General features: G+C 69.9%; 42 protein-coding genes and 1 pseudogene (1 of these 43 only partly in view). 15 read left to right on the forward strand and 28 right to left on the reverse strand.

The window, feature by feature from the left end:
• Nucleotides 1-215 precede the first annotated feature (215 nt).
• From ABIE65_RS21655 to ABIE65_RS21665, 3 genes are all read right to left on the reverse strand, one after another.
• Nucleotides 216-1,103 (reverse strand): sensor histidine kinase, encoded by an 888-nt coding sequence (locus ABIE65_RS21655; protein WP_354080620.1) that lies wholly within the window; start codon nt 1,101-1,103, stop codon nt 216-218.
• A gap of 374 nt (nt 1,104-1,477) precedes the next feature.
• Complete coding sequence (locus ABIE65_RS21660) at nt 1,478-2,296, reverse strand: DUF72 domain-containing protein (protein WP_354080622.1); 819 nt, start codon at nt 2,294-2,296, stop codon at nt 1,478-1,480.
• A gap of 435 nt (nt 2,297-2,731) precedes the next feature.
• The gene (locus ABIE65_RS21665) at nt 2,732-4,582 is read right to left on the reverse strand and encodes an ABCB family ABC transporter ATP-binding protein/permease (protein ID WP_354080624.1); all 1,851 of its coding nucleotides are present in this window, start codon (nt 4,580-4,582) and stop codon (nt 2,732-2,734) included.
• A 221-nt stretch (nt 4,583-4,803) separates the two neighbouring features.
• On the opposite strand from ABIE65_RS21665, the gene ABIE65_RS21670 reads away from it, so the two are divergent.
• Nucleotides 4,804-5,367: an HNH endonuclease gene (locus tag ABIE65_RS21670; RefSeq protein ID WP_354080626.1), complete on the forward strand. Its 564-nt coding sequence runs from the start codon at nt 4,804-4,806 to the stop codon at nt 5,365-5,367.
• A 2-nt stretch (nt 5,368-5,369) separates the two neighbouring features.
• On the opposite strand, the gene ABIE65_RS21675 is transcribed toward ABIE65_RS21670, so the two are convergent.
• Entirely contained in the window at nt 5,370-6,659 is a 1,290-nt protein-coding gene (locus ABIE65_RS21675) for a lytic murein transglycosylase (protein WP_354080628.1), read from the reverse strand.
• A 203-nt stretch (nt 6,660-6,862) separates the two neighbouring features.
• Here ABIE65_RS21675 and ABIE65_RS21680 point away from each other — a divergent pair, with 203 nt between their 5' ends.
• On the forward strand, nt 6,863-9,103 hold the full coding sequence (locus tag ABIE65_RS21680) for an ATP-binding protein (RefSeq protein ID WP_354080630.1): 2,241 nt from the start codon (nt 6,863-6,865) through the stop codon (nt 9,101-9,103).
• Nucleotides 9,104-9,142: 39 nt separating this feature from the next.
• Here ABIE65_RS21680 and arsC read toward each other — a convergent pair whose 3' ends face one another.
• From arsC to ABIE65_RS21735, 11 genes and pseudogenes are all read right to left on the reverse strand, one after another.
• Complete coding sequence (gene arsC / locus ABIE65_RS21685; RefSeq protein ID WP_354080632.1) at nt 9,143-9,496, reverse strand: arsenate reductase (glutaredoxin); 354 nt, start codon at nt 9,494-9,496, stop codon at nt 9,143-9,145.
• Nucleotides 9,493-12,153 (reverse strand): alanine--tRNA ligase, encoded by a 2,661-nt coding sequence (gene alaS / locus ABIE65_RS21690; protein WP_354080634.1) that lies wholly within the window; start codon nt 12,151-12,153, stop codon nt 9,493-9,495. Before alaS ends, arsC begins: the two co-directional genes overlap by 4 nt.
• 143 nt (nt 12,154-12,296) lie before the next feature.
• Nucleotides 12,297-14,303: a TRAP transporter permease gene (locus tag ABIE65_RS21695; RefSeq protein WP_354080636.1), complete on the reverse strand. Its 2,007-nt coding sequence runs from the start codon at nt 14,301-14,303 to the stop codon at nt 12,297-12,299.
• 39 nt (nt 14,304-14,342) lie between these two features.
• A complete protein-coding gene (locus tag ABIE65_RS21700; RefSeq protein ID WP_354080638.1) occupies nt 14,343-15,299 on the reverse strand; it encodes a TAXI family TRAP transporter solute-binding subunit in 957 nt (318 codons plus the stop codon).
• A 73-nt stretch (nt 15,300-15,372) separates the two neighbouring features.
• The gene (locus ABIE65_RS21705; RefSeq protein ID WP_354080640.1) at nt 15,373-17,043 is read right to left on the reverse strand and encodes a hydantoinase B/oxoprolinase family protein; all 1,671 of its coding nucleotides are present in this window, start codon (nt 17,041-17,043) and stop codon (nt 15,373-15,375) included.
• On the reverse strand, nt 17,040-18,668 hold the full coding sequence (locus ABIE65_RS21710; RefSeq protein ID WP_354080642.1) for a hydantoinase B/oxoprolinase family protein: 1,629 nt from the start codon (nt 18,666-18,668) through the stop codon (nt 17,040-17,042). Before ABIE65_RS21710 ends, ABIE65_RS21705 begins: the two co-directional genes overlap by 4 nt.
• A 10-nt stretch (nt 18,669-18,678) precedes the next feature.
• Complete coding sequence (locus ABIE65_RS21715; RefSeq protein ID WP_354080644.1) at nt 18,679-20,757, reverse strand: hydantoinase/oxoprolinase family protein; 2,079 nt, start codon at nt 20,755-20,757, stop codon at nt 18,679-18,681.
• Between the two features lie 114 nt (nt 20,758-20,871).
• Entirely contained in the window at nt 20,872-22,512 is a 1,641-nt protein-coding gene (locus ABIE65_RS21720) for a flavin-containing monooxygenase (protein ID WP_354080646.1), read from the reverse strand.
• Between the two features lie 72 nt (nt 22,513-22,584).
• Nucleotides 22,585-23,274 (reverse strand): acyl-CoA dehydrogenase family protein, encoded by a 690-nt coding sequence (locus ABIE65_RS21725; RefSeq protein WP_354080732.1) that lies wholly within the window; start codon nt 23,272-23,274, stop codon nt 22,585-22,587.
• Nucleotides 23,248-23,844: pseudogene (locus ABIE65_RS21730) on the reverse strand (acyl-CoA dehydrogenase family protein); the annotation flags it as partial. The pseudogene ABIE65_RS21730 and the gene ABIE65_RS21725, both read right to left, overlap by 27 nt.
• 10 nt (nt 23,845-23,854) lie before the next feature.
• Complete coding sequence (locus ABIE65_RS21735; RefSeq protein WP_354080648.1) at nt 23,855-24,985, reverse strand: acyl-CoA dehydrogenase family protein; 1,131 nt, start codon at nt 24,983-24,985, stop codon at nt 23,855-23,857.
• 208 nt (nt 24,986-25,193) lie between these two features.
• On the opposite strand from ABIE65_RS21735, the gene ABIE65_RS21740 reads away from it, so the two are divergent.
• Together ABIE65_RS21740 and ABIE65_RS21745 are read left to right on the forward strand one after the other, a co-directional pair.
• Complete coding sequence (locus tag ABIE65_RS21740; protein ID WP_354080650.1) at nt 25,194-26,423, forward strand: PQQ-dependent sugar dehydrogenase; 1,230 nt, start codon at nt 25,194-25,196, stop codon at nt 26,421-26,423.
• Between the two features lie 207 nt (nt 26,424-26,630).
• Nucleotides 26,631-28,889, forward strand: a complete 2,259-nt coding sequence (locus tag ABIE65_RS21745; RefSeq protein WP_354080651.1) for a xanthine dehydrogenase family protein molybdopterin-binding subunit — start codon at nt 26,631-26,633, stop codon at nt 28,887-28,889.
• A gap of 60 nt (nt 28,890-28,949) precedes the next feature.
• Here the strand turns inward: ABIE65_RS21745 and ABIE65_RS21750 are convergent, their stop codons facing one another.
• Together ABIE65_RS21750 and ABIE65_RS21755 are read right to left on the reverse strand one after the other, a co-directional pair.
• Complete coding sequence (locus tag ABIE65_RS21750) at nt 28,950-30,548, reverse strand: GMC family oxidoreductase (RefSeq protein WP_354080653.1); 1,599 nt, start codon at nt 30,546-30,548, stop codon at nt 28,950-28,952.
• 122 nt (nt 30,549-30,670) lie between these two features.
• On the reverse strand, nt 30,671-31,513 hold the full coding sequence (locus ABIE65_RS21755) for an SDR family oxidoreductase (protein ID WP_354080655.1): 843 nt from the start codon (nt 31,511-31,513) through the stop codon (nt 30,671-30,673).
• A gap of 297 nt (nt 31,514-31,810) precedes the next feature.
• On the opposite strand from ABIE65_RS21755, the gene ABIE65_RS21760 reads away from it, so the two are divergent.
• The gene (locus tag ABIE65_RS21760; protein WP_354080656.1) at nt 31,811-33,187 is read left to right on the forward strand and encodes an FAD-containing oxidoreductase; all 1,377 of its coding nucleotides are present in this window, start codon (nt 31,811-31,813) and stop codon (nt 33,185-33,187) included.
• A gap of 13 nt (nt 33,188-33,200) precedes the next feature.
• Here ABIE65_RS21760 and ABIE65_RS21765 read toward each other — a convergent pair whose 3' ends face one another.
• From ABIE65_RS21765 to ABIE65_RS21785, 5 genes are read right to left on the reverse strand one after another with little or no spacing between them, the layout of a single operon-like run.
• Nucleotides 33,201-33,575, reverse strand: coding sequence for a sensory rhodopsin transducer (locus tag ABIE65_RS21765; RefSeq protein ID WP_354080658.1), 375 nt, complete (start codon nt 33,573-33,575; stop codon nt 33,201-33,203).
• 10 nt (nt 33,576-33,585) lie between these two features.
• Nucleotides 33,586-34,017, reverse strand: coding sequence for a PPC domain-containing DNA-binding protein (locus tag ABIE65_RS21770; RefSeq protein WP_354080659.1), 432 nt, complete (start codon nt 34,015-34,017; stop codon nt 33,586-33,588).
• Nucleotides 34,018-34,053: 36 nt separating this feature from the next.
• Complete coding sequence (locus ABIE65_RS21775) at nt 34,054-35,709, reverse strand: GMC family oxidoreductase (protein WP_354080661.1); 1,656 nt, start codon at nt 35,707-35,709, stop codon at nt 34,054-34,056.
• Entirely contained in the window at nt 35,706-36,350 is a 645-nt protein-coding gene (locus tag ABIE65_RS21780; protein WP_354080662.1) for a gluconate 2-dehydrogenase subunit 3 family protein, read from the reverse strand. The genes ABIE65_RS21775 and ABIE65_RS21780 overlap by 4 nt, the downstream gene beginning before the upstream one ends.
• Nucleotides 36,343-37,380 (reverse strand): hypothetical protein, encoded by a 1,038-nt coding sequence (locus ABIE65_RS21785; RefSeq protein WP_354080663.1) that lies wholly within the window; start codon nt 37,378-37,380, stop codon nt 36,343-36,345. Before ABIE65_RS21785 ends, ABIE65_RS21780 begins: the two co-directional genes overlap by 8 nt.
• A gap of 220 nt (nt 37,381-37,600) precedes the next feature.
• On the opposite strand from ABIE65_RS21785, the gene ABIE65_RS21790 reads away from it, so the two are divergent.
• The 3 genes from ABIE65_RS21790 (at nt 37,601) to ABIE65_RS21800 (ending at nt 41,342) form a co-directional block, all read left to right on the forward strand.
• A complete protein-coding gene (locus ABIE65_RS21790; RefSeq protein WP_354080664.1) occupies nt 37,601-39,367 on the forward strand; it encodes a thiamine pyrophosphate-requiring protein in 1,767 nt (588 codons plus the stop codon).
• 10 nt (nt 39,368-39,377) lie between these two features.
• On the forward strand, nt 39,378-40,478 hold the full coding sequence (locus ABIE65_RS21795) for an enolase C-terminal domain-like protein (RefSeq protein WP_354080665.1): 1,101 nt from the start codon (nt 39,378-39,380) through the stop codon (nt 40,476-40,478).
• 96 nt (nt 40,479-40,574) lie between these two features.
• On the forward strand, nt 40,575-41,342 hold the full coding sequence (locus tag ABIE65_RS21800; RefSeq protein ID WP_354080666.1) for an SDR family NAD(P)-dependent oxidoreductase: 768 nt from the start codon (nt 40,575-40,577) through the stop codon (nt 41,340-41,342).
• 6 nt (nt 41,343-41,348) lie between these two features.
• Here ABIE65_RS21800 and ABIE65_RS21805 read toward each other — a convergent pair whose 3' ends face one another.
• Both ABIE65_RS21805 and ABIE65_RS21810 read right to left on the reverse strand, forming a co-directional pair.
• Entirely contained in the window at nt 41,349-42,377 is a 1,029-nt protein-coding gene (locus tag ABIE65_RS21805) for an aldo/keto reductase (RefSeq protein ID WP_354080667.1), read from the reverse strand.
• A 90-nt stretch (nt 42,378-42,467) separates the two neighbouring features.
• A complete protein-coding gene (locus tag ABIE65_RS21810; protein ID WP_354080668.1) occupies nt 42,468-43,235 on the reverse strand; it encodes an SDR family NAD(P)-dependent oxidoreductase in 768 nt (255 codons plus the stop codon).
• Between the two features lie 242 nt (nt 43,236-43,477).
• On the opposite strand from ABIE65_RS21810, the gene ABIE65_RS21815 reads away from it, so the two are divergent.
• The 4 genes from ABIE65_RS21815 to ABIE65_RS21830 are packed head-to-tail and all read left to right on the forward strand — an operon-like array spanning nt 43,478 to nt 49,638.
• Entirely contained in the window at nt 43,478-44,839 is a 1,362-nt protein-coding gene (locus ABIE65_RS21815; RefSeq protein ID WP_354080669.1) for an aminotransferase, read from the forward strand.
• Between the two features lie 36 nt (nt 44,840-44,875).
• Entirely contained in the window at nt 44,876-46,978 is a 2,103-nt protein-coding gene (locus ABIE65_RS21820) for a hydantoinase/oxoprolinase family protein (RefSeq protein WP_354080670.1), read from the forward strand.
• A complete protein-coding gene (locus tag ABIE65_RS21825) occupies nt 46,975-48,675 on the forward strand; it encodes a hydantoinase B/oxoprolinase family protein (protein ID WP_354080672.1) in 1,701 nt (566 codons plus the stop codon). The genes ABIE65_RS21820 and ABIE65_RS21825 overlap by 4 nt, the downstream gene beginning before the upstream one ends.
• Nucleotides 48,676-48,699: 24 nt before the next feature.
• Complete coding sequence (locus ABIE65_RS21830; protein WP_354080673.1) at nt 48,700-49,638, forward strand: LysR family transcriptional regulator; 939 nt, start codon at nt 48,700-48,702, stop codon at nt 49,636-49,638.
• A gap of 70 nt (nt 49,639-49,708) precedes the next feature.
• Here ABIE65_RS21830 and dctP read toward each other — a convergent pair whose 3' ends face one another.
• Both dctP and ABIE65_RS21840 read right to left on the reverse strand, forming a co-directional pair.
• Nucleotides 49,709-50,734 carry a TRAP transporter substrate-binding protein DctP gene (dctP, locus tag ABIE65_RS21835; protein ID WP_354080674.1) on the reverse strand — a complete coding sequence of 342 codons (1,026 nt, stop codon included), beginning with the start codon at nt 50,732-50,734 and terminating at the stop codon, nt 49,709-49,711.
• A 198-nt stretch (nt 50,735-50,932) separates the two neighbouring features.
• Nucleotides 50,933-51,964 carry a TauD/TfdA family dioxygenase gene (locus ABIE65_RS21840; protein WP_354080675.1) on the reverse strand — a complete coding sequence of 344 codons (1,032 nt, stop codon included), beginning with the start codon at nt 51,962-51,964 and terminating at the stop codon, nt 50,933-50,935.
• A gap of 313 nt (nt 51,965-52,277) precedes the next feature.
• On the opposite strand from ABIE65_RS21840, the gene ABIE65_RS21845 reads away from it, so the two are divergent.
• A complete protein-coding gene (locus ABIE65_RS21845) occupies nt 52,278-52,937 on the forward strand; it encodes a class I SAM-dependent methyltransferase (RefSeq protein WP_354080676.1) in 660 nt (219 codons plus the stop codon).
• Nucleotides 52,938-53,015: 78 nt separating this feature from the next.
• Here ABIE65_RS21845 and ABIE65_RS21850 read toward each other — a convergent pair whose 3' ends face one another.
• Nucleotides 53,016-53,210: a dihydrofolate reductase family protein gene (locus ABIE65_RS21850; protein WP_354080733.1), complete on the reverse strand. Its 195-nt coding sequence runs from the start codon at nt 53,208-53,210 to the stop codon at nt 53,016-53,018.
• A gap of 696 nt (nt 53,211-53,906) precedes the next feature.
• On the opposite strand from ABIE65_RS21850, the gene ABIE65_RS21855 reads away from it, so the two are divergent.
• On the forward strand, nt 53,907-54,818 hold the full coding sequence (locus tag ABIE65_RS21855) for an NAD(P)-dependent oxidoreductase (RefSeq protein ID WP_354080677.1): 912 nt from the start codon (nt 53,907-53,909) through the stop codon (nt 54,816-54,818).
• A gap of 26 nt (nt 54,819-54,844) precedes the next feature.
• Complete coding sequence (locus ABIE65_RS21860; protein ID WP_354080678.1) at nt 54,845-56,263, forward strand: FAD-dependent oxidoreductase; 1,419 nt, start codon at nt 54,845-54,847, stop codon at nt 56,261-56,263.
• 7 nt (nt 56,264-56,270) lie between these two features.
• On the opposite strand, the gene ABIE65_RS21865 is transcribed toward ABIE65_RS21860, so the two are convergent.
• On the reverse strand, nt 56,271-57,671 hold the 3' portion of the coding sequence (locus ABIE65_RS21865; RefSeq protein ID WP_354080679.1) for a M81 family metallopeptidase. It continues 129 nt past the right edge of the window; the window shows 1,401 of its 1,530 coding nt (coding positions 130-1,530); its start codon lies beyond the right edge, outside the window; the stop codon is at nt 56,271-56,273.

The raw sequence follows: 57,671 nt of genomic DNA on the forward strand, positions 1-57,671 counted from the left end.
GAAGCCGCTGATGAGGTAGAGGAAGACGCCGCCGCGCGAACTCGAACCGGCGCAGCGCCGCGCAAAGAAGGTTGGGCGGCCGGTTTTGCCGAACTCCACCGGGACGGACCACCGGCAGGCGTATGAGGCGCCGGAGCGGGCGTTCAGCCTGCCGACCCGCTGGTCGGTCGCCCGAGTGCGAGGTTCCGCTCGGGGCTGTGGGGCAGGGTGGCAGGTTACGCCGCGAGGCGGTCCTTACGCATGCGCAGGGTCACGACGAGGCCGGTCGGCTGCCAGTCGTAGGAGAGGGAGCCCCTGAACTGCTGCGACATGCTGCGCGATATCATTCTGCTGCCGAACCCTTCCATGTCGGGCACTGCTTCTATAGCGGGCCCGCCGGTCTCCGCCCAGATGAGGCATATGTCCGTGTCGTCGGTGTCGCTGGAGACATCCAGCGTCCCCTCGTTCGCCGACAGCGCCCCATGCTTGGCCGAATTGGTCGCCAGTTCGTGGATGACCATCGCGAGGGTCGTGGCCGTTGCCTCCCCCACGCCCATCCGGGGCACGGCGATGCGAATGCGGCCCGCGAACGCACCCTGGTCGTCGTACGGCGCGAGCAGCACGGACAACAGGTCGCCCAGCAGCGCCGCCTTCCCCTCACGTCCGGGAAGCGGCCGAACCAAGTCGTGAGCGCGGCCCAGTGCCGTCAGGCGCGCTGTCAGGCCCTTGGCCATATCCTCGATCGTCGTTGCCGAACGCGACGTGATGTTGGTGATGCTCGTGGCGATCGCCAGCAGGTTCTTGACGCGATGGCTCATCTCCCCCGCGAGCAGTTCGTGGCCCTCCTCCGCCTGCTTGCGGCCACTCACATCCATGAAGATGCCGAACATCACACGGTCGACGATTCCGGCGTCGGCGCCCTGGCCGCGTGTGGAAATCCAGCGGACTTCGTCATCGAGCATGATGCGGAAGTCGATCTCGTAGGGGCCCGCGACGGAGCGCGTCGATACGAACGCCGCGCGCACCCGGTCGCGGTCGGCGGGATGGATATGGGCGGAAAGCTCCTCGAACGAGACTTCGTCAGCCCAGGGCAAGCCCCACAGGTCGAAGGCGCGCTCGTCCATCGTGAATCGGTTGCTGTCTACCTGCCAAGACCACAGGGCTACCCTGGCAGCATCTATCGCGGTCCGGAGATGTTCAGGCCGCCAAACCTGCGATCCTGGGCCCTGTGCAGACAAGGATAGCTTCTCCCCAATGAAGTTTCGGGCCGTCAATGGTTCGGAGGTTAACACGGATGCTGCACAGGCAGTGAGGGGCAAGCGGCGAAATCGACTCAACCGACACGCATTATTTTTATTTTTGAAGGCGCGCCTCTCCTTGGTTCGCGCCCTCGGAATACCTGAGGGAGCTGCGAACAGCGGCATCCTCGCGCCAGACCCGACCCCGCCTACGGCGGCAGCACCAGCTGTTCGCTCGTCCGACCGAACTGACGGCCCTCCTACCCCACCCGCTCCACCAACCCCATCGCCGCCGCCGGGTTGCTCTGCTTGAAGCCGCTGATGACGTAGAGGAAGACGTCGCGGCCCTGTTTCGCCGGCAGCGGGTCCGCCACGCGGTTCAGGTCGTCCGGCACGCCGCCGGCCGCCCAGGTCTTGGCGCGGCCGGCCCAGGCGTCGAGCGCCGCGGGCGCGTAGCCGCCGTCGATACCTTCCTGGGTCCCCATGATGCGGACATAGACGAAGGGTGCCGTGGCGTCCGCGATCTGCGGGAAGTCGCTGTCGCCCGCCGTCACGACGGCCACCTCGTGGGCGCGCAGCAGGTGGACGAATTCCGGCACCTTGAAGCTCTCGTGGCGCACCTCGACGGCGTGGCGGAGGGCGCGGCCCTCGACGGTCTTCGGCAGTAGCTTCAGGAAGGCCTCGAAGTCGGCGGGGTCGAACCGCTTGGTCGCCATGAACTGCCAGTTGATCGGCCCCAGCTTGTCCTTCAGCTCCAGCACGCCGCTGGCGAGGAAGCGGTCGATCGACTGGCCCGCCTCGGCCAGGACCTTGCGGTTGGTGGCGAAGCGCGGGCCCTTCAGCGCGAAGACGAAATCCTCCGGCGTCTCGTCGTGCCACTTGGCGAAGCTCGCCGGCTTCTGCGAGCCGTAATAGGTGCCGTTGATCTCGATCGAGGTCAGCTTCGAGGCGGCATATTCCAACTCGCGCTTCTGCGGCAGCTTGTCGGGATAGAAGACGCCGCGCCACGGCTCGTAGGTCCAGCCGCCCACGCCGATGCGGATCGCGCCCTTCGATGCCTGCGTCGATCCCTGTGCCACGGCCGTCCTCCCGTCTGGTCCAGCCTATCGCTACCCCGTCGGCCGGCGTCGGTCATGCCGGATCTTGCGCGGCTGTCGCGGAAAATATTCCGGTGCCCGGTTCCGGCCGCACTCGCGACGCACCATCTTCCGGGAACCGCCCGGGCCGCTCCAGGGCGGCTGCTGTCGGACATGGTGCCGCCCCCGCCGGGCGCACCCCCATAAAACGGAAGAAAACCCCACCCGAACACGCGTGGCGTTTCGCGCGGCTGCCAACGAAAGGGAAGAAAAGGGAATGAAAGGGAAGGGTACGAACGCCGCCGGAGTGCGGGCGTCCCGCCCGCCCTTTTTCTTCGTCCCTCGCCTCCACCCGCTGTCGCCGCGATGCGGGCGGGACGCCCGCGCTCCGGGGCTACCCATGAAAGGGAACGAAACCCCACCCTCGACACGCGCCGCCTATTCGCCCGGCACCGGCACGGGCTCTTCGGCCTCGCGCGCTTCCTGCTGGCGCGCCCACATCTCGGCATACATGCCGCCGCGGGCGAGCAGGTCGGCGTGGCGCCCGCGCTCGGCGATCCGGCCGTCGTCGAGCACGACGATCTCGTCGGCGTCGACCACGGTCGACAGGCGGTGCGCGATGATCAGCGTGGTGCGGCCGCGGGCCAGTTCGCGCAGGTTCGCCTGGATCTCCTGCTCGGTGCGGCTGTCGAGGGCCGAGGTCGCCTCGTCGAACAGCAGGATGCGCGGGTCCTTCAGGATCGTCCGGGCGATGGCGACGCGCTGCTTCTCGCCGCCCGACAGCTTCAGCCCGCGCTCGCCGACGGCGGTGTCGTAGCCGTCGGGCAGGCCGCGGATGAAGCCGTCGATGCGGGCGAGCCGGGCCGCCTCGTGGATCTCGGCCTCGGCCGCGTCCGGCCGGCCGTAGGCGATGTTGTAGAAGATGCTGTCGTTGAACAGCACCGTGTCCTGCGGGACGATGCCGATGGCGGCGCGCACGCTGTCCTGGGTGACCGTCCGCAGGTCCTGGCCGTCGATCAGGATGCGACCGCCGCTCGCGTCGTAGAAGCGGAACAGCAGCCGGCTGATCGTCGACTTGCCGGCACCCGACGGGCCGACGATCGCCACGGTGTGGCCGGCCGGCACGGTGAAGCTGACGCCCTTCAGGATCGGCCGGCGCGGGTCGTAGCCGAAGTCGACGTCCTCGAAGCGCACCTCGCCGCCGGCGACGCGCAGCGCCGGCGCGCCGGGCACGTCCCGCACCTCGCGGTCGGCGCGCAGCAGGTCGAACATCTTCTCCATGTCGACCAGCGCCTGCTTGATCTCGCGATAGACCCAGCCGAACACGCCCAGCGGCTGGTAGAGCTGCAGCAGGTAGGTGTTGACCAGGACGAAGTCGCCGATGGTCATGGTGCCCGCGACGATGCCCGCCGCCGCCATCCACATGACGATCGTCACGCCGACCGAGATGATCGCCGCCTGGCCGATGTTCAGCAGTGACAGCGACGACTGGCTCAGCACGGCGGCGCGCTCGTATTTCTGCATCGCCTCGTCGAAGCGCGCCGCCTCGTGCACCTCGTTGCCGAAATACTTGACGGTCTCGTAGTTCAGCAGGCTGTCGATGGCGCGGGTGTTGGCGCGGTTGTCCTGCTCAATCATCTGGCGCCGCACGCGGATGCGCCACTCGGTCACCGCCAGCGTGTAGGCGATGTAGGCGGCCACGGTCGCCAGGGTCGCCAGCGCGAACCAGACGTCGAGCAGCGTCCAGAGGATGGCGAAGACGAGGCTGACCTCCAGGATCGTCGGCAGGATGTTGAACAGGGTGAAGCGCAGCAGCGTGTCGATGGCGTTGGTGCCGCGCTCGATCGAGCGCGACAGGCCGCCGGTCTGGCGCTCCAGGTGGAAGCGCAGCGACAAGGCGTGCAGGTGCCGGAAGACGCGCAGCGCCACGTTGCGGATGGCGCGCTGGCCGACTTTGGAGAAGATCGCGTCGCGCAGGTCGGCGAAGGCGAGCGACAGGATGCGTGCGGCGCCGTAGGCCAGGATCATGCCGAGCGGCAGGACGACGGCTAGCCCGCCCTCGCCCGACAGTGCGTCGACCGCGCCCTTGTAGAAGACGGGCACGTAGACGGTGGCGACCTTGGCCAGGGCGAGACTGAGCAGCGTCAGCACCACCCGGACGCGCAGCCCCGTCTCGCCCGCCGGCCAGAGATAGGGCAGCAGCGTGGCGATGGTGCCGAGGCTGCCGAGCGGCGGCGGAGCCGGGGCGGAGGCTGGGGCTGGGGCCGATGAAGGAGGCGGTGAGGGCATGCGCGCGGTCTGCCGTGACTGTCGTGACTTCGGGTCGGTCCGCTCTATCTGGTCCGGCAGGACGTCGCGGCAAAGCTGCGATGCGCGGCGACGACGAACGGTAACAATCGGTGGCGATAATAGGCTTGGTATGAACGGTCGGGCCGGCCACACGACCTAGTGCTGGCGCGGTTCTTGATAGTCTCATATTGTTATACCGGTCGAGGGCAGGAGGCTTTGGAGTGCACGCCTCTCTCAACGAGTGTCCGGCTTTGGTGCTGAACGCGGACTTCCGCCCGCTCAGCTACTTTCCGCTGTCGCTGTGGTCCTGGCAGGACTCGGTGAAGGCGGTATTCCTCGACCGTGTCACCGTGCTCGCCGAATACGACCGCTACATCCACTCGCCCAGCCGCGAGTTTCGATTGCCGAGCGTGATATCGCTGAAGGAATACGTCCCGCCGGCGAAGCGGCCGGCCTTCACGCGCTTCAACGTCTTCCTGCGCGACCGCTTCGACTGCCAGTATTGCGGCCATCGCTTCCATCCCGAGGAACTGACCTTCGACCATGTCGTGCCGCGCTCGAAGGGCGGGCAGACGACGTGGGAGAACATCCTCACCGCCTGTTCGGACTGCAATCTGCGCAAGGGCAACCGCCTGCCGCACGTGGCGAAGATGTTTCCGCGGGTGAAGCCGCACCTGCCGACCGTCTGGCAGCTGCAGGAGAACGGCCGGGGCTTCCCGCCGAACTTCCTGCACCAGAGCTGGGGCGACTATCTCTACTGGGATACCGAGCTGGACCCGGTCTAGCCCTACGCTCCCGCCGCCGCGCGGACCCGCTGGTACAGGTCCTGTCCGACATAGCCGTCCGCCTGGATACCGGTCGCCTGCTGGAAGGCGCGTGCGGCGCTCCGCGTGTTCGGGCCGACGATCCCGTCCGGCGTGCCGGGGTCGTAGCCCAGGCTGCCGAGCCAGCGCTGCAGGTCCATGACTTGGCTGCGCGACAGGCCGACCTCGTCCATCGCCGGCTGCACGATCAGGGGCTCGCGCCCGGCGATCCGGTCGGCGAGCAGCCCGACCGCCAGCGCATAGTTGAACGAGCGGTTCCAGTTCAGGATGACGCCGAAGTTCGGGTAGGTGATGAAGGCCGGGCCGCGCCAGCCGGCCGGCAGCAGCAGCGCCGCCTCGGTGCCGCCGTTTGCCAGCGGCCGCCCGTCGGCCGGCCGTACGCCGAGCGCCTGCCAGTCGGCCACCGCCCGCTTCACCGACAGGTCGGCCAGCGTGTAGTCGAAGCCCGGCGGCAGGATCACTTCCTGGCCCCACTCCTCGCCGGCGCGCCAGCCGGCGGCGTTCAGGAAGTTGCCGGCCGAGCCGAAGATGTCGGGCAGGCTGCTCCAGATGTCGCGCCGCCCGTCGCCGTCGGCGTCGACCGCGTGCCGCTGAAAGGTGGACGGCATGAACTGCGGCTGCCCCATGGCGCCCGCCCAGGATCCCTCCATCCGCTCCAGGGCGATGTCGCCGGACGCGACGATGCGCATGGCGTCGAACAGCTCGGCCGTAAAGAACTGGCCGCGCCGCCCCTCGCAGGCCAGCGTCGCCAGGGCGTCCATGATGCGGAAGCCGCCCGTGTTGTCGCCGAAATTGCTCTCCAGGCCCCAGAAGGAGACGATGTAGCGGCCGGGAACGCCGGTCTGCTGTTCGATCGAGCGGAAGAGCGGCGCGTAGGCGGACAGCATGCGCCGGCCGCGGTCGATCCGGTTCTGCGAGACCCGCTTGTCGATATACTGGCCGAAGGTCTGGACGAACTCGGGCTGCGACCGGTCGAGATCGACGACCCGCTGCAGCTCGCGCACGTCCCGCAGCGACGCCTCGGCCACCTGGACGGGAATGCCGTTGGCGACCGCCTGCCGCTTCAGGTCCGCCACGCAGGCACCGAAGTCGACGGGAGCCGGAGCCGACACGGGCTGGCCGCCGGCTGGCGTGGCCTGCGCGATGCCGATGCCCTGCGGCGGTGCGGAACCGGGCGAAGAGGCACAAGCGGCCAGCGCCGACGCGGCGATCAGCGTCACGAACAGCGGCTTTAGGGACGGTCTGCGAGGCACTGCGCTCTCCTGGCGATGGTCACGGTCAGGAGAACGCCCTCCCGCCGGCGGGGTTTCCCGGCTCGCGGCTGCGGCGCGGCCGCGCCCGCGAAATACCTTTTGTAAAATTCTCCGTACCGCGGCTACTTTCCGGGCCGCTACAAGAGTGCCTCACGACGTCGATTTCCCCCAGACTGTCGCATGGGTCGTGGAAGAATGCTCACATGAGTATACGCTCGCGGCTCCTGGCGCTGGTGGCGCTGGCGACGCTGGTGCCGGCGGTGCTCGTCGGGATCCGCTTTGTGCACGACCGCGGCCGCGGCATCGACGCGGCGATCGCCGACCTGACGGCGACGGCGCAGGCCGTGGGCGAGGACCTGGGCGAGAAGATCCAGGGGACCGCGCAGCTGCATTATGGGCTGGCCCGTGCCCGCGATCTCCACACCCGCGACCGTGCGGCCTGCTCGACCTTCCTCGCCGCCGTGCGGGAAGAGCATCCGCAATATACCGGGATCCTGACCATCGACCCGAATGGTCGGCTGTTCTGCGACTCGTTGCGGACCGGCCGCGAGCTCGACCTCAACGACCGCGGCTACTTCGTAAAGGCGCTGGCCGCCCCGGGCGGCGTGACGATGGAAGCGGCGTTCGGCCGCCTGACCGGACTGTCCGTGCTGCAGATCGCGTATCCGGCGCAGGCGGAGACGGGCGAACTGAACTTCGTCCTGCTGGCCTCGCTGGATCTGACCAAGTTCGCGGAGGCGCACCGGCGCCGCGTTCCCCACAAGCAGATTCTGATGTTCGACGCCGCCGGCACCGTGCTGGTCTGGCTGCCGGGTCAGATGCGCGCCGAGCCCGTGGGCACGTCGATCGCCGAAACCGAACTGTTCCGCCGAGCGACCGCGACGAGTGGTGCCCATCTCGTCGACCTCGACGGCGCCGACGGCCGGCGCGAGGTGTGGGCGGTCGCTGCCCTTCCCTCTGACGTGCCGGCACCGGGCCTGCACATCCTGGTCGGCCTCCCGCACAGCGACCTCGTGGCCGAGGCCAATCGGCGCCTCATCCAGGGCACGTCGACGCTGACGGTGATCTCGTTGTTGCTGTTCGGCGGCGTCTGGACGCTCGCCGAGAAGGGAATCCGGCGACCCGTCGGGCGCATCGGGACGATGGCCCGCAAGCTCGGGCAAGGCGATCTGAGCGCCCGGGTCGAGCCGCCGCATCCGGCGGGCGAACTGGGTGCGCTGATGGGGGTGCTCAACGCCACGGCCGAGGCCCTGGAACGCCAGCGGACGGCCATCGACGACCTGAACGCGCGGCTGCGCCAGTCCCAGAAGATGGAGGCGATCGGTCAGCTCACCGGGGGCGTCGCCCACGACTTCAACAATCTCCTGACGGTGATCCTGGGCAGTGCGGAACTGCTGGTGGAACGTCTCGACAGGGATCCGGAGCTGCGCATGCTCGCAGACATGACGGCGAAGGCGGCGGAACGCGGCTCGGAACTCACCAACCGTCTGTTGGCCTTCGCGCGGCGTCAGCCCCTGGATCCCAGGCCGACGGACGTCAACCGGCAGATCGCCGACATGGACCGGCTGTTGCGGCGGACGCTGGGCGAGCAGATCGAGATCGAGGTCGTCCAGGCCGGCGGGCTGTGGAAGGCGATGATCGACGCCGGGCAGTTGGAGAACGCGATCCTCAACCTCTGCATCAACGCCCGCGATGCGATGCCGGACGGCGGTCGCCTGACCGTCGAGACGGCCAATGTGCGCCTCGACGCCGTCTATGCCGCGAGCCAGAGCGAGCTGGAGCCCGGTCAGTATGTGATGGTCGCGGTGTCGGATACGGGCACCGGAATGGATGCCGTCACGCTGGAGCGGGCGTTCGAGCCCTTCTTCACGACGAAGGACGTGGGCAAGGGCAGCGGCCTCGGCCTCAGCATGGTCTACGGCTTCGTCAAGCAGTCGGGCGGGCACGTCCGGATCTACTCCGAGCCCGGCCAGGGCACGACGGTGAAGCTCTACCTGCCACGTGCCGACGCCGACCAAATCCAGGCCGGCGCTCCGGCGGAGCCGGCGCTCGAGAAGGGCAAGGAACGGATCCTTCTCGTCGAGGACGACGATCTGGTCCGCGGCCACGTCGCCCGACAGCTCGGCAGCCTCGGCTATCAGGTCGTGGCCGTGGAGAACGGACCGGATGCGATCGCGGCGCTCCGCCAGGACGCCGACATCGACCTGCTGTTCACGGACATCGTCATGCCGGGCGGAATGAACGGCCGCGAGGTCGCCGACCGGGCGAAGGCGCTGCGCCCGGGGCTGCCGGTGCTGTTCACCTCGGGCTACACCGAGAACGCGATCGTCCACCAGGGCCGCCTCGACCGCGGCGTCCATCTCCTTCAGAAGCCGTATCGTCGCCAGGAACTGGCGGCCAAGGTGCGGCAGGCGCTGAGGGGCGAGCAGGGGAACGATTGCTGAGCCGACCCCTCGGGCCGGAAGGTCGTCAGGGCCGAACGGTCAGGGAAGGATCGACAGCACGGCCTCGGGCGGGCGGCCGAGTGCCGCCTTGCCGCCCGACAGCACCACCGGCCGCTCGATCAGCACGGGCGTTTCCGCCATGGCGGCGATCAGGGCCCCGCGCGAGAGCGCGGGATCGTCGAAGCCGCCTGCCCGATAGACTGCCTCCTTCCGCCGCATCAGCGCCCGCGGCTCCATCTCGAGCAGGTCCAGGACCCGGGCGATCTCCGCTGCGGATGGCGGCCTCTCCAGATAGGGCACGATCTCGGGCTCGATGCCGCGGCTCCGCAGCAGGGCCAGGGTCTCCCGCGACTTGCTGCAGCGCGGATTGTGCCAGATGACGACGGCGCTCACGCCCCGGCCGCCGCGACCGCCCGCTCGATGGCGGATACCGCTTCTGCAGCGAGGCCGCCATCGGGCCCGCCGGCCTGCGCCATGTCCGGCCGGCCGCCGCCGCCTTTGCCGCCCATCGCCTCGGCGCCGACCCGCACCAGATCGACGGCACTGACGCGTTCGGTGAGATCCGGGGTGACGGCGACGACGATCGAGCCCTTGCCGTCGTTGGTGGCGACCAGGGCCACGACGCCGGAGCCCAGCTGGCTCTTCAGCTCGTCCGCCATGCCCTTCAACTCGCGTGGCGGCACTCCGTCCAGGACGCGGGCGTCGAACCGCATGCCGCCGACGGTCCTGTCGCCGGGACCGGAAGCCGGGCCAGCCGCTGCCAGTCGCTTGCGCATGTCGGAGAGCTCGCGCTCGAGGCGCCGCCGCTCCTCGGTCAGAGACTCGATCCGCTCGACGATCAGGTCGGGCGTCGTGCGAAGCGCTTGGGCCGCACGGTCGACGATCCGCAGCCGCTCGGACACGAAGCGCTCGGCCGCCTCGCCGGTCAGCGCCTCGATCCGCCGCAGGCCCGCGCCCACGGCGCTCTCGCCCGTCACCACCATCGCGCCGATCTCGCCGGTGCGGCCGACATGCGTGCCGCCGCACAGTTCAATCGAATATTCGCGGTTGGCGCCCGGCGCCTCCGGCCCGCCCATGGTGACGACCCGAACCTCGTCGCCGTATTTCTCGCCGAACAGGGCCATCGCGCCCGTGTCGATCGCCTGCTTGATCGGCATCAGCCGGGTGGCGACGGCGCTGTCCATGCGGATGCGCTCGTTCACCTCCGCCTCGATCGCCGCGACCTCGTCCGCCGTGATCGGCTTCGGGTGCGAGATGTCGAAGCGCAGGCGGTCGGGCGACACCAGCGAGCCGCGCTGCGCCACGTGCGTGCCAAGGTGCCGGCGCAGGGCGGCGTGCAGCAGATGGGTGGCACTGTGGTGCCGCCGGGTCGCGTCGCGGCGCTGGGCGTCCACCCGCATCTCCACCGCATCGCCCACCGCCAGCGCGCCGCGCGTGACCGTGCCGGAATGAACGAACAGGTCGCCGACCTTTTTCTGGGTGTCGCGGATCGCGATCTCGGCGCCCTCGGCCGTGAACATGGCGCCGGTATCGCCGACCTGCCCGCCGGATTCGCCGTAGAAGGGCGTCTGGTTGACGATGATCGCCACCTCGGCACCCGTCTCGGCCCGCGCCACTTCCTTGCCGTCGAGCAGCAGCGCCTTCACCTGGCCCTCGGCCGCGGTCTCGGCATAGCCCAGGAACTCCGTCGCCCCCAGCCGCTCGCGCAGGTCGAACCATACGGCTTCCGTCGCCGCCTCGCCGGAACCGGCCCAGGCCTTGCGGGCATCCTCGCGCTGCTTCTCCATGGCCGCGTTGAAGCCCTCGGTGTCGACGCCCAGCCCGCGGCCGCGCAGCACGTCCTGGGTCAGGTCGAGCGGGAAGCCGAACGTGTCGTACAGCTTGAACGCCACCTCGCCGGCCAGCTTGCCGCCCTCGGGCAGCGTGCCCGTCGCCTCGTCGAGCAGGCGCAGGCCGCGGTCGAGCGTCTGCTTGAACCGCTCCTCCTCGAACTTCAGCGTCTCGGCGATGAGCGCGTTGGCGCGGTGCAACTCCGGATAGGCGTCGCCCATCTGGCGGACCAGCGCCGGCACCAGCCGCCACATCAGCGGATCGCGCGCGCCCAGGATGTGGGCGTGGCGCATGGCGCGCCGCATGATCCGGCGCAGCACGTAGCCGCGTCCTTCGTTCGACGGCAGGACGCCGTCGGCGATCAGGAAGCTGGAGGCGCGCAGGTGGTCGGCGATCACCCGGTGCGACACGGCGTGCGGGCCGTCGGGCGGCGTGCCGGACGCCTCCGCCGACGCCTCGATCAGCGCGCGCATCAGGTCGATGTCGTAATTGTCGTGCTTGCCCTGCAGCACCGCCGTGATGCGCTCCAGGCCCATGCCCGTGTCGATCGACGGCTTGGGCAGGTTGACGCGCTCGTCGCGCGTGACCTGCTCGAACTGCATGAAGACCAGGTTCCAGATCTCGATGAACCGGTCGCCGTCCTCGTCGGGGCTGCCGGGCGGGCCGCCCGGGATGTGCGGGCCATGGTCGTAGAAGATCTCGGAGCAGGGCCCGCACGGCCCGGTGTCGCCCATCGCCCAGAAATTGTCCGATGTGGCGATGCGGATGATCTTCTGATCCGGCAGCCCGGCGATCTTGCGCCACAGTGCCGCCGCATCCTCGTCCTCGGCATAGACGGTGACCAACAGCTTGTCGGCCGGCAGGCCGTACTCCTTGGTGATCAGGTTCCAGGCCAGTTCGATCGCCGTCTCCTTGAAATAGTCGCCGAAGGAGAAGTTACCGAGCATCTCGAAGAAGGTGTGGTGCCGCGCCGTATAGCCGACATTCTCCAGGTCGTTGTGCTTGCCGCCGGCGCGCACGCACTTCTGCGACGTGGCGGCGCGGCTATACGGCCGGTGTTCGGCGCCGGTGAAGACGTTCTTGAACTGCACCATCCCCGCATTGGTGAACATCAGCGTCGGATCGTTCCGCGGCACCAGCGGGCTCGAGGCCACGGGCTCGTGCCCGTGCTTCGCGAAATAGTCGAGGAACGTCTTGCGGATGTCGTTCGCGGTCGCCATGCGGGGTGCTTCCATAATGCTCAGCCTGCGTACGGCAGGTGCTGAATCTTGGTCGCTTTCCAGATGGATGAAAGCCCCCGCTTTTAGCGCTCCAGGTCCCCGGGTGTCCAGAATGACCACAGGCTCGGCCCGCGGCGGCCGGTCTATTCCCCCGCCGCCAGCAGGACGTCAGCGCTTTCGCGGGTCCGCCGGAACTGGCACCACCCGACCAGGAGGATCGCCAGGCCGAGGGCGATCGTGTCCATCAGGGCGCCGGGGAAGATGAAGGTCACCGCGCAGGCGGCGGCCAGGGCGCGTTCGGGCCAGCCGAGGGGGACGAGGAGCCAACCGACGCAGGCGACAGACAAGGCCGTGACGCCCATCCCGGCGGTGAAGAAGCGCCACGCCATGTCGGCGATACTGTCGGTCAGGCCCAGCAGTTCCGGCGAGTAGACGAACAGGAACGGCAGGATGAAGACCGACAGGCCGATGCGGAACGAGACGAAGGCCGTCCGCATCGGTTTCGTCCCCGCGATCGCCGCGGCGGCGAAGGCGGCGATCGCGACCGGCGGCGTGATGTTGGATTTGCAGCCGCCGTAGAAGATGAACATGTGCGCCGCCAGCAGCGGCACGCCCAGCGCCACCATCCCCGGCGCCAGGAGCAGCGCCAGCACGATGTAGGCCCCCGTGGCCGGCATGCCGGTGCCGAGGATGATCGAGAAGATCATCGTCAGCACCAGGATGAAGAACAGGTTGCCGTGTGCGACGTCCAGGATGACGGCACTCAGCCGAACCCCGATGCCGGTCATCGTGATGATGCCGACCAGGATGCCGCCGATGGAGACCGCCACGGCGATCTGGCCCATCATGCGCGGCGCCTCGGTGCAGGCCGCCCAGAGCACCTGGAGGATCCGGCGCCGGTTCTCCGGGTCGAGCAGGACGAGCAGGAAGACCAGGCTGAAGATCGACCAGATCGCGCCGACCACGGGCGTGTAGCCCTCGACCAGGAAGTAGACCAGCGCGAACAGCGGCACCAGCAGGTAGCCGCGCTGCTTGAACACCGGCCACAGCTTCGGGATGTCGGCCTGTTCCATCGGCCGCAGCCGCAGCTTGCGCGCCTCCAGGTCGACCGTCGCATAGGTCGCGACATAGTAGAGGACCGCCGGCAGGATCGCCGCGATGCAGATGTCGACGTAGGAGATGCCGGTCATCTCGGCCATGACGAAGGCCGTCGCACCCATCACCGGCGGTGTGAGAAGGCCGCCCGACGAGGCCACCGCCTCGACGCCGGCGGCGAACTCCGGCTTGTAGCCGGCGCGCTTCATCGCCGGGATGGTGAAGGAGCCGGTGGTCACCACGTTGGCCGCCGCGGTGCCGGACAGGGTGGCCATGAAGGCGCTGGAGACCACCGACGTCTTGGCCGGCCCGCCGACCAGCCGGCCGGTGAGCGCGTTCGCCGAATCGGTGAAGAAGTCGCCGGCGCCGGATGCGACCAGGATCGCGCCGAAGAGGATGAAGTGGAAGATGTAGCTGGCCGTCACCCCCAGCGGCGAGCCGAACAGCCCCTCGTTGGTGAAGTACATCAGGTCCATGATGCGCTCGACCGAGAACCCGCGGTGCCAGAACGGCGCCGGCAGATGGTTGCCGAACATGGCGTAGGCGAAGAAGAGCAGCGTCAGGATGACCAGGAACCAGCCGATCGCCCGGCGCGCCGCCTCCAGGATGACGATGATCAGGCCGACCGACAGGACCATCTCCAGGTTGGTCAGCGGCGTCATGTAGGTGAGCCGCGTCTGGACGTAGCCGACGTTGAGGAAGAGATAGGAGGTCGAGGCGACGAGCATGCCGACCAGCGCCCAGTCCCACACCGCCTTCGCCCGCCTGCCGAGCGCCGTCCGCGCCTCGCGGTCGCGGCCGAGGAACAGGATCGACAGCGCGAACAGCAGGTGGGCCGGCCGGTGGATCTCCGGCACCGGCTCGCCGATATAGCCCGTCACCATCTGGTAGCCGGACATCGCCAGCGCGAGCAGGGCGACGAACCGCTTCAGGTCGAAGGCGCGGAAGAAGGCCGGCACGGCGACCGGCAGCACCTCACGATCGGAGCGGAGCCGGACGTGCGGGTCGGCGTGGCTTGCGGCGTGGGCGTCGGCATAGGCGGAGGCATCGGCCATGGCACTTCTCCCGGACGATCAGGCTGCTGCTGCCAGGGCCTATTTCAGCCCGCCCATCTCCTTCCAGAAGCGCTCGGCCCCGGGATGCAGCGGCACGCCCGGTGCCACCGCGGTGATCTCGGGGGTGAGTTCCTTGAGCGTCGCCGAGATGCCCTTGAACGTCTCGAAGTCCCCGGCGAAGGTCTTGAGGATGAAATAGGCGTCGTCGGCCGGCATGGATTCGGGCACGACCATCATCGCGACCGTTCCGAAGGTCGGTACCGTCTCCGTCTGGCCCGGATAGGTGCCCGCCGGGATCTCCGTGCGCAGGTAGCCGGCGTTCATCTTCAGGATCCTGGCGAACACCTCGTCGGATGTGCCGAGGAAGCGCACCGGCACGGACGTCGCGACATCCAGGAAGACCGGCCCCGGATAGGCGCTCATCGCGGCGAAGCCGACGAAGCGCCGGTCCTTCGTGCCGTCGGCGCCGAACTGCTGTCCGCCGACGGCGAGGTCGATGTCGCTCTCCTTCAGGCCGTGCCCCTCGAGGAAATGCTTGAAGGCGGTCTGCGACATGTTGCCGACGGCCTGGGCGGAGAATTTCTTGCCCTTCAGATCGGCTGCGGTCTTCACGCCGCTCGCCTCCGAGACGACCACGTGCGTGCCGTTGCGCTGGAACGTCATCAGCGCCTTGAAGCCGCTCACTTTCTGGGGGAACGGCGCCTCGCCGTTGTAGGCCATGCCTGCCGCCGCGGCGAAGGTGAAGCCGATCTCGCCGTCGCCCGCCGCGACCTTCATGATGTTGGTCAGGGCGGCGCCGAGTTCGCTGTTGGCGGGCACGCCCTCGCGGTTGAGCGCCGTCGCGATATAGCCGCCGATGATGTAGAAGCTGGTATTCACCGGGCCGGTGAACAGCGTCACCTGCTTCGGCTTGGCCTCGGCCGGCGTGACGGCCTGGCCCGACAGCGCCAGCACGCCCGCGACCGCCGCGAGCACGCGCAACATTTTCTTCGGCATCGACTCGACCCCCTCATCGCTCTGTACGGTGATTGGCGGGGGCGGCTCCTCCTTCGTGCGCCGTTGCCGGCGTCTATGTCCCGTTCGCCGCTCCTCCGCTACCGGTGTAGCCCTCGGTGCGGTCGGCTTCCGTGCGGTCCGCCGCACGTCGCCCCGGATCGCCGAAGCCGCCGCCGCCGGGCGTGCGCAGGTACAGTGTGTCGCCGTTGAGCAGCCGGTACGGCTTCGACGGATCGAGCGGTGCCGCGCCGTTGATCCGCAGTTCGCCGCGCCGGCCGGGGCCGCCGCCGCAGATCCCCTCGGGGTCGATCGACGACCGGCCTGCGGAGAAGTGCAGGTTCAGCGGACGCTCGGAGCGGGACTCGAACATCAGTTCCTGGCCTAGCCCGCCGCGCTGTTCGCCGGCGCCGCCGGAGCCCTCGGCGTAGCGCTTGTAGCGGATCCGCCAGGGCGTCGAGCGCTCCATATACTCGACCGGCACGCCGGAGATGTTGCTCGGCCAACTCAGCACGCTCTCCCCGTCGCGCCTGGCGTTGGCGCCCATGCCGCCGTTGAAGAACAGCAGCGAGGCGAAGGACCGGCCGGCGTCGTCGACGCCGGAGACCTTGACGTTCCAGACCGGCGTGCCGGACGGCGCCATCACCCGGTCGGGCAGCGCCTCGGCGAGCGCCGCCAGGACGGACAGGGGCAGATAGTGGCCGACCATGTGGCGCGAGTAGCCGGCGATAGGGAAGCGGTGGTTGAGGACGCTGCCCTCCGGCGCCTTGATGACGATTGGGCGCCAGACGCCGTCATTGTTCGGCAGGTCGGGCGCCAGGATGCATTTCACGCCGTAGGAGGTGTAGGCATAGGTGTAAGCGTAGACCGCGTTCATGTTCATGCCCGCCACCTCGCCGGACGATCCCTCGAAGTCGATCACCACCTCTTCGCCGGTGAAGCTGACCGCGATGCGGATTTCGATCGGCACGGGGCCGCCGTCGGCGGTGACGGCATAGCGCCAGGTGCCCCGCGGCGCCTTGGCGATGGCGGCGCGCATCGCCGCCTCCGATCGGTCGTGGATCTCGTCGGCGAGTGCGGTCAGTTCGGCGAAGCCGTACTCCTCCATCAGCGACAGGGTGCGCTGCTCGATGATGTCCAGGCCGGTGATCTGCGCCCACAGGTCGCCCACCACGTCGTCGGGTGCGCGCACGTTGGCGCGCAGCAGGGAGACCAGGCTCTGGTTCACCTTGCCGCCGGTGATGAGCTTCATCGGCGGGATCTGGAATCCCTCCTCGTAGATGTCGCGCATCTCCAGCGAGCCGGTACGGCCGCCGATGTCCGGGGCGTGCGCCGTGCTCGCGGCAAACCCGATCAGCCGCTCGCCCAGGAAGATCGGCTTCACGACGTTGATGTCGGGCAGGTGCCCGGTGCCGTGCCAGGGGTCGTTGCTGATCAGCACGTCGCCGGGCGTCAGTTTCTCGGCCGGATAGAGTTCCTGGAACCAACGGACGGTGCGCGGCAGCGTGCCGATGAAGGACGGAATGCTCTGCGTCGCCTGGGCGACGAGGTGGCCGCGCGCGTCGGTGACGACGCAGGCGAAATCGTAGGATTCGCGTACCACCGACGAGAAGGCGGTGCGGACGAGGGCGGCGGACGCCTCGTCGACGGCGGAGATCAGGCGGCCCCACAGGATCTGCAGGGTGGCGGCGTCGAAGGGCGCCGCGTGGGATGGCCCGGCGGCCGTATCGTCCACGCGTGCGCTCATTCCCCGGCTCCCGCATAGCCTTCGAGACGGTCGGCCAGCACGGCGTCCGGCGCTCGCCGCTCGGGAGGGCCGAAGCCGCCGGCCCCCGGCGTGAGCAGCGAGACCGTGTCGCCGCGGTGGACCGTGTAGGTCTCCTTCGCATCGACGGCCTTGCCGTTGATCAGCGTGGCGCCCAGCGCGCCGGGTGCGCCGCCGGCCACCCCTTCGGCCGCGACCCGCGTCCGATCGGCACCGAACGTCACGACGATGGGCGTCGGCGACAGGATCTCGAAGACGATCTCCTGGCCCAGCCCGCCGCGATGCGTTCCGGCGCCGCCGGACCCCTCGCGCAGGCGCTTCCTGGTCACGCGCATCGGCGCCTGGCGCTCGATCATCTCGACCGGCGAGTTGGAGACGTTGCTCGGCCAGGACAGGCAGTTCTCGCCGTCGCGCCGGTGGCTGGCGCCCATGCCGCCGTTGAAGAAGAAGAGGTTGGCGTAAGGTCGGCCGTCCTCGGTCACGCCGGACTGCTTGATGCTCCACAACGGCGAGCCGCTGGCGCCCATCACCCGGTCCGGCACGACCTGGGCCAGCGCGCCGAACACGCCGACCGGCAGGAAGTGGCCGACCTGGTTGCGCGAGCCGCCCGAGGTCGGGAACTGGCTGTTGACGATGCTGCCCGCCGGCGCCTTCACGACGATGGGCAGGAAGGCGCCCTCGTTGTTGGGGATGTCGGGGGAGAGGATGCACTTAGCCGCATAGACCGTGAAGGCGTAGCTGTAGCAGAAGGGCACGTTGATCGCCGCACCGTCGATCTGCGCCGACGAGCCCTCGAAATCGATGATCATCTCGTCGTCGGTGATCGTCACCGCCGTCTCGATCCGCACCGGCTCGAGCGCGCCGTCCGTCGTCAGGCTGTGCCGGTAGGTGCCGTTCGGCAGGGCGGCGATCGCGCGGCGCATCGCCGCCTCCGACCGGCCCTGGATCTCCTCGGCCAGCGGGCCGAGGTCGGTCAGTTCGTATTCCTGCATCAGCACGGTCAGGCGCCGTTCGACCACGTCGAGTGCCGTCACCTGCGCCCAGAGATCGCCCAGCACGTCGTCGGCGGCGCGGACGTTGGCGCGCATGACGGCGACGATGGTCTCGTCGACCTCGCCGCGATCGATCAGTTTCATGATCGGGATCTGCAGGCCTTCCTCGAAGATGTCGCGGATGTAGTTCTGGCCGGACCGGCCGCCGATGTCCGGCGCGTGCGCCGTGCTGGCGGCGAAGGCGACCAGGCGACCGCCGACGAAGATCGGCTTGGCGACGTTCACGTCGGGCAGGTGGCCCGTGCCCATCCAGGCGTCGTTGGTGATCAGCACGTCGCCGGGCGACAGCGTCTCCGGCGGGAACGCCTGCAGCATGTGGCGCACGGTGCGCGGCAGCGTGCCGATGAACACGGGGATGCTCTCGGTCGCCTGGGCGATCGACCGGCCCTCGACGTCGGTGATGACGCAGGAGAAGTCGTAGGATTCGCGCACGACGGTGGAGAAGGCGGTGCGCACCAGGGCCGCCGCGGCCTCGTCGACGGCGGAGATCAGCCGCGTCCAGACGACTTCCAAGGTGGCGGGGTCGAACGGCGTGCGGTCCGAGCGGCGGTCCATGGCGCGCCCCTCAGCCCAGCGTGACGACGAGATTGCCCGAATTCTCGACGACCAGCCGCCCGTCCGACGGCACGATCAGCGTCGATTCCGGTTCCTCGATCACGGCCGGTCCAGCGATGTCGCTGCCCGCGCCCAGCAGGCGGCGGTCGTAGACCGGCGTCGCGACGAAGTCGCCGGCGAGGCCGAAATAGACCGGGCGCGAGGTCTTCAGCGCGTCCGCCAGGGTGGCGCCGTCTGGTGCCCGCACCTGCAGGTCGGCCCCGCCGGCGGGTGCGCGTGCCGAGACGCGGATGTTGACCACCTCGACCGATCCGGGCGGCGTGCGCGAGAACACCGCGCGGTAGGCCGCCTCGAACGCCGCCATGATGCCGGCCAGCGCGCCGGGGCCGTAGGGGCCGGGCGGCAGCGCCGTCACCAGTTCGAAGCCCTGGCCGATATAGCGCAGGTCGGCGAGGCGGGTGACCTCAGCCGTCTCCGGGTCGATGCCGGTGTCGCGGATGACCGACAGCGCGTCGGCCTCCAGCGTCGCATAGGCGGCCTCGAACGCCGGCCAGTCCATGGTCGCCAGCGGGGCCGCGACGGTCGACACCCGGTCGACGCGCGCCGGCGCCACCAGCAGGCCGAGGGCCGAGGCGACGCCGGCGCCCGGCGGGCAGACGATCCGCTTGATGCCCAGCTTGCGGGCGACCTCGCAGCCGTGCAGCGGACCGCCGCCGCCGGTGGTCAGCAGCGCATAGCGCCGCGGGTCCTTGCCGCGCTCGGCGATGTGCACGCGCGCCGCACTCGCCATGCTCTCGTTGACGACGTTGTGGATGCCCCAGGCGACGCCGACGGGCGACATGTCCGTCGCCGCGCCGATCTTCTGCATGGCACCGCTCGCCGCCTCCGCGCTGATCGCGATGGTGCCGCCGGCGAAGAAGTCGGGGTTGAGATAGCCCAGCAGCAGGTTGGCGTCGGTCACCGTGGGTTCGCTGCCGCCGCGGCCGTAGCAGGCCGGCCCCGGCTGCGAGCCCGCGCTCTGCGGGCCGACCTTCAGCAGGCCCAGGCTGTCGAGATGGGCGATGGAGCCGCCGCCGGCGCCGATCTCGATCAGTTCGATCGTCGAGATGTTGATCGGCAGGCCGCTGCCCTCGATGAAGCGCTTCTCGCGTGCCGCCTCAAAGCTGTAGCCGATCAGCGGCTCGCCGTCGTCGACGACGCTCAGCTTCGCCGTCGTGCCGCCCATGTCGAAGGCCAGCACCGACTTGGCGGCGCTGCGGTCGCCGAAGAAGGCGCCGGCGAGCGCGCCGGCCGCCGGGCCGGATTCAAGCAGCTGGATCGGCGTGCGCTTCGCCTCGCGGACATGGGTCAGGCCGCCGTTCGACAGCATCATGAACAGTGGCGCGCCGATGCCGAGTGCGGCGATCTCGCGGCCCAGATTGTCCAGATAGCGGTCGGCGATCGGTTTGATGTAGGCGTTCGCGACGGTCGTCGAGGCGCGCTCGAATTCGCGGATCTCCGGCGCGATCTCCGACGAGATCGACACGAACAGGCCGGGGAACCGTTCGCGCAGGATCGCCTGCGCGGCGCGCTCGTGCGCCGGGTTGGCATAGGCGTGCAGGAACATCACGGCGACGGACACCACGCCGGCATCGACCAGCGCCTGTGCCTGCCGGACCAGGCCAGCCTCGTCGAGCGGGATCTCGGGCGTGCCGTCCGGCGCCATCCGCTCGGCGACCTCCATCCGCAGGCCGCGCCGCACCAGCGGCTTCGGCATCTCGATGAAGATGTCGTAGAGCTCGTATTTACGCTCGCGCCCGATCTCCAGGACGTCGCGGAAGCCCTCGGTGGTGATCAGGCCCGTTGCCGCGCCCTTGCGCTCGATCAGCGCGTTGGCGAACAGCGTGGTCGCGTGCACGACGCGGCTGACGTCCCGGTAGGCGAGGCCCTCGCGGTCGAACAGCCGGACGATGCCGGTGATGACGCCCTTCGCCGGGTCGTCCGGCGTCGTCAGCTCCTTGTGGGTGAGCGATCGCCCCGACGCGTGGTCGTAGGCGACGATGTCGGTGAAAGTGCCGCCGATGTCGATTCCGAGCGAATAGGCTGGCATGACGGCATCATCCCGGCTGTGACTCTAACGCGTGCGTCCCGGCTCGGGGCCGGACCGGCACAGCGGGTTAAGCAAGCCCCGTGCCGCCCGACGCCGTCGTGCCCGAAGGTCCCGTCAGTCGAAGGCCAGTTCGCGATACCCGCCTTCGGCGACCTCGTCGCACCAGCGCCTGTAGTCGGGCGCGGTGCCGCTGTAGCGGGCGATGATCCGCGTCTGCTTGCCCTCGACGTTCTGGTTGACGCCGGTCATCCAGGAATCGACCTCGTTCGACAGCAGGCCCTCGCCCTTCTCGACGACGAACGCGGTCCACCGCTCGACGGCCTCGGGCCGTGCATCCGCGTAGGTCAGTCCGCGCCTCTGCATGTATTCGAGCAGATCGCTGATCCATTCGACATTGTATTCGATGCTGCGCGGGATGTTGCCGAGCGCCGTGTGCGGGCCCACCACCATGAACATGTTGGGGAAGCCGTCGACCATCACGCCGACGAAGGTGGTCAGCGCGCCGCGCCACTTCTCCTTCAGCTTCTGCCCGCCGGTGCCGCGGATGTCGATCCGGTCCAGGCTGCCGGTAATGGCGTCGAAGCCGGTGGCGTAGACGATCAGGTCGAATTCGAAGGTCCGGTCGCTCGTCTCCACGCCGGTCGGCGTGATCCGCTCGATCGGCGTGTCCAGGATGCTGACCAGTTCGACGTTGGGCTGGTTGTAGACCTCGTAATAGTGGGTCTCCTGCGGGACGCGCCGGGTGCCGAAGCCGTGGTCCTTCGGGATCAGCTTCTCCGCGACCGCCGGATCCTTCACCCGCTGCCGGATCTTCTTCGCGACGAAGTCGGAGGCCAGCCGGTTCGCCTCGCGATCGACCAGCATGTCGCGGAAATTGCCCTGCCAGATGCCGAAGCCGCGCCCGGCATAGAGCTCCTCCCAGAAGGCCTCGCGCTCCTCCGGCGTCACCTCGAAGGTGCCGCGCGGGTCGATCGTGTGGACGAAGCAGGCCGCCGTCTCGCGGCAGCGGCGGAAGATGTCGGGATAGCCGGCGCGGATCTCCTTCATCTCCTCCGGCGTGATCGGCCCGTTGTGCAGCGGCGTGCACCAGTTCGGCCGGCGCTGGAACACCGTCAGGTGCTTGGCCGTCTTGGCGATCTCCTGAATCGCCTGCACGCCGGTGGCACCGGTGCCGATCACCGCGACCCGCTTGCCCTCGAAGCTGACCGGCTCCTTCGGCCAGAGGCCGGTGTGATAGGCCTCGCCGCTGAAGCTGTCGCGTCCCTCGATCCGCGGGAATGTCGGCGCCGACAGGGGGCCGACGGCGGTCACCAGGAAGCGGCAGGTGTGCCGGCTGCCGTCCTCCAGCGTAACCGTCCAGGATCGGCCGCGCTCGTCGTAGACCGCCGAGGCGACGCGCGCCCGGAACTGGATGTCGCGACGCAGATCGAACTTGTCCGCGACGTGGTTCAGATACTTCTCGGTCTCCGGCTGCGGCGCGAAGTGTTCGGTCCAGTCCCACTCGTCGAGCAGCTCCTGCGAAAAGGAATAGCCGTAGGAATAGCTCTCGGAGTCGAAGCGCGCGCCGGGATAGCGGTTCCAGTACCAGGTGCCGCCGACGCCGGTGCCGGCCTCGAACACCCGGACCCTGAGGCCCAGCCCGCGCAGCTTGTGCAGCTGGTACATGCCGGAGATGCCGGCACCGATGACGATGACGTCGTGGTCGAGCGCCGACGCCGCGCGAGCGTCGGGTTTCGTTTCAAGCGCCGTGGCCATGTCCTGCCAACTCCTGCGTTTCCTTCTGTTCGGCGATCGGCCCGCGCCCGTTGCCGGACGCGGGAGGCCGCGTCACGTCACGACGTTGCGCGGCACCTCGCGGAACGGGCGGTCGGCATCCGTGCGCGGCTCTTTCGGCAGCTTCAGGATGCGTTCGGAAATGATGTTGCGCTGGATCTCGTCGGTGCCGCCGGCAATCGAGATGGCGGGCGTCGAGACCAGGATCTCCGCGATGACGCCGCCCATCGGGCTGTCCTCGCCGGTCAACATGGCGTCCGCGCCGGAGATCATCGTGTGCACCTGGTTCGCCTTGCGCGCCACGACGCTGGCGGCGAGCTTCCCGAGCGAGCCCTCCGGGCCCTGCGGCCGCCCCTGCGCCTGTGCCGCGCGGGAGCGCAGCGCCGTCCACTCGGCGGTCTTCGCCAGGGTCAGCAGCCGGGCGATCTCCTGGCGCACCGCCGGATCGTCGATCTTCCCGGTCTCGCGCGCCCTTTGCATCACCAGGTCGACCCGGCCCATGCGCTGCGGGTACCACTTGTAGGGCTCCAGCTGGTGCGCGATCTCCTCGGCCTCTTCCGCGTAGCAGCGTTCCGGCCGCTTGGAGGCCATGGCGGCGCGTCGCAGACCGTCGGCGCCGCGGCGCTCGTGCATCAGCGTGGTGGTCGCGATCTTCCAGCCCTCGCCGGGCTCGCCGACGATGAATTCCGGGGCGATCTCGGCATTGGTGAAGAACACCTGGTTGAACGAGGCGTGGCCGTTCATCTGGCGCAGCGGCTGCACCGAGACGCCCGGCTGCTCGATGTCGAGCACGAAGAAGCTCAGGCCCTTGTGCTTCACCGCGTCCCAGTCGGTCCGGGCGAGCAGCAGGCCGTACTGGGCGTGGTGCGCGCTCGTCGTCCAGACCTTCTGGCCGTTGATCACCCACTTGTTGCCCTGGAAGTCGGCGCGGGTCGTGGCGCCGGCGAGGTCGGAGCCGCTGCCGGGCTCGCTGAAGAGCTGGCACCAGGTGTCCTCGCCGGTCAGGATCCGGCGCAGGAACTTCTCCTTCTGCATCTGCGTCCCGTGCGCCAGCAGGGTCGCCGCGGCCAGATTGCGGATGCCCGTGCGCGCCACCGTCACGGCGCCGATGCGCTCGAATTCCTCGTCGACGACGCGGCCGATGGAATCCGGGTAGCCCTTGCCGTACCACTCGGTCGGCCATGTCGGGGCGCCCCAGCCGGAATCGATCAGCCGGTTGCGCCATTCGACGAGGCCGAGGTTCGGGTCCCAGTTGGCCTCCAGCCAGCTGCGGACCTCGGCGCGGACGGTGTCTGCGGTCGTTTCGCTCATCGTTCGTGCCTCCTCAGGCCTGCCAGCGCTGCATCATCAGTTCGCGGTGATAGGCGGGATCGCCCAGCATCACCTCGGACGATTTCGCGCGCTTGAACCAGAGATGGCAGTCCTGGTCCCAGGTGAAGCCGATGCCGCCGTGGATCTGGATCGTGTGCACGGCGGTCTGCATGTAGGTCTCGGCGGCGCAGGCCTTGGCCAGCGAGGCGACCGCCGGAAAGTCGGCGCTGTTCTCGGCCGCGGCCGACGCGGCGTAATAGGCCGCCGACTTCGCCATCTCGGCCTCCATCAGCATGTCCGCCGCCTTGTGCTTCAGCGACTGGAACGAGCCGATCTGGCGGCCGAACTGCACGCGCATCTGGGCGTAGTCCATCGACATTTCGAGCAGGCGCCCGGTGCCGCCCGCCATCTCGTTGGCGAGGCACGCGGCCGCTTGGTCGAGGGTCTTGGCGAAACCAGCCGCCGCACCGCCCTCGGTGCCGATCAGCGTGGCCGGCACCGACTTGAACGTCAGCCGCGCCTGCTTGCGCGTCGGATCCATCACCTTCAGGGCCCGGCGTTCCAGGCCCGGCGCGTCGCCCGCCACGGCGAACAGCGACAGGCAGTCGGTCCCCCGCGATCCCGGCGCCCGCGCCAGCACGACGATCAGGTCCGCGACGTGCCCGTCGACCACGAAGGACTTCACCCCGTCCAGCCGGTAGCCGCCGTTCGCGACCGTCGCCGTCGTCTGCGTGGCGCCCATGTCCCAGCGCCCGTCGTCCTCGGTGAAGGCGAGGGCGGCGAGCGTCTCGCCCGCGGCGATCTTCGGCAGGAGCCGGCGCTTCTCGTCCTCGGTGGCACCGTTGAGGATCGCCGTCGCGGCCAGCGCCACCGTCGAGAAGAACGGCGCGCACAGCAGCGACCGGCCCATCTCCTCCAGCGCGATGCAGAGTTCGACGAAGCCGAAGCCCTGGCCGCCATATTCCTCGGGGATGTGCACCCCTGCCAGGCCCAGCTCGCCGCTCAACTGCTGCCAGACCGCCCTGTCGTAGCCGTCCTCGGTTTCCATCAGGCGGCGCACCGCCGTCGGCGGCGACTTGGCCTCCAGGAATCGGCGCAGGATCGACCGGAACTCGACCTGCTCGTCGGTGAACGCGAACTGCATCCGCTCCCTCGCTATCTCTACTTCTTGTCTGCCGGTGAGGGTACAGCGCCTTGGGGGGGCGGCGCCAGATCCGGACAAAAGGAGCGGCGGTGGGAACGGGGGCGGCCTCCCGGCGCAGGGCGAGGGTTGAGACTCGGCACCCGCGCTCCAGGTCTCCCAACCATGACCGATCGGCTGGGGCCGCCTCTCAATCTCCTGGAGATTTCCCGTGCGACAGTTCGTTCTTCCCCTGCTCGTGACGACGATGCTGGCGGCGGCGCCGGCCTTCGCCCAGACGTCCCAGGCCGGCAGCCGCCCGTCGGTCGTGACGGCGCCGCCCAACGCGCCCGGTCAGCAGCCGGCCTTCGAGAACCAGACGCGCGCGCCGCAGCCGGCCCGGCCGGCGAAGGTCACCACGCAGACGGTGGCCGACGACCTGCCGCGGCTCTGGGCGATGGAGTTCCTGCCGGACGGGCGCATGCTGGTCACGGCGAAGGCGGGGGACATGCACATCGTCGCCCGCGACGGCGCGGCCGGTGAGGCCATCGCGGGCGTGCCGAAGGTCGACGCGGACGGCCAGGGCGGCCTGCTCGACGTGGCTCTGGCGCCCGACTTCGCCCAGAGCGGCACGATCTTCTTCTCCTATGCCGAGCCGCGCGACGGCGGCGGCAACGGCACCAGCGTGGCGCGGGCGCGCCTCAAGATGGAGGGCAACTCGGGCACCCTGCAGGACGTGCGGGTGATCTTCCGCCAGACACCCGCCTATGACGGCGACAAGCATTTCGGCTCGCGCCTCGCCTTCGACCCGCAGGGCCGCCTCTTCGTGACCGTCGGCGAGCGCTCGGACACGCCGATTCGCGACCAGGCGCAGGACCTGTCGTCCGGCCTCGGCAAGGTGTTCCGGATCAACCCGGACGGCTCCATTCCCGAGGACAATCCCTTCGCCGGTTCGTCGCAGCCCGCGATCTGGTCCTACGGCCACCGCAACGTGCAGTCCGCCGTGGTCGACGCCGACGGGCGGCTCTGGCTCGTCGAGCACGGACCGAAGGGCGGCGACGAGTTGAACCGCCCGGAAGCCGGCAAGAACTACGGCTGGCCGGTCATCACCTACGGCCTCACCTATGGTGGCCGGCCCGTCGGCCAGGGGATCACCGCGAAGGAGGGCATGGAGCAGCCCATCTACTACTGGGATCCGGTCATCGCCCCCTCGGGCATGGCCCTCTACACCGCCGACGCCATACCCGAGTGGAAGGGCGCCCTGCTCATCGGCGGCCTCGTCAGTCAGGGCCTCGTGATCCTTCACCTCGACGGCGACCGCGTCGCCGCGGAGGAGCGGGTCCCCCTCGACGCCCGGATCCGCGACGTGAAGGTCGGGCCGGACGGCGCCGTCTACGCCGTAACCGAAACCCGTGGCTGGGGCAGCGGCAGCACGATCCTGCGCATCGCGTCGGGATCGTAGGCAGCGGGCGGCCACGCTCTCGTTCTCGGCCTTTGCCCCCTTCGCTACGCCTGTGCGAAGGGGGCTGTTCTGATCCCGTCTATCGACGTAGCCTCTGGGCATCCTGTTCGGCCGGCCTGGACGTGAATTGCCGCGCCGACTCGTCACGCTACGACACGTTTGTCCGCACGGCCTGGATCCGGCTGCGGACATGAGGGGAGGCACTGCATGACCAGCCAGGACAACAAGTGGATCGGCAAGCGCACCATCCGCCCGGACGGCGCGGACAAGGTGACCGGCCGCGCCGCCTACGCCGCCGACAGCACGATGCCGGGCATGATCTGGGGCAAGATCCTGCGCAGCCCGCATCCGCATGCCCGCATCAAGTCGATCGACACGTCCAAGGCGGCGGCGCTGCCGGGCGTCAAGGCGGTCATGACCGGCCAGGACATCGTCGATTTCCCGGTCGACAAGTCCGTGATGCTGGGCATCCAGGATATGCGCTGGATGGCGCGCAACGTGATGGCGCGCGACAAGGCGCTGTTCGCCGGCCACCCGATCGCGGCCGTCGCCGCCACGACCGAGAGCATCGCCGCCCGCGCGCTCGAACTGATCGAGGTCGACTACGAGGTGCTGCCCTGGGTGATCGACGTCCAGGAGGCGATGAAGCCCGACGCGCCGATCCTGCACGACTTCCTGCAGTTCGAGGGCAAGCCGTCGAACATCGCCGGCACGCTGGAGCATAAGCTCGGCGACATCGATGCCGGCTTCGCCGAAGCCGACGTCATCATCGAGCGGAGCTTCCACACCGCGCCGGTGCATCAGGGCTATATCGAGCCGCACGCCTGCCTCGTCAGCGTGTCGCCCGACGGCAAGGCGACGATCTGGAGTTCGAGCCAGGGCCAGTTCATGGTGCGCGCCATGTGCGCCTACCTGACCGGCCTGCCGCAGAGCGACATCCGCGCCATCCCGGCGGAGATCGGCGGCGGCTTCGGCGGCAAGACGATCATCTATCTGGAGCCGGTGGCCCTGATCCTGGCCCGCAAGTCGGGCCGCCCGGTGAAGATGACCATGTCGCGCGAGGACGTGTTCCGCGCCTCCGGCCCGACCTCAGGCGCCTACAGCACGGTCAAGATGGGTGCCACGAAGGACGGCCGGATCGTCGCCGCCCAGGGCACCTTCTACCTCCAGGCCGGCGCCTTCCCGGGCTCGCCGATCCGCGGCGCCGCCGGCTGCGCCTTCACGCCCTACGACATCCCCAACGTCCACGCGCTGGGCTACGACGTCGTCTCCAACCGATCGAAGGTCGCGGCCTATCGCGCGCCCGGCGCGCCGATCGGCGCCTATGCGGCCGAGTGCGTGCTCGACGAGCTGGCCGAGGCGCTGAAGATCGATCCGCTCGAACTGAGGCTGAAGAACGCAGCCAAGCAGGGTACGAAGGCGGCCTACGGCCCGACCTTCCCGCGCATCGGCTATGTCGAGACGCTCAAGGCGGCGATGGAGCATCCGCACTACAAGGCGCCGCTCGGCCCGAACCAGGGACGCGGCGTCGCCAGCGGCTACTGGTTCAACGCCGGCGGCGAATCGAGCGCCCAGGTCAACATCGCCGAGGACGGCACGGTCATCGTCATCACCGGCCACCCGGACGTCGGCGGCTCGCGCGCCTCGACCGCCAACATCGCGGCCGAACTGCTCGGCATCGACTACCGCAAGGTCTCGGTCCTGATCGGCGACACCAGCACCGTCGGCTTCAGCAACCTGACCGGCGGCAGCCGCGTCACCTTCGCCTCGGCCATCGTGGTGACGCAGTCGACCGAGAAGGTCATCACCCAGCTGCGCGAGCGGGCGGCGAAGATCTGGAAGATCGATCCGGAAGCGGTCGTCTGGGAGAACGGCGAGGCGCGGCCGGTCAGCGACAATGCCGGCAAGTTCCCGCCGCTGACCCTGCCGGAGATCGCCGCCAAGGCGAACGCCACCGGCGGCCCGATCGGCGCCGGCGCCCAGCTCAACACCACGGGCGCCGAGGGCGGCTTCGGCACGCACATCTGCGACGTCGAGGTCGACCCCGAGGTCGGCACGGTGCGGGTCGTGCGCTACACTGCGTTCCAGGATGTCGGCCGGGCGATCCATCCCAGCTATGTCGAAGGCCAGATCCAGGGCGGCGTCGCCCAGGGCATCGGCTGGGCGCTCAGCGAGGAATACATCTACGACAAGAACGGCAAGGTCGATAACCCGGGCTTCCTCGACTACCGGATGCCGGTCTGTTCGGACCTGCCGATGCTCGACGCGGTCATGCTCGAGATCCCGAACCCGAAGCATCCGCAGGGCGTGCGCGGCGTCGGCGAGGTGCCGCTCGTGCCGGTGCTCTCGGCCGTCGCGAACGCCGTCTACGACGCGCTGGGCCACCGTTTCTACAGCCTGCCGATGTCGCCGCCGAAGATCCTGGCGGAAATCGAGCCGCCGCCGATGGCGCAGGCCGCGGAATAAGGCACGCCGACGCGTATGGAACAGGGGGCCGGCCGGTTGGCCGGCCCTTTCCTTTCCGGCTCAGGCGGCGTCGGCCAGCACCATGTCGGCCGCCTTCTCGCCGATCATGATCGACGGGGCGTTGGTGTTGCCCGACGTCAGGGTCGGCATGATCGAGGCGTCCGCGACCCGCAATCCCGCGATGCCGTGAACCCGCAGGCGCGCATCGACGACCGCCAGCGGGTCGCTGCCCATCCGGCAGGTCCCGGTCGGGTGGTAGGTCGTCTCGCCGACCCGCCGCGCCCAGTCCAGGATCTCGTCGTCGCTGTTCAACGGGCCCGGCGCCAGTTCGGTGATCTGCAACGGGGCGAGGGCCGGGGCGGTCATCACGCTGCGCGCGATGCGGATCGCCCGGACGGTCAGGTCGGCGTCGGCCGGTGACGACAGGAAGTTGAAGGTGATCGCCGGGGCTTTGCGCGGGTCGGCCGAGACGATGTGGACATGGCCCTTGCTCTCCGGCCGCATGGCGTGCGCGTAGCAAGTCATGCCCGACTGGCGGGAGATGCGCGGGCCCTTCGGCCCGGCCTCGGTCAGCATCGGCACCCAGCCCAGCAGCACGTCCGGCGCCTCCAGTCCCTCGCGCGAGCGCACGAAGGCGCGCAGCGGTGCCGCCACCATGCAGAGCATGCCCTGCCCGTAGAGGGCATAGCGCAGCGCCTGCCCGACGAGGCCCAGGCCGCGGCCGGTGTCGTTGAATGTGACGCCCTTCCTGCCGACGGCCCACCGCGTGCGCGGCGCGTAATGGTCGCGGAGGTTCTCGCCGACGCCGGGCAGCGCGTGCCGCACCTCGATGCCCAGGCTGCGCAGCCGGTCGCCCTGGCCGATTCCGGACAGTTCCAGCAGCTGCGGCGAATTGATCGCGCCCGCGCTGACGACGACCTCGCGGCCGGCGCGCGCCTCCTCGGACCGGTCCCCCACGGTGTAGCGGACGCCGACGCAGCGGCTCCCCTCCAGGATCAGCGCCTGGCCGAGCGCCCCCGTCTCGATGCGCAGGTTCGGCCGCCGGCGGGCCGGATCCAGATAGCAGCGCGCCGTGCTCATGCGCCGGCGGGCCGCGATCGTCGCCTGGCTCATCGCGATGCCGTCCTGGACGGCGCCGTTATAGTCCGGGTTGTGGACGATCCCGATCTGGCCCGCGGCCTCGATCAGGGCGGCGTAGAGCGGTTCGCGCGGCGCCGGGTTGGTCACGCGCAACGGCCCGTCGCGCCCGCGGAACGCGTCGTCGCCATCGCCCTCGTAGCGCTCCATTCGCTTGAAGAAGGGCAGGACGTCCGCATAGCTCCAGCCCTGGTTGCCCATCTGCGCCCAGCCGTCGAAGTCCTGGGCTTGGCCGCGCACGAAGGCGAGGCCGTTGATGGCGCTGGATCCGCCGAGGATGCGCCCGCGCGGCACCGGCAGGCGCCGGCTGCCGGTTCCCGCCTCGGGCTCCGAGCTGTAGAGCCAGTTCGCCGCCGGATTGTTCACCAGCTTGGCGTAGCCGACGGGGATGTGCGACCAGGGGTGGCTCGCGGGCCCGGCCTCGAGCAGCAGCACCCTGTTGCGCGGGTCCGCCGACAGCCTGTTCGCCACCACCGCTCCGGCCGAACCCGCCCCGACGACGATATAGTCGTATGTGTCCATCTGTCCCGACGTCCCCCGATCGCAGGCGCGTCGGGTCGGAAGGGACCGGGCGCGCAGCCCGGGATCAATCCACGCGCCGCGCCCGCGCGCAAGCCGCCGGCGCGTGCGCCGGCGGCGAAGGGTCAGTAGCTCGGCTTGGTCGAAAAGGGCGTGAGCTGCAGTTCGTGCGTCCAGCACGACCGGTCCTGGGTGTGCAGGTACCAGAAGGCGTCCGCGATGCTGACCGGGTTCATCACGATCTCGGGGTTGCTCTGCGCCTTGGGCAGCGCCCGCGTGCCGGGCGAGTCGATCAGGCCGTCGACGACGATGTTCGCCACATGCACGCCGTGCTCGGAATATTCCTCGGTCAGCACCTGGGCCAGGGTGCGCATCATCACCCGGGGATAGTAGAGCGACTGTCCCGTCATTCGCTTGCGCCCGCGCAGCGAGCTCGCATTGTTGGTGAAGAAGAAGGAGCCGGCACCCCGTTCGCGCATCGCCGGCAGGACCTCCTTGGCGACGAGAAACGGTCCGCGGCTGGCGATATGCTGGGCGGTGTCGAACATCTCGACCGGGATGTGTTCGAGAAGTTCCTTCTCCGGCGGCAGGTCGCGGCCTTCCAGATAGCCCGCATTGTAGACCAGCACGTGCGGATCGCCCGCCTCGCTGCGGATCTTCCCGAAGGCCGCCGCGATCGACGCTTCCGACACCAGGTCGAGTTCGACCGTCATGCAGGCGCCGCCCTGGTCCAGGATCGCGCGCTCCAGGCCGGCGGCGTTGGCGGCGGTGCGCGTCGTCAGCACGACGAAGAACCCCTCGCGCGCGAACTTCTGCGCCACCGCCCCGCCGATGCCCCAGCGCACGCCGACCGGCAGGTCCGCGTCGTCGACGGCACGTCCGTGCGCCAGCCGCGTGTTCCGCCCGTCCGCCTGCCACTTCGACGTCGCCCCGATCACGACGGCGACCTTCTTCTGGTCTGTGTTCATTCCGCACCCTCCCCTTCCGGACACCGCGTGGTGGATTGGTTTTTGTCTCCGGATTGTGCCCCATCATAGGCATAGTCCGACACGATGATCGCTGCGGTTTCGGGGCCGCCTCGTGGCGCGGCGGTGCGCATGATGGAGAGCCGATTCCGTCACCTGGATCAACACCGGCAGCGGGGTCAGCATGGGACTTCGCGGGAGCGGTGGCCCGCCCGTTTCCGACGGCGGGTGTGTCGACAATCCAGTTCACGATGCCGCGTCATCCGGTGCCGCCGCGGCAATCATCGTAGGGAGCCTGTCATGAGCGAAGCATTTGATGCGATCGTGGTCGGTGCGGGCCAGGCGGGGCCGTCGCTCGCCGGCCGCCTGACCGCCGCCGGGATGCGCGTGGCGCTGGTCGAGCGGCACCTGTTCGGCGGCACCTGCGTGAACACCGGCTGCATGCCGACGAAGGCGCTCGTCGCCAGCGCCTATGCGGCGCACCTCGCGCGCCGGGCGGCCGACTATGGCGTCACGATCCCCGGCGCGGTCGGCGTCGACATGCGCCGGGTCCGCGACAGGGCGGGCACCGTCGCGACCAACGCCCGGACGAACGTCGAGCGCTGGCTCGGCGGCATGGACGGGCTCACGGTCCTGCGCGGCCATGCCCGCTTCGAGGGGCCGGCGACGATCCGCGTCGGCGACGCCCTCCTGACGGCGCCCCGGATCTTCCTGAACGTCGGCGGCCGGGCGCTGGTCCCGGACATGCCGGGCGTGAACGACGTCCCCTACCTGACCAACACCTCGATCCTCGATCTCGACCGGGTGCCGGACCATCTCGTCGTCGTCGGCGGCAGCTATATCGGCCTGGAATTCGCGCAGATGTACCGGCGTTTCGGCGCGGCGGTGACGGTGGTCGAGCGCGGCCCCCGCCTCGTCGCGCGCGAGGACGAGGACGTGTCCGCCGCCATCCGCGAGATCCTCGAGGCGGAGGGGATCGCAGTGCGCACCGGCGCCGCATGCATCGCCTTCGCGCCGGCGCCCGGCGGCGTCGGGGTGCGGGTCGACTGCACCGCCGGCGCGCCGGAGGTGATCGGCAGCGACGTGCTGCTGGCGGTCGGCCGTCGCCCGAACACCGACGATCTGGGCCTGGACCGGGCCGGCATCGCCACTGACGCGCGCGGCTACATCCCGGTCGACGACCAGCTGCGCACGTCCGTGCCCGGCGTCTGGGCGCTGGGCGATTGCAACGGCCGCGGCGCCTTCACCCACACCGCCTACAACGATTTCGAGATCGTCGCGGCGAACCTGCTCGACGGCGAGACGCGGCGCGTCACCGACCGCATCCCCGGCTACGCGCTCTACATCGACCCGCCGCTCGGCCGCGTCGGCATGACGGAAGCGGAAGCACGCAAGACCGGCCGCCCGCTTCTGACCGCCGAGCGTCCGATGACGCGCGTCGGCCGCGCCGTGGAGAAGGGTGAGACCCTGGGTTTCATGAAGATCGTCGCCGACGCCGAGACCAGGCGCATCCTCGGCGCCGCCATCCTCGGCACCGGCGGCGACGAGGCGATCCACGGCGTCCTCGACATGATGAACGCCGACCAGCCCTACACGACGCTGCAATGGGCGGTGCCCATTCATCCCACGGTCTCGGAGCTTCTGCCGACACTGCTGGGCGGCCTGAAGCCGAACTGACCCGAAGCGGAGGTCAATCCGCCGCCCAGGCTACCGTGCTCAGCAGGGCGAGTTCTGCCTGCCGGGAGTCGAGTCGCGTGTGCTGGCAGACGATCGGCTGGTCCGACTCGACGACGCTCGCATAGTCGGTGTCCCGGGGCACCGGTTCGGGGTCGTCGAGATCGTTGAAGCGGACGTGGCTGGTCCGCTGCGCCGGCACGCGCACGGCGTAGGGGCCGGCGGGCGGCCGGTCGGCGAAGAAGACGGTGATGCGGACGTTGGCGTCGCGGTCGCCGGCGTTCAGGATGCACACCGTCTCGTGGCTCTCGAACGCCCGTCCGCTACCGGTGCTCGCGGACGGGATGAAGCCCTCGGCGATCGCCCAGCGCGTCTTGCCGATGGCGGTCATGGCCTCCTCCTCAGAGCCGGATCAGTGCCAGGCCGCTCTCGGGATCGTGGCGGCGGTGCAGGTGGGCGGGCGCCTCGGTCAGCACGACCTCCAGCGTCGGCCGCACATGCGCCTCCAGGAGGTGGCCGCCCCAGGCGCTGCCGTCGCGCTTGGAAACGACGACATGCGGGTGCAGCTTTGGCCCCTTGTCGCCCAGCGCCACGTCGCCGACGAACGACACCACCTCCACCTGTTCGGTCAGCGGGATCCTCTCGTAATCCTTCTTCTCCCAGTCGAAATAGCCCAGCACCACGTCGCTGAAGGCGCCGAGGCCGGTGAACCGGGCGGCCGACAGTCCCTGCTGTCGGGCAAAGTCGGACAGGGACGACACCACCTCGTCGCCGGTGTCGAAGACGAGGGCGAAGGTCCGCTGGCCGTCGGCATGGATCAGTTTCGACTTCATCGTTCTTCCTCCGTCATTCTTCTTCCTCGTGAGGGGTCAGCGCAGGTCGCCGCGCGCGGCGAGGTCCCGGATCCGGTCGGCGATGCGTAGGGCGTTGGCGACGATCGTCAGCGACGGGTTGACCCCGCCGCCGGTCGGAAACAGCGAGCCGTCGCAGACGAAGAGGTTGTCGATGTCCCAGGACCGACCGTCCGGCCCGACGACGCTGGTCGCAGGGTCCTCGCCCATCCGGCAGCCGCCCATCAGGTGCGCCGTGCCCGAGGTCCTGAAGAGATCCCGCGCGCCCGCGGCCTCCAGCGTGCGGCCCATGAAGTCCTGGGCGTGCGCCGCCAACCTCCGGTCGTTGTCGCAGTAGGCGTAGGTGACCTTCGGGATCGGCAGTCCGAGCGCATCGGTCTCGTCGGAGAGTTCGACCCGGTTCGTCTCCTGCGGCATCGTCTCGCCGACGATTTTCAGGCCGGCCATGTGATTGTAGCGGCCCATCCACTTGCGCAGTTCGTGACCGAAGACGCCCTCGTTCGAGACCAGCGATGTGGCGAAGTCGGTCGGCAGCGGCCCCTGGCTCATGAAGGCATAGCCGCCGAAGAAGTCCTTGCCGGCGTCCTCGTAGTTCCAGTGCTCGCACACGGCCAGCGACGGCGGGCCCTTGTACCAGCGGATCTCCTCCTCCATCACGCCCCAGACGGCGTGGTTGGCGTGCACCATCAGGCCCTTGCCGACCAGGCCGGACGAATTCGCCAGACCGTCCGGATGCCGCGGGCAGGCCGAATTGAGCAGCAGTCGCGGCGTCTCGACGGAATAGCCGGCGACGATCACGGCCTTCGCCTTCTGAAAGCGCCAGCGGCTGTTGCGCCGATAGTGGACGCCGGTCGCCCGTCCGTCCGGGCCGGTCTCGATCCGGCCGACCATGGCCAGGTCGCGGATCTCCGCACCCGCCTCGATCGCCCAGGGCACGTAGGTGACCAGCATCGACTGCTTGGCGTTCGTGGCGCACCCGATCTTGCAGAAGCCGCGATAGGCGCAGGGATTGGCCTCGCCGCGCGGCGCGGAGATCGAGGCGGTCGGCGTCGCGCACCAATCGACACCCATCGCCTCGGCGCCGCGCGCCAGGACGAGGGCCGAGGCCGAAAGCTCGTGCTCCCGGTACGGGTAGCGCCCGCGCGGCGGCCCCCAGGGATAGCGCAGCGGGCCGGCGATCTTCATCGCGTCCTCGGCCGCGTCGTAATAGTTCCACATCTCGCGCCAGTCGACCGGCCAGTCGTGGCCGTAGCCGAGCAGGCTGCGCGACCTGAACCATTCCGGCCGGAAGCGCAGCGTCACCATCTGGAAATGCACGGTGGTGCCGCCCACGGCGCGGCCCGAATTATTGGAGCCGAGCTCGATCGGGTCGTCGCCGCCGGATATGCGCTCGTCCAGCCAGTACAGCTTCTCCTGCTCGCGCTCGTCCGAGGCGAAATCCTCGAGCGGCCGGTAAAAGGCGCCGGCATCGAAGGCGACGACGGAGTGGCCGGCCGCGGCGAGCTTTGCCGCCAGCACGCTGCCGCCGCAGCCGGTGCCGACGATGGCGAAATCGACCGCCTCGTCCTCCGGGTAGGTCGCCATCGGCACCCATTCGCCGAGGCGGAAGACGTTCGGAGCGCGGCCGTCGGTCGCGCGCGGCCGGAATTCGGCGTCGGAGACGACGGCGCTCATTCCTGCCTCCCCAGCGGCTGCGGCGGCCGCTCCTCGCGCGCCTCCCACGGGTCGCGCTGGTCGGGGCCCAGGCGGACATAGCCGCGCGGCGCGGCGGGCCCGCCGAAGCCGATCTCGTTCCAGGCAGAAGGGTGGGCGTAGTAGATCTTCACCGCCTCCTTCAGCAGCACGTCGCGGAAGAAGCGGCGCGGCTTCACGCCCTCCCACAGCGTCTCGTCGACCTCGCCGGCGTCGACGGCCTTCAGCAGTGCCGTCCGCAGCGGCCCCGGCAGGTCCGGAAACGCGCGGCCGTGCCGCCGCTCGGCTTCGGCGGCGATGGCGGCGAGGCCGCGCCGCCAGGCCTCACGCTGCGGCAGGGCGTCGGCGAAGCGGGTGCCGTTGCCGCGATCCTCGTACAGGACGCCGTCGATGAAGGCCGCGACCGGGATCCGCTCGTGCGGTGCACGCTCCGGCTGGGGCAGTACGGTCTCGACCAGCGCCGTCAGGAGCGCGTACTCGCGCTCGCTGAAGAACCGCCGCGGCGGCACGTTGTGCAGGCGGTCGTCGACGGCGCGCCGGGTGGCCTCGTTCCACGAGGGCGAATCCCATTTCTCCAGCACGTCGTAGCGCGGATAGGAACTGCGGAAAGGTTCTTCAGCCATGACGGTCCTCGCGTCCTCGGCCTTCGTATTCTTGGCCCTCATGTCCTCGACGCCCCTCGATCAGGTCGAGCGCCGCAAATCCCGCCAGTGCCAGTCCCGCCAGGCTCGGCGGTGCCGCGATCGGCGGACCCTGGAACAGGTTCTGGCTCCAGTTGGCGAACCCGCCGCTGTTCCGCGACACCCCGTAGGCGTGCAGGCCGCTGCCGGCGACGGCCAGCGCGGTGGTGACGCCGAGCATCGCGCGCGCCGCTGCCAGCGTCCCGGCGCCCGGCCGCGCGGCGGCTGCGGCGACGGCGAGACCCGTCGTGGGCAGGCCGGCCAGCGGCAGGTACATCAGCGGGTTGTGGAAGGCGCCGCGGAAGTGCAGCAGCCCGACCTCGACGGAGACGCCCAGCAGCCCGAGCGTGGTGATGCCGGCCAACCGTTCGGCGTCGCCGCCGGGCATGGCCGCCGTGCGCGGCCAGCCGTCCGCCGTCAGGCCGAGTGCGCCTGCGATCGCGAGCGCCCCCGGTGCCCCGAACGGCGCGCGATAGAAGAGGCTGTTCCACGACAGGCCGCCGGGGCGGCCGAGCAGGTTCCTGACGTGAAAGCCGATACCGATCAGGCCTGCGGCTATCGCGAAAGCGAAGGCCGCGCGCCGTGCCGCCGGCGCCGCGGTCGAGGCGGCGGTCGCGACCGCGGCGGCGACTGCGGCGCTGGACGCAGCGGGCGCGGTCAGCATCGCGCGGTTGCGGAAATTGCCGCGGAAATGTTCCATCGCGCTGTCGGCCAGCACGCTCGCGGCCACCAGTGCCGCCCCCTGTGCAGCCCGGCGGGCCGGCCGCGCAGGACGCTGCGCCTGCCGGTGTTGCCTTGAACCGGCCGCGGCCATGCCGAGCAGTGCCCCGCCCGCCAGCGCCAGGCCGGCCAGTTCGAGCAGTGTCCCGGAACGGGGTCGCGGCTGCGCCCGCTGCGGGGCGGGTCTCGCCGCGGGCGGCGCCCGCTGCGGGGAAGGCGTTCGACGCGCGGCCGGCACGGATCGCTCCTGCACTTCGCTCTCCCGAGTGGACGGACGGTCGTCGCTTGTCGGAGCAATGCGTGGAGCCGCGATCGGTTCGGCGGCCGGCCAGAAACTTCTCATCATCTGCATTCCGGTCGGAACGATCCGCCCGCCACGCGATTTCACGGGGAGCGGTGGCCGCTGCGGCGTCGCGCCCGGAACGGGCCCGCCGGCTGCGACCCGACACTTTCCGAGCAGAGGAGAAGCTGCGATGGCCAAGACCGTCGGCGATTTCACCCTCGAACGTCTGGCCGAATGGGGCGTCGATCGCGTCTTCGGCTATCCCGGCGACGGTATCGGCGGCCTCGTGGCCGCCATGGGGCGTGACGACAGGATCGGCTTCGTCCAGGTCCGGCACGAGGAGAGCGCGGCCTTCATGGCCTGCGCCCATGCCAAGTTCACCGGCGAGGTCGGGGTCTGCATGGCGACGTCCGGGCCAGGCGCGATTCACCTCCTGAACGGCCTCTACGACGCGAAGCTCGACCACCAGCCGGTGGTGGCGATCGTCGGTCAGCAGGCGCGCGCCGCGATGGGCGGCAACTACCAGCAGGAGGTCGATCTCCAGACGCTCTTCAAGGACGTCGCCTCGGACTATGTCGAGACCTGCATGGCGCCGGTGCAGATGCGCCACCTGATCGACCGCGCCTTCCGCATCGCCAAGGCGCGCCGCACCGTCACCTGCATCATCGTGCCGAACGACGTGCAGGAGGCGAAGGCGGTGGAGACGCCGCCGCACGCCCACGGCACCGTTCACAGCGGCATCGGCTTCAGCGCGCCCAGGGCCGTCCCGATGGAGGACGACCTGAAGCGCGCCGCGGCCCTGCTCAACGACGGCGGGAAGGTCGGCATCCTCATCGGGGCCGGCGCCATGGAAGCGGCGGACGAGGTGGTGCAGGTGGCGGACCTGCTCGGCGCCGGCGTGGCCAAGGCGCTGCTCGGCAAGGCGGCGCTGCCCGACGACCTGCCGTTCGTCACCGGCTCCATCGGGCTGCTGGGGACCGAACCGTCCGACTGGATGATGCGCCACTGCGACACCTTCCTGATGATCGGGTCGCGCTTCCCCTATTCGGAATTCCTGCCGAAGGAGGGACAGGCCAAGGCGGTGCAGATCGACCTCGACCCGACCATGCTGTCGATCCGCTACCCGATGGACATGGCGCTGGCCGGCGATGCCGCGACGACGCTGCGCGGCCTGATCCCCTATCTGAAGCGCAAGGAGGACCGTTCCTGGCGCGCCGACATCGAGAAGCGCGTGGCGAACTGGTGGGATGATGTCGGCAAGCGGGCCGACAAGGAGGCCAGCCCCGTCAACCCCGAAAAGCTCTTCTGGGAACTCTCCTCGCGGCTGCCGGACAAGGCGATCATCACGGCGGATTCCGGCTCGTCGGCCAACTGGTATGCCCGCGCCATCAAGATCCGCAGCGGCATGAAGGCTTCGCTGTCGGGAACGCTGGCGACCATGTGCCCCGGCATGCCCTACGCCATTGCCGCGAAGTTCGCCTATCCGGACCGCGTGCCGATCGCCTTCGTCGGCGACGGCGCGATGCAGATGCTCGGCATCACCGACCTCATCACGGTGTCGAAATACTGGCGCGAATGGTCGGACCCGCGTCTCGTCGTCTGCATCCTCAGCAACGGCGACCTCAACCAGGTGACCTGGGAACTGCGGGCGATGGCCGATTCGCCGAAGGTCCCCAAGACGCAGGACGTGCCGGCGATGGACTTCGCCGCCTATGCCCGCCTCCTCGGCCTCCAGGGCATCACCGTCGACAAGCCCGATCAGGTCGGTGCCGCCTGGGACGAGGCGCTCCAGGCCGACCGCCCTTGCCTGATCGACGCGCGCGTCGATCCCGACGTGCCGACCCTGCCGCCGCACATCACCCTGTCGCAGGCCCGGTCCTATGCCTCCGCCATCGCCCAGGGCGACCCGGATACCAGCGGCATCCTCTGGCAGACCTTCAAGCGCGTCTGGTCGTAGGGAGGCGGCCGTGAGCCCGGGCGACAGCCGCGCCCCGATCGAGCGGGTGGCGGCACGGGTGTTCGTGGTGCCGACCGATGCGCCCGAGTCCGACGGCACCCTCGCCTGGGACAGCACCACCATGGTGCTCGTCGAGGTTCATGCCGCCGGACGGGTCGGGATCGGCTACACCTATGCCGACGCGGCGGCGGCCGGGCTCGTCGAGGGCGTCCTCGCCGGAACGGTCCAGGGCATGGACGCCTTCGACATCAACGGCATCTGGCTGGCGATGCTCGGCCGCGTCCGCAATCTCGGCCAGGGCGGCCTCGCCGCCATGGCGGTCGCGGCTGTCGACACGGCACTGTGGGACCTGAAGGGCAGGATCCTCGGCGTCCCGGTCGCCGACCTGATCGGCCGGGCGCGCCGGGCCATCCCCGTCTACGGTTCGGGCGGTTTCACCTCATACGACGACGACCGCCTGACCCGGCAGCTCGGCGGCTGGGCGGAGAGCGGGCTGTTTGCGGTGAAGATGAAGGTGGGCCGCACGCCCGACGCGGACCCGCATAGGATGGCGGTGGCGCGCGCCGCCATTGGTGCCGATACCGCGCTCTTCGTCGACGCGAACGGCGCCCTCTCGCGCAAGCGCGCGCTCGCCTTCGCCGAGACGGCGGCCGGGCAGGGCGTGACCTGGTTCGAGGAGCCGGTCTCCTCGAACGATCTGGATGGGATGCGCCTGCTGCGCGACCGCGCGCCGGCGGGCATGGCGATCACCTCCGGCGAGTATGTGTTCACCCTCTCGGGCTTCCGCGACATGCTGGCCGCCGGCGCCGTCGACGTGCTGCAGGCCGACGCGACGCGCTGCTGCGGCATCACCGGCTTCCTCAAGGCCGCGGCGCTCGCGGAAGCGCACGAGGTTCCGCTGTCCTCGCACTGCGCGCCGTCGCTGCACCTGCACCCGTGCCTGTGCGCGCCCGCGGCGATCCACATGGAGTGGTTCCACGACCATGTGCGCATCGAGCAGATGATGTTCGACGGTGCCCCGCGACCGGAACGGGGAACGGTCGGCAACAACCGCGAGCCCGGCCTCGGCCTGTCGCTGCGGGAGAGCGACGTCGCCGCCTTCGCCGCCTGACGCCCCACGCATCGACGCCTGTTCGGCCACGCGTATACGGCATCGCGTTGCCTGCTTATCCTGGCGGCAAGAAACCACCGGGAGAGGATCGAACCCATGGGCAGGCTCAGCGGCAAGGTCGCCGTCGTCACGGGCGGGGCGTCGGGGATCGGCGAGGCGACGGTCCGGCGCTTCGTCGCCGAGGGCGCGCGCGTCGCCTTCGCCGACCGCGACGCCGAGCGCGGGCGCAGTGTCGCGGCGGAGATCGCCGCGGCCGGCGGCGACGTGCGCTTCACCGCGGCCGACGTCGGCGACGAGGCGGCCGCGCTGGCCTTCGTGGCGGAGGCCGAGGCGGCGTTCGGACGGCTCGACATCCTGGTCAACAATGCCGGCATCCGCCTCTACCAGACGGTGGTCGATGCCAGCGCCGAGAGCTGGGACACGCTGCTGAACGTCAACCTCAAGAGCTATGCCTACTGCGCCAAGGGCGCCATTCCCGCCATGCGCCGTGCCGGCGGCGGCAGCATCGTCAACGTGGCGTCTGTGCGCTCGGTCACCGCCGGCGGCAACACCATCCAGTACGACACCGCCAAAGCCGCCATCGCCGGCCTGACGCGCGGGCTCGCCATCGACCATTCGCCGGAAGGCATCCGCGCCAACGCCGTCTGCCCGGGGCCGATCTTCACGCCCTTCCATGCGCGCCGCATCGCCGCGGCCGGCCGCAGCGTCGAGAGCTACAACGAGGACGCCGCCGGCCGCACCATGCTGCGCCGGCCGGGCACGGCGGACGAGGTCGCGTCCTGCATCCTCTTCCTCGCCTCCGACGACGCGTCCTACGTCACCGGCTCGCTGCTGTTCGTCGACGGCGGCATGACGGCGATGTAGCCGGGCTCAGGACGTGCCGAGGCTGAGCAGGTTCTCGACCGGACGGTACAGCTCCTCAAGGTAGCGGACGTCGTCCGCCTCCAGGGTGATCTCCGTCGCCGCGACCAGCTGTTCGAGCTGGCTGATCTTCGACACACCGACCACCGGCGCCGTCACCTCCGGCTTGTTCAGCAGCCAGGCCACGGCGACCTGGGCCGGCGTATGGCCCAGCTTCTCCGCCACCTCGACGACGCGCGCCGCGATCCTGAAGTCCATCTCGCCGCGATAGAGGCCTTCGGTCCGCTTGCGATCCGCGCCCTGCGACCGCGCCGTGCTGCCGCCCTCGAAGCCGCCCTTGTAGGCGCCGGTCAGTATGCCGCGCGCCAGGGGCGACCAGGGCGTAAGCCCCACGCCCGTCGCGACGCAGTAGGGGTTCATCTCCCGCTCTTCCTCGCGGTAGATGAGATTGTAGTGGTTCTGCATCGAGACGAACTTCGTCCAGCCGTGCCGTTCGGCCGTCATCTGCAGCTCGGTGAACTGCCAGGCGAACATCGACGACGCGCCCAGATAGAGCGCCTTGCCCGCCTTCACCACGTCGTGCAGCGCCTCCATCGTCTCCTCGATGGGCGCGTGCGGCAGGCCGGGGCGGCCGTGCGGATGGCGGTGGATGATCAGCTGGTCGACATAGTCGTGCCCCAACCGCTTCAGGCTGGCGTCGACGCCCACCATGATGTGCTTGCGCGACAGCCCGCCCTGGTTCGGGTGCGGGCCCATGGCGCCGGATACCTTCGTCGTCAGCACATACTGGTCGCGCGGCACCAGTTCGCGCAGCAGCTGCCCGACCACCTGCTCGCAGGCACCCAGGCCATAGACGTCGGCGCAGTCGAAATAGAAGAGGCCGTGGTCGAGTGCGGCCTTGAAGATCGGCCGCGCCTCGTCGATCGGCAGGGTCCAGTCGCCCTGGTGCCCGCGCCCGGGCTCGCCGAAATTCATCGTCCCCAGGCACAGCCGCGAAACGCTGAGCCCGCTCTTCCCCAACTGCCGTGTCGCCAGCATCGCCCGTCTCCCGCTTGGCCATCCCCGTGTGTCGCCGCCGAGCCTAGGCCGCGGGCGCCGCCGGCTCAATGCCGCCCGCGGCGTGCGCGGTCAGTTGCGCCCGGCCGAGACGCCGCCGTCGACCATGTAGACGCCGCCGGTGCAGAAGGAGCTGTCGTCCGACGACAGGAACAGCATCAGGCGCGCCACCTCCTCCGGCTGGCCGTAGCGGCGCAGCGGCGTGTTGTCGGCCATCGGCTTCGTGTTGCCGCGCTGCGGGTTCACGGCATCCTCCAGGCGCTCGATCATCGGCGTCTCGATCGGCGACGGGTTCACCGTGTTGACGCGGATATTCAGCGCGGCCCCCTCCATCGCGCCGGAGCGCATCAGGCCGATCACGGCGTGCTTGCTGGCGATGTAGGGCGACAGGCCCGGCACGGCGCGGATGCCGGCGGTCGACGAGGTCATGACGATCGACCCGCCGCCGCGCTTCTTCATCTCCGGCATGACGTATTTCAGCCCCAGCCAGACGCCGCGCACGTTGATCGCGATGACGCGGTCGAAATCCGCCTCGGTCTGGTCCTTGATGCGCGCGACCTTGCCCTCGATCCCCGCGTTGAGCAGCGCGATGTCGACGCCGCCGAAGCGCTCGGACGTGGCCGCGATGAAGCCCTTCACCTGGTCCGCGTCGGCGACGTCGGCCACCGCGTAAGCAGTCCTCTCCTCGCCGAGCGCACGCGTCAGCGCCTCGAGCTTCGCCTCGTCCAGGTCGACCAGCATCAGCCGCGCGCCCTCCGTGGCGAACAGCTTGGCCGCCGCCGTACCGATGCCGCCCGCCGCACCCGTGATGATCGCGACCTTGCCTTCCAGCTTGCCCATGGCGTTTCCGATCCCGTTGCTGTCGTTGTTCCCGCGCCCGCGGGTCGCGCCATGCTAGCAGCCGGCGCCGCGGCGCGCGCCATGCCGGCGAACGCCCCGCCCGCCTTCTCGGTTGGCGAAGGCCGCTTCGCCAACCGGCCATTCCGGCACGCCCGGTCCGGCGCTAGGCTCGCGGTTCCGTGTCCGAGGCCCGCCGGATCGCCCGCGAGGCCCCGTGGACAGCCGGCGACGCGAGGCGTGCGATGAACGTGATCAGGCCCAACTCCCTGCAGGCGCGCGACATCGCGGTCGCCATCCACCCGCAGACCAACCTCGCCAAGCACGAGCAGGACGGGCCGACGGTCATCGTCCGCGGCGACGGCATCCGCATCTACGACGACAGCGGCAAGGAATTCATCGAGGGCGCCGCCGGCCTCTGGTGCGCGGCCCTCGGCTTCGCCAGCGACCGGCTGGCCGACGTGGCAGCCCGGCAGATGCGCACGCTCGGCTACTATCACAGCTATCGCAGCACGGCCCATCCGGCCGGCATCGAACTGGCCGAGAAGCTGATCGAGCTGGCGCCGGTGCCGATGTCCAAGGTGCTGCTGCAGTGCTCCGGGTCGGAGGCCAACGACACCGCGATCAAGCTCTGCTGGTACTATCAGGCGGCGATGGGCCGGCCGGAGAAGAACAAGATCATCGGCCGCATGGGCGGCTATCACGGCACGACGGTCGCGGCCGGCAGCCTGTCGGGCAAGCCCGACATGCATGTCGACTTCAACCTGCCGCTGCCGCAGTTCAAGCACACGCTCAACCCGCACTACTACCGCTTCCACGAGGACGGCGAGACCGAGGAGGAATTCTCGACGCGCATGGCCGATGCGCTGGAGGCGATGATCCTGGAGGAGGGGCCGGACACGGTCGCCGCCTTCTTCGCCGAGCCGGTGATGGGGGCGGGCGGGGTGATCGTGCCGCCGGCGACCTATTTCGAGAAGATCCAGGCCGTCCTGAAGAAGTACGACGTGCTGTTCATCGCCGACGAGGTGATCTGCGGCTTCGGGCGCACCGGCAACTGGTGGGGCTCGCAGACCTTCGACCTGAAGCCGGACATCGTGACCTGCGCCAAGGCGCTGTCGGCGGCCTTCATGCCGGTCTCGGCACTGCTGATCAACGAAAAGGTCTACCAGGCGATGGTCGCGCAGAGCCGCAAACTCGGCAGCTTCGTGCACGGCTACACCTATACCGGCCATCCGGTCGCCGCCGCCGTTGCCCTCGAAACGCTCAAGATCTACGAGGAGATGGACCTCGTCGGCCATTCCCGCCGCGTCGGCGCCTATTTCCAGGACAGGCTGGCGGCGTTCGCCGACCGGCCGCTGGTCGGCGACGTGCGCGGCGTCGGCCTGATCGCCGGCCTCGACCTCGTGACCGACAAGGCCGCCCGCACCCCCATCCCCAGCATGGAACCCGTCGAGCGCCACGTCCGCGAGGCCGGCCTCGTGCTGCGGCTGATCGGCAACCGCATCACCTTCTCCCCGCCGGTCATCATCGACGAGTCCGGCGTCGACGAAATGCTGGCCCGGCTGGACAAGGCGCTGACGGGGGTCGAGAAGGAACTGGCGCTTTAGGCCGAGGCGAAGCGGGCGGCAGGGAGAGGGCACGGCATGCTGCAGCTCGCATTCGATATCGGGGGAACCTTCACCGACATCGTCCTGCTCGACACCGAGACCGGGGCGCTCGACGTCTGGAAGGTGCCGACGACCCCCGATGCGCCGGATCGGGCGGTGGCCCGGGCGCTCGCCGAGCGCATCGGGGAGGGCGCCTTCGCGCCCGCCGACGTGTCCGCGGCGATCCACGCGACCACGGTGGCGACCAACGCCATCCTGGAGCGCAAGGGCAGCCGCACCGCGCTGATCACCACCAAGGGCTTCCGCGACGTCCTGCTGATCGGCCGGCAGAAGCGCTACGACACCTACACGCTGCACATCGTGAAGCCCGAGCCCCTGGTGCAGCGGGCGGACATCTTCGAGGTCGACGAGCGGATGGCGTTCGACGGCAGCGTCGTGTCGCCGCTCGACGAGGCGGACCTGCACGAGACGATCGCCGCCGTGCGCGGCGGCGGCTACGAGTCGGTCGCCGTGGCGCTGCTGCACGCCTATGCCAATCCCGATCACGAGCAGCGCGTCGGCGCGCTGCTGGCCGAGGCCCTGCCGGGGACGGCGATCAGCCTCTCCTCCGTCATCTCGCCGAAATACCGCGAGTACGAGCGCACCAGCACGACCGTCGCCAACGCCTATGTGAAGCCGCTGGTCCACCGCTATCTGGGCGCCCTCGACGGCGCGCTGCGCGACCTCGGCATCGGCAGCGGCTCGGGGGGCGGACTGTCGATCATGCAGTCGAACGGCGGCCTCGTCTCGCCCGACCTCGCCCGCGAATACGCCGTGCGCATCGTCGAATCCGGGCCGGCGGCCGGCGTGCTGATGTGCGCCGAGGTCGGCCGCGACGAGGGCTTCGCAGACGTGCTGACCTTCGACATGGGCGGCACCACGGCCAAGCTCGGCGCCATCGACGCCGGGCAGGCGGCGATCACGCCGACCTTCGAGGTCGACACCGTCAACTACACCCGCGGCAGCGGCCTGCCGCTCAACATCACGGCGATCGAACTGCTGGAGATCGGCGCCGGCGGCGGCAGCCTGGCGCGCGCCGACAACGGCCTCATCGCGATCGGCCCGCAGAGTGCCGGTGCCGTGCCGGGGCCCGCCTGTTACGGCCGCGGCGGCACGCAGCCGACCATCACCGACGCGAATTTGGTGCTGGGCTATCTCGATCCCGACTATTTCAACGGCGGCGCCATGCGCCTCGACGTGGCGGCGGCGGAAAAGGCGGTGGCCGAGGCCATCGGCGCGCCGCTCGGCCTGTCCACCGACGAGGCCGCCTGGGGCATCCACTCCGTCGCCAACGCGAACATGGAGCGCGCCATGCGCATCGTGTCGCTGGAGCGCGGGCGTGACCCGCGCAAATACGCCCTGGTCGCCTTCGGCGGCGCCGGCCCGCTGCACGCCTGCCGGCTGGCGCGGGCGCTGCACATCCCGCGCGTGATCGTGCCGCGCGCGGCCGGGGTGGGCTCCGCCCTCGGCCTGCTGGTCGCCGACCACAAGATCGACGCCGCCGTCACCCGCATCATGCCGCTCGACCCGGCCGCGGCACCCGCGGCGGCCGCGATCTTCGCCGACCTGGAGGGCCGAGCCATCGGCCAGGCGGGTTCGCTGCGCGGCGCCGGGCGGCCGGCGCTGAGCCGCAGCGCCTGGATGCGCCATGTCGGCCAGGGCTACGAGATCCGCGTCGACCTGCCGATGGGACCCGTCGACGCCGCCTATGTCGGCGCGATGCAGGAGGCCTTCCTCGCCGCCTACCAGCGCGAGTACGGCTATACCGACCGCGACGCCGCGATCGAGGTGACCGACTGGTACGTCGTGGCGACCGTCGCGGGTTCACGGCGCAGCCTGCGGCCCGCGATGGAGACGGCTGGAGCCGCGGCGGCCGGCACCGCGGACGCGGCCGTCCGCGAACGCGCCGCCTGGTTCCCCGAACTGGGCGGCAAGGTCTCCTGCCGCGTGGTCGATCGGTATGCGATGCGCCCGGGCATCGCCGTCAGCGGCCCGGCGCTGATCGAGGAGCGCGAAGCGACGACCGTGGTGCTGCCGGGCGACGTCGCCACGGTCGGCGACGCCGGCCACCTCGTCATCGAGATCCGGAGGCCGCAATGACCGCCGAGGCCGCACCGCGCCCCGCGCCCAATCAGCCAGTCGACCCGATCACCCTGACCGTCCTCTGGAAGACGCTGATCTCCGTCGCCGAGGAGATGGGCACGGCGCTCCGCCGCACCGCCTTCTCGGAAGCCGTGCGCGAGGGCGACGACTTTTCCGCCGCCGTCTTCGACCGGTTCGGCCGGATGATCGCCCAGGGCAACTTCACGCCCGGCCATCTCGGCTCGATGCCGTTCACCGTGCAGAACATGCTGAACTACATCCCGGTGGAGACGCTGGAGCCGGGCGACGTCGTCGTCACCAACGACGCGGCCCTCGGCTCGGGGCACTTCCCCGACTTCTTCTTCATGCAGCCGGTGTTCGACGACGACCGCGCGCTGATCGGCTATGTCGTCAACACGGCGCACCACATCGATGTGGGCGGCGTCGTGCCGGGGTCGCAGGGCGTGCAGGGAACGAAGGACGCCTTCGCCGAGGGCATCCGCATCCTGCCGGTGAAGCTGATCCGCGCCGGCCGGTGGGACGAGGACCTGCTGCGCGTGATCATGGGCAACGTCCGCCTGCCGGAGAAGCTGCGCGGCGACCTGCGCGCCCAGGCGAACGCCAACACCGTCGGCGTCTCCCGCCTGCGCGCCCTGTTCGCCGAGCACGGCCGCCAGACGATGGACGACGTGACCGACGCCATCCTCGACCATTCCGAGGCGCGGGCGCGCGAACTGCTGCGGCGGATCCCCGACGGCACCTACAGCTTCGAGGACCGGTTCGACGACTACGGCCCGGGCACCGGACCGATCCATGTCCGGGTCGACCTGACCTTCACCGACGGCCGCATGCTGGTCGACTATTCGCGCAGCAGCGACCAGGTGCCGGCGGGCCTGAACTGCTACCTGAACTATTCGCGCGCCTATGCCCTGTTCGGCATGCGCATCTTCGCCGGGATCGACGTGCCGCAGAATTCCGGCGTGATGCGGGTGATCGAGGTGACGGCGCGGCCGGGCAGCTTCTTCAACGCTCAGTATCCCGCCGCCGGCGGTGGGCGCGCCGGCTGCCAGGTGCGCATCTTCGACACCATCAACGGCGCCATGGCGCAGGTGCTGCCGGAGCGCGCCATGGGCGCCTTCTCGCACTGGAGCAATCCGAACTTCGGCGGCGTCGATCCGCGCACCGGCAAGCGCTGGATCATGTACGACCTGATCATCGGCGGCTATGGCGGTCGCGTCGACACCGACGGGCCGGAGGCCTTCTGTCCGGTCTTCAACTGCGCCAACATCCCGGTCGAGGTGCACGAGACGATCAATCCGATGCGGGTCCGGCAGTTCGGCCTGATCCCCGACACCGGCGGCGCCGGCCGCTTCCGCGGCGGCTGCGGCATGCGCAAGGACATCGAGGTGCTGCTCGACGACACGACGCTCACCCTGCTCGGCGACCGGCACGACACGCCGCCCTGGGGCCTGTTCGGCGGTGGCCCCGGCGCCACGGCGCAGACCCTGCTGATCCGCGACGGCGAGACGGTGGCGCTCGGCTCGAAGGAGGTGTGCACGCTGCGCGCCGGCGACGTGCTGAGCTTCCGCCTGTCGGGGGCCGGCGGCTATGGCGACGTGGCCGAGCGCGACCCCGAGAAGGTGCGCGAGGACGTGCGCCAGGGCTATGTCACGCCCGAGGCCGCCGTGGCAGTCTACGGGCTCAAGGATATGTGAGCCGCGCCACGGGAGTCCGACGGCATGAGTTCGCGACTGGACCTGATGACGTTGGACCTCTTCGTGGCGGTCGTCGAGGAGCGCAGCCTCGCCAAGGCGTCCGAGCGCAAGCGCATCGCGATCTCCGCGGTCAGCCGGCGCATCGCCGACCTGGAGCAGGCGTTCGACGTGCGCCTGCTGCATCGCCGGCACAACGGCGTGGAGCCGACCCCGGCCGGACTGGCGCTGCTCGCGCATGCGCGCGGCCTGCTGCGCGGGACCCATCAGCTGGAGGACGAACTGCGCGGCTACGCGACCGGCAGCCAGGGCCTCATCCGCATCCACGCGACCGAGTCGGCCGTGTTCGGCCGGCTGCCCGATGTGCTCAAGACCTTCGTCGACGCGCATCCGCTGGTGCGGATCGAGTTCCAGGAGGCGACCAGCCCGCGCGTCGTCCGGGCGGTGATCGAGAACGTCGCCGACATCGGCATCTATGTCGGCGACCTGCCCACCGAGGGGCTGGAATGGTTTCCCTTCCACGCCGACCGGCTCATCGTGGTCCTGCCGCGCGGCCACCGGCTGGCGGCGCGCCGCAGCGTCCGCTTCGCGGACCTGCTCGACGAGGACTTCATCGGCCAGGAGGCCGACAGCGCCACCGACCTGCTGATGCGCGCCGCCGCCCGGCAACTCGGCCGCACCCCGCGGTCGCGCATCCGCGTCGGCGGCTTCGACGCCGCCTGCCGCATGGTCGAGGCCGGCCTCGGCATCGCGCTCACCGCCGAGCGCATCACCGCGAAGCTGGCGCCGGTCATGCACCTTCACCAGGTCGAGCTGGACGAGGCATGGGCCGTCCGGCCACACCTCGTCTGCGTGCGCGACGTCGGGGCCCTGCCGGCGGCGGCCCGCTCGCTGCTCGACCATCTGACCGGCTGCGATCCCGCCGACGGCGCCCTGCCGATCGCCCGGATGATCGCCGCCGACTGAACCGTGGCCGACTGAACCGTGGCCGGCGGCCCTGGGGACGCCGGCCGGGGTCAGTGCGGGCGCTGCGCCCTCAGGCGCCGCCAGCCTTCTTGGCGGCCTCCAGCACGAGGTCCAGCGTCTTCCGGCCGGGCAGGCCCTTGGCTTCCATGTCGGCGACCCACTTGTCCCAGACCGGCTGTGCCGCCTTCTGCTGGAAGGCCGCGCGCATCTCCGGCGTGATCGTCAGCCGCTCCAGCCCGGCCTTCTCGAACACCGGCAGCCATTTCGCGTCGGCCTCGGCATAGGCGTCGCGGAGTGCCTGGTACGCGCCCGGCTTGGCGTCGATCAGGATCTGCCGGTATTCCGCCGGCAGCTTCTCGAACTCGGCCTTGTTCAGGGTGATGGCGTTGTGGATGACGCCCAGGTTCAGGCCGTAGGTGTACCACTTCGACACCTCGTGCAGCCGGTAGGCGCCGAAGGCGTAGCTGAACGGGAAGGACGCCGCGTCGAACATGCCGCGTTCCAGCCCGTTATAGACCTCGGGGGCCGGGACCGACGTCGGGACGGCGCCCAGCAGGCGCATCGCCTCGCCGGTGCCGCCCAGGGCGCGCACCCGCATGCCCTTCCAGTCGTCCAGCGTCTTCGGCGCCTTGCCGGTGCCCATGAACTCGTACTGCGGCAGCAGCGCGCCTGACAGCGCCACGGCGTTCCAGCGCGCCAGCTCCGCCTTCGCCGGCTCGTACTGGTAGATCGTCTCCATCACCTTCTCGAGCGCCACCATGTCGGCGATCGGCAGGTAGGGCAGGTCGAGCACGTTGAGTAGCGGCGTCTTGCCGGGCGTGTAGCCGAAGGCGATCAGGCCGCCGTGGATCGCGCCGACCTTCAGGCTGTCCAGGGTCTCCTTCGCCGGCGCGATCGACTCGCCGTAATGGAGCTTGATCTCGAAATTGCCGCCGCTCTTCTCCGCGGCGACCTTGGCGTAGTGTTCCATGCCCGCCGTCACCGCGCGCGGGGCGCCGTAGATCGCCCAGTCCCACACGATCTTGTCCGCCGCACCGGCGCCCGCCGGTGCCATGGCGCAGGTGAGCGCCGCCACGGCCGAAAGCCACTTCCTCATCGCGTCCTCCCATTCGTCTTATGATTTGTCGAGAAGCGTTGCGCGTGCCTTGCCTGGTTCGTTCCTCGCTGTCTCCCTTATCGCGTGCGGCACCGTTGTCGCGCCGCCGCGCGCCCCAGAGCAGATGAAGCGCCGCGCGCCCTAGAGTAGATGAAGCGCCGTGTTCGTACAGTGGCGCCCGCGCCGCCGGCCTCGGGCCTAGAGCCGGCGCGTGACGCCGCCGCGCGATCCGGTGTTCAGGCGGTCGGCGAAGGCCGGCGCCAGCGGCCGCCCGTCCGGCACGTTCAGCCACAGGCGCAGCAGCAGCCGGCGCTTCTCCGGCGCGTCCCAGTCGCGATAGCCGGTGCGCGAATGCAGGGTGGTGTGGTTGTTCAGCAGCTGGATGTCGCCGGGCTCGAACGCCATGCCGAACTGGAAGTCGTCGCGCACCGCCAGTTCCTCGACGTAATCTACCGCGGCCTGCTGCAGCGGCGTCAGCGGGTGGCCCGCCTTCGCCGCACCCAGCTCGATCTGCTGTTTGTTGAAGCGGCAGCTCAGGACGCCCTCGCACCAGCTGAACACCGGCACGCGGTTGCGCGTCACCTCGACGGCCTGGGTGCCCTTGCCGATCAGGTCGAAGTGGAATCCCTCGGTCAGCGGCGCGATGAATTCCGGCCGCGTGCGCAGGATCTCGTTGTAGATCGCCATCGAGCTGGAGATCGTGCTGGCGCCGCCCGTCTGCGCCGGGCGCACGCAGAGCAGGCCGACCACGTCGCAGCTGTCGGAGTGCGGCGGCAGATAGGCGTTGGTGCGGTGGCCGCGCACGTTCTGCTCGTAATATCCGCCCGCCGCATAGCGGCCCGCCTCCATGTCGGTGACGGTGCCCAGCAGGTCGCCCCGCGAGTTCTGCGAGATGATCTCGCCCAGATGCGTGCCCAGGCCCCAGTAGAGGACCTTCAGCGTCTCCATGTCGTAGCGGGAGACGTCGATGCCGCGCAGCAGCGCGAAGCCGCGCCCGTACTCGATCTCCCGGCGCAGTTCGGCCAGACGCGGCGCCAGCGTCGGCAGGGGGAAATCGTCCCGCTCGAACGCCTCCGGCCGCTTGCCCCCCGCCGCCAGCGTCCGCGCCGCCCCGTCCAGCTCGTCCAGTTCAGTCGGCGAGAAACGATAGATCCACGAGGCATCGGCGGCGACGTCTGCCACCGTCCAGACGCAGCGGCCGGTCACCGGCCCGCGCGACATCTCGGTCATGGCGAATCCCCTGAAGGCTCTTTTGCCGACACTGTAGCGCGGCTTGGCGCGGCGCGCGCGGGGGCTTCATGCGGTGGCGGCCGAGGCCTCACCTCACCTCGGGAGGACGCCGGGCGGGAGGCACTTTCGACGGTGACTCGGCCCGCGTTCGGACGGGGGACCCGGCCGATGTGCGGATGCCGGCTACCCCCTGAGGTCAGGCCTCGACCGCTTCGCGCCCGGATACACTGGTCGAACCTTCGCCTGAACAATCCGGCGCCGCGTACGGGCGCCCGGTTACTTGCGGCGGGCGGTCGCGACATCGGAGGACGAGATGCTCGACGCGGAGATCCGGGAGAACGCGTTCTACGACGACGCCTACTACGCGATGCAGCGGGACGTCGGAGTGTTCTCCGCCGTCATCGATCGCTTCAAGTTCGAGGGCGAGATCAAGGCGACGGATCGGGTGCTCGATTTCGGCTGCGGCGGCGGCTTCATCCTGGCCAGCCTGCCGGCGCGCGAGAAGATCGGCATAGAGATCAACGAGGCGGCCGCCCGCGACGCGCGCAGCAAGGGCCTGCGAGTCTTCGACAGGTTGGAGCGCGTCGAGGACGGATGGGCGGACGTTGTCATCTCCCATCACGCCCTCGAACATGTCGACCGTCCGCTCGACGTGGTGCTCGAAATGCGGCGGAAGCTGCGTCCGGGTGGAAAGATCGTCCTCGTGACACCCAACGAATCGGTCTCGATGAGATACAGCGAAGACGACATCAACTTCCACCTGTTCACCTGGTCGCCATCGAACCTGGGCAATCTGCTGAAGCGTGCCGGCTTCCGGGACATCTCGGCGGAGCCGGTCTATCACCGCTGGCCGCCATACTGGTACGTCCTGAACCGCGTGCTCCCGATCCGGGTCATGCACGCTCTCTGCGTGACCCGCGGGTGGCTGCGCTCCCACTACTGCCAGGTGAAGGCCGTCGCCTACAAACCGTGACCGACACGGAGCCGGGTCGGTGAGCGGACCGGCCTGCGTGCGCGGCCGTCGTCGCAGTCTTTCCGGCGAGACGCGCGTTCAAGCGCGAACGTAGGTCGACCTGACCACGTCCTCGCCGACGCGATCGACGGATACGAGGCGGAGGGGTGGCCGCTGCCCGGCGAAGAACGGCGTGCCAAGACCGAGCACGACGGGGTGGAAATAGAGCCGATATTCGTCGACGAGACCGAGCGCGGTCAGGCTGCCCGCCAGGTTCGGCCCGGAAACGGCGATCCCCCCGCCGAGCCGAGCCGAGCCGAGCCTTCAGGCCGCGTATCACCGCCGCGACGTCGTCCGCGACGAGCGTGGCGTTGGGGCCGACGGACTTCAGGGAGCGCGAGACCACCCATTTCGGTTGCCGCCGCCACGCCGCCGCGAACGCCCACTGCTCTGTGCTCCACTCGGGCCGGTCTTCGTCCCAGTAGCGCATGATCTCGTACATGCGGCGACCGTAGACGCTGCCCGTCAGGCCGCCCACCTGCTCTGTCCAATGACCAAAGAGCGCGGGGCCCGTGGACATGCCCTCATGGTCCACATAGCCGTCCAGCGACAGGTTCATTCCGAAGACGAGCTTCGCCATCCTGCAACACCACCCTCATGCGCCTTGGAACGTCCGCTGCCGGACAGGATCGAAGCCCTCTTCCACGCCCGGTACGGAGGCGTCTGCGGGTATCGAGCGTCGGCTACGGGCAATGCTCGGTTTCAGGTAGTCTGACCATACAGGCGAGGCCGCGCCGCGAACACCGACACGGGCGAGGGACCCCGGCCCAGCCCGTCGCGGATGCCTTCCCCCATCAGGCGAAGGTCGAACGCGCCTGCGTTCGTGCTCGACCGCCCTTCGACAGCGCTCGCGCCGCGTTCTATCGTGACCGTCCGGGGCGGTCGCGGCGGTAGCCGTGGTGCCCGGCAACGATAAGCGGAGAGCGCAGGATGGACGCATCGTCTCGGGTCGACGCGATCGGCTTCGTCGGGCTCGGCGTGATGGGCGGCGGGATGGCCGCGAACCTGATGAAGCGCGGCCGGCGGCTGGTCGTGCACGATCTCGACCCCGCAAAATGCGCACGCTTCGCCGGCATGGGCGCCACGGTCGCCGACGGTGCCATGGCCGTGGCGCGGCAGGCGGCGACGACGATCTGCATGGTCGAGACCACGGCCCAGGCCGAGGCGGTGATCGTCGGCCCGGGCGGCTTCATCGCGGGCGCGCAGCCCGGCGACACCGTGCTGTGCATGAGCACCATCGACCCGCTCGCCGCCAAGGCGATGCACGAGCGGCTGGCGACGATGGGTGTGGCGATGCTCGACGCGCCGGTCAGCGGCGGCGAGCCGCGCGCCGTCGACGGCACGCTGTCGGTCATCGTCGGCGGCGACGCCGCCGTCGTCGAGGCCTGCCGGCCGATCTTCGATGCGGTCGGCACGCGCGTCTTCCACATGGGCGGGGTCGGCCAGGGGCTGGCCATGAAGCTGGTCAACAACATGCTGATCCAGGTCGGCACGGTGGCGGTCGCCGAGGCGATGGTCATGGGCGCCAAGGCCGGGCTCGATCCGCAGGCGATGATCGACGTGGTGCGCGAGAGCACCGGCGCCAGCGTCGCCTTCGAGATGCGCGCCCCGCGCTACGTCTCCGGCGACTTCCGGCCGGGCGGCACCATCGACATCTCTTACAAGGACCAGGAACTGCAGACCGCCTTCGCCAAGGCGCTCGGCGTCCCGCTGTTCCTCGCCAACATCACCGAGCAGATCTACCAGATGGGCCGCGCCGCCGGCCTCGCGAAGGAGGACAGCTCGGCCCTGGTGAAGCTCTACGAAAAGATGGCCGGCGTGCAGCTCGGCCCTCGGGACTGACCGGGGCGGGAAGGGGAGGCGATCCGATGAGCGACGACAATGCCGAGCGCATCGCCCGCGACGGGGTGTTCGATGCGGGCCGTACCGTGCAGCGGCGCGACCGCGGCGGCCTGGGCACGCTGCGCGAGCCGGCGCGCGAGATCCCGATCTTCGCCACCACCGACGTGCTGGTGGTCGGCGGCGGGCCGGCCGGCACGACGGCGGCGATCGCCGCCGCGCGGCTCGGCGCCGACGTGATCCTGGCGGAGCGCTACAACCATCTCGGCGGCCTGTCGACCGGCGGCCTGGTGATCTGGATCGACCGCATGTCCGGCTGGGACGGCGACCACCTGATCCGCGGCCTCGCCGAGGAGCTGATCGACCGGCTGCCGCGCGACGCGATCCGCGGCCCCTCGCGCAGCCTTTGGGGCTCGCGCGAGGAGGACGCGGTGGCCGCCTGGGCGCCGCGCGCCTCGGCGCATCACGGCGTCGTCACCTGGGCGCCGATGATCGACCCGGAATGGCTGAAGCTCGTCTCGCTCGACATGGTGACCGACGCCGGGGTCGAGCTGCTGCTGCACAGCTGGGTCGTCGCCCCTCTGGTGGAGGACGGCCGGGCCACCGGCGTCATCCTGGAATCGAAGCAGGGCCGCGTGGCGGTGCGCGCCCGCGTCGTGATCGACACCACCGGCGACGGCGACATGTTCGCGGCGGCCGGCGAGGATGCCGAGGGCGACATCGACACCGACACCATCCATCACTGCGCCAACACCGCCTCGCTGCTGGCCGGCGTCGACAGCGACCGCTGGCTCGCCTTCCGCACCGGCGATCCGGCGGCGTTCAAGGAGTTCATGCGCCGCGGGCGCGAGAGCGTGCGCCATTTCATCCTGCCGATGACCGGCTGGCGCGACGACGTGATCGTCTTCATGGGGCCGCGCTTCGCCGGCTTCGACGTGCTGAAGATCGACGACCTGACGGCGCTCGAACTGCTGTCGCGGCAGAGCGTCGTCGACCTGCTGAACTTCTACCGCGCCAACGCGCCGGGGTTCGAGAAGGCCTGGATCATGCTGACCGGGCCGCAGCTCGGCGCCCGGCACAGCCGCCGCCTCGTCGGCGTGAAGCGGATGACCGGGCCGGAGACGAAGTCGGGCCAGATCCTCGACGACGAGATCGGCGTCAGCCCCAGCCTCGGGCCGAACCTGCCGGCGGTGTCGGTGCCCTACGGCGCGCTGCTGCCGCGCCGCACCGACAATCTCCTGGTCGCCGGGCGGCACATCTCGACCGACGCCCAGACGCACAGCTTCATGCGCGAGATCCCGCAATGCTGGCTGACCGGCCACGCGGCGGGCGTCGCCGCGGCGCTCAGTGTCCAGGCGGGCGTCGCGCCGCGCAATCTGCCCGTGGCCGACCTGCAGGCGAAGCTCGCCGCCCAGGGCGCCTATCTGCGGACGGCCGCGACCACCTGACGCCCCGTTACGGCCAGCGCGCCTCCGCGTCGATCGGCAGGACCGGCCGCGGCAGGTGCCGCCAGTCGAAGCGCGACAGGATCGGCGAGGTCAGGCCGGGGCAGTCGACCTCGACGATGCGGGCGTGGTCGAAGAATTCGTCGAAGCCGCCGCGGAAATGGCCGCGCGACTTGACCACCACCGACCGTGCCGCGCCGACGTCCAGCCCCAGATGCTCGAAGAAGGCGGGGTCGGCGCACTGGGTGCGGATCGAGATCACCACCACGGTGATGCCGCCCAGCCGGATCGCCGCGGTCTGCCCCAGCGTCATCGCCGTGCCGGCGAAGATCCCGCGCCGGCCCGTCACCCTGCCGTCCGACAGTGCGACGACCTCGGCCTCGGCCTTGAACGGCTTGGAAAAGGGATCGGCCGCATCGACGCTGCGGTTGAAGCGCGCCGTGAACCGCGCTCCGTGGCCAAGCCCGTGCGCTTCCGCCGCGAGTTCGGGGTCGTGGATCACGCCGACCAGGCAGTCCTGCACGCCCGCGCGATGGAAGGCCTCCAGGATCCACATCGTGTTGCCGCGCCCGCCGCCGCCCGGATTGTCGGCGACATCGGCGAAGGCCAGCTTCGCCGTGCCGTCGCGCGCCTTCGCCACCGCGTCGTCCAGCGGTGTCAGGTTCGCCACGAACCGGTCGCGCCGCGCCCACGCCGCCTGCGCCAGCGTGTCGGCCAGCGCGTCAGCCGCCGCCTGCTCGGTCGCGGTGACGATCGCCGTCATGCCGTTGAACGGCGTGTCGCCATAGGCGAAGCCGCCCATCACCGACACGTTGCAGATGCGCGCGTCGTTCGCCTGCAACTCCTGGCCCAGGTCGATCACCTCGGCATAGGGGCCGTGCGCCGTCAGCATCGACACGGTGGGGGCGACGATCGGCAGGCGGCGGTGCGCGCGGAAGAAGCGCTCGCCCGCCATCAGGCGGCGCAGCAGGCCGGCACTCTCGGCACCGCGCTCGCGCATGTCGAGATGCGGGTTGGTGCGGTAGCCGACGAAGGCGTCGGTCAGCGCCACCATCCGGTCCGACACGTTGGCGTGCAGGTCGTAGGAGCAGACGAGCGGCACCGCGCCGCAGACCTCGCGGATCATCGCCTGGATCGTGCCTTCCGGGTCCAGGTCGCCGGTCGTCAGCCCGGCGCCGTGCAGGACGCAGTAGATCCCGTCCAGTTCCCCCGCCGCCGCCTCCAGCCCGGCGCGCCACTGCGCCATGAAGCCGTCGAACGCGTCCTGCTCGACCGGCCCGTTCGGCTCCGCCATGGCGAGCAGGATCGGCACCGGCCGCCACGGCCCGCCTTCGTCCATCGCCGTCACGAACCCCGGCATCTCGCCCAGGGCGACGGGCGAGGCGGAGCGCGCGTCGGCGACGATCGCCGC

Origin of the sequence: Constrictibacter sp. MBR-5 (assembly GCF_040549485.1) — a bacterium.
Taxonomy (GTDB): Bacteria; Pseudomonadota; Alphaproteobacteria; order JAJUGE01; family JAJUGE01; genus Constrictibacter.

Excerpts from the sequence above, each read along its gene's own strand:
- ABIE65_RS21655 (WP_354080620.1), bottom strand. The coding sequence starts at position 1,103 with ATGGACGAGCGCGCCTTCGACCTGTGGGGCTTGCCCTGGGCTGACGAA.
- ABIE65_RS21710 (WP_354080642.1), bottom strand. The coding sequence starts at position 18,668 with ATGGACCGCCGCTCGGACCGCACGCCGTTCGACCCCGCCACCTTGGAA.
- ABIE65_RS21855 (WP_354080677.1), top strand. The coding sequence starts at position 53,907 with ATGGACGCATCGTCTCGGGTCGACGCGATCGGCTTCGTCGGGCTCGGC.
- ABIE65_RS21825 (WP_354080672.1), top strand. The coding sequence starts at position 46,975 with ATGACCGCCGAGGCCGCACCGCGCCCCGCGCCCAATCAGCCAGTCGAC.
- ABIE65_RS21780 (WP_354080662.1), bottom strand. The coding sequence starts at position 36,350 with ATGGCTGAAGAACCTTTCCGCAGTTCCTATCCGCGCTACGACGTGCTG.
- ABIE65_RS21860 (WP_354080678.1), top strand. The coding sequence starts at position 54,845 with ATGAGCGACGACAATGCCGAGCGCATCGCCCGCGACGGGGTGTTCGAT.
- ABIE65_RS21705 (WP_354080640.1), bottom strand. The coding sequence starts at position 17,043 with ATGAGCGCACGCGTGGACGATACGGCCGCCGGGCCATCCCACGCGGCG.
- ABIE65_RS21840 (WP_354080675.1), bottom strand. The coding sequence starts at position 51,964 with ATGACCGAGATGTCGCGCGGGCCGGTGACCGGCCGCTGCGTCTGGACG.
- ABIE65_RS21800 (WP_354080666.1), top strand. The coding sequence starts at position 40,575 with ATGGGCAGGCTCAGCGGCAAGGTCGCCGTCGTCACGGGCGGGGCGTCG.
- ABIE65_RS21665 (WP_354080624.1), bottom strand. The coding sequence starts at position 4,582 with ATGCCCTCACCGCCTCCTTCATCGGCCCCAGCCCCAGCCTCCGCCCCG.
- ABIE65_RS21720 (WP_354080646.1), bottom strand. The coding sequence starts at position 22,512 with ATGGCCACGGCGCTTGAAACGAAACCCGACGCTCGCGCGGCGTCGGCG.
- ABIE65_RS21775 (WP_354080661.1), bottom strand. The coding sequence starts at position 35,709 with ATGAGCGCCGTCGTCTCCGACGCCGAATTCCGGCCGCGCGCGACCGAC.
- ABIE65_RS21700 (WP_354080638.1), bottom strand. The coding sequence starts at position 15,299 with ATGCCGAAGAAAATGTTGCGCGTGCTCGCGGCGGTCGCGGGCGTGCTG.
- ABIE65_RS21745 (WP_354080651.1), top strand. The coding sequence starts at position 26,631 with ATGACCAGCCAGGACAACAAGTGGATCGGCAAGCGCACCATCCGCCCG.
- ABIE65_RS21805 (WP_354080667.1), bottom strand. The coding sequence starts at position 42,377 with ATGCTGGCGACACGGCAGTTGGGGAAGAGCGGGCTCAGCGTTTCGCGG.
- ABIE65_RS21760 (WP_354080656.1), top strand. The coding sequence starts at position 31,811 with ATGAGCGAAGCATTTGATGCGATCGTGGTCGGTGCGGGCCAGGCGGGG.
- ABIE65_RS21755 (WP_354080655.1), bottom strand. The coding sequence starts at position 31,513 with ATGAACACAGACCAGAAGAAGGTCGCCGTCGTGATCGGGGCGACGTCG.
- dctP (WP_354080674.1), bottom strand. The coding sequence starts at position 50,734 with ATGAGGAAGTGGCTTTCGGCCGTGGCGGCGCTCACCTGCGCCATGGCA.
- ABIE65_RS21735 (WP_354080648.1), bottom strand. The coding sequence starts at position 24,985 with ATGCAGTTCGCGTTCACCGACGAGCAGGTCGAGTTCCGGTCGATCCTG.
- ABIE65_RS21770 (WP_354080659.1), bottom strand. The coding sequence starts at position 34,017 with ATGAAGTCGAAACTGATCCATGCCGACGGCCAGCGGACCTTCGCCCTC.
- ABIE65_RS21750 (WP_354080653.1), bottom strand. The coding sequence starts at position 30,548 with ATGGACACATACGACTATATCGTCGTCGGGGCGGGTTCGGCCGGAGCG.
- ABIE65_RS21810 (WP_354080668.1), bottom strand. The coding sequence starts at position 43,235 with ATGGGCAAGCTGGAAGGCAAGGTCGCGATCATCACGGGTGCGGCGGGC.
- ABIE65_RS21815 (WP_354080669.1), top strand. The coding sequence starts at position 43,478 with ATGAACGTGATCAGGCCCAACTCCCTGCAGGCGCGCGACATCGCGGTC.
- ABIE65_RS21715 (WP_354080644.1), bottom strand. The coding sequence starts at position 20,757 with ATGCCAGCCTATTCGCTCGGAATCGACATCGGCGGCACTTTCACCGAC.
- ABIE65_RS21830 (WP_354080673.1), top strand. The coding sequence starts at position 48,700 with ATGAGTTCGCGACTGGACCTGATGACGTTGGACCTCTTCGTGGCGGTC.
- ABIE65_RS21765 (WP_354080658.1), bottom strand. The coding sequence starts at position 33,575 with ATGACCGCCATCGGCAAGACGCGCTGGGCGATCGCCGAGGGCTTCATC.
- ABIE65_RS21725 (WP_354080732.1), bottom strand. The coding sequence starts at position 23,274 with ATGAACGGCCACGCCTCGTTCAACCAGGTGTTCTTCACCAATGCCGAG.
- alaS (WP_354080634.1), bottom strand. The coding sequence starts at position 12,153 with ATGGCGACCGCGAACGACATCCGCAAGACGTTCCTCGACTATTTCGCG.
- ABIE65_RS21695 (WP_354080636.1), bottom strand. The coding sequence starts at position 14,303 with ATGGCCGATGCCTCCGCCTATGCCGACGCCCACGCCGCAAGCCACGCC.
- ABIE65_RS21680 (WP_354080630.1), top strand. The coding sequence starts at position 6,863 with ATGAGTATACGCTCGCGGCTCCTGGCGCTGGTGGCGCTGGCGACGCTG.
- ABIE65_RS21845 (WP_354080676.1), top strand. The coding sequence starts at position 52,278 with ATGCTCGACGCGGAGATCCGGGAGAACGCGTTCTACGACGACGCCTAC.
- ABIE65_RS21820 (WP_354080670.1), top strand. The coding sequence starts at position 44,876 with ATGCTGCAGCTCGCATTCGATATCGGGGGAACCTTCACCGACATCGTC.
- ABIE65_RS21790 (WP_354080664.1), top strand. The coding sequence starts at position 37,601 with ATGGCCAAGACCGTCGGCGATTTCACCCTCGAACGTCTGGCCGAATGG.